This is a genomic window from Sporolactobacillus sp. KGMB 08714 (assembly GCF_036598985.1).
Lineage (GTDB): Bacteria > Bacillota > Bacilli > Bacillales > Sporolactobacillaceae > Sporolactobacillus.
Genome location: NZ_JAUUBW010000001.1, coordinates 57,672 through 115,342, shown reverse-complemented (window position 1 = coordinate 115,342; position 57,671 = coordinate 57,672). Strand labels below are relative to the sequence as shown.

The following is a 57,671-nucleotide window of genomic DNA, read 5'->3' as shown; positions in this document are numbered from 1 at the left end:
AAAAAAAGATGTTTTTAGATCATAAGCAAACTTTTTTCATTAATTTTCATTAATAGATAGATAATGGAAATCTTAAATAATCAATTTTTTCTCAGAAGCGTTTATTACATTTGAGATAAATTTTAGATTGTCAACATCTCTGCCAATTTTCTTCTCCAAGATGGTTGGACCAACATCATATTCTCCAACCATTTTTATACCCACATCAATTAAGTCCGTTACTTGTGTAAAGATGATTATCTGAATATAAAGAGAGGATTAGAAGTTCTGTTTTTCTGGAAAAGGGGAGTGGTAGCCAACTCCCCTTTTCCAGAAAAACAATGAGATTCCATTGCTCTTGTCTCTTTCATTTTTTTATAGAAAATGAACCGGAACCCATCATTTCAGTTAAGATAGAGTTGCTCAGACCAAATTCTAAAAGAAAGATTATGAGGATGGAAGTACGACAAACCTTTAGCTGATCAAACATCTTCCCAAGAATCCGAGGGTCACAATCATGACAAAAAGTCAGGCCAATTGAATCGAGCTATCTGCATTCCCTCTATATTGACTAACGTGTTCACACTTAGTGGAAAATTATTTAAAGCTTCTCATTGTCCCGGCATTATTCTCGCTCTCCTTCTATTTTCCATTCGCTTATTCGTTTTCAGTCATCTCTTGTCCCGCTTTTACGTTCCACGGCTCGCATATCAATGATTCCGTTTACCCATACATACATTATGTAAACTTTAATCCATACAAAGCAGCAAGCACTCTCATCAGCAGACGTGTCTGCCGCTGAACAGCCATCCATCGCGCCGTCTCTGTATCAGGAAGCAGCGTGGATTTTTCCGTATTTTTTCGGGCAGCTGCGAAAAACAGCCCCTCCGGCAGATGCCGCAGCGCCAACGGTCATAAAATTTCTTTCAGCCCATCCAAGAAACTGCCGGGTCACGAAGGCCTCCGTTTATCTCTCAGATTTTATTTTCCGCTTGTTTTTTAATGCCGATTTTACCTAATGAGTGATCGAATAGGGTGATGATGATCAAGATTATGCCAATGACCACACAAAATAGTGCAAGCTGGTGCATCCCGAATGTAATATCTTCGGATTTTAGGAACAGACCATTGGCCGCAGAAGCAAGCATAGCGCCCATATACATAAAGGTTCTTAATAAACCGGATGAAGCTCCCATCTGGCTTGGAACCGCCTGAAAATAGACAGCATTTTGATTGGCCAGATTCAGCAGGCCCTGGGGTATGCCGAGCAGCAGAATGATCCCGGCCAGAAAGACCAAATTGCTCGCAGGTCCGGCAAAGAACAGCAGTGCCATCGTTATGAATTGGATCAGGCTGCCGACTATCAGTTTCAAACGTATTGCCGGGCTTTTTCCCGTGATTCTGGAAATAATAATCGCCGTTAGGAACATCGGCAGCAGCAGTAAGCCGGCATGAGCAGGGGACAGGCCCCTCCCCTTTTCCAGCCATTGAGTAAATCCATAAATGAAACAGTAAGTGACTGTAGCAGCAAGCAGACTGCGCGCGTAAGTCGACAGCAAAGCCTTATTTCCGCTTAATACGCGGACATTGATAAAGGGATCCCTGCTTTTCAGCTCAACGATGACAAAAGCGGCGCCGGCGCCGGCTGCAACGGCTAACAGATAAAGCTTATCCAGAGCCGGGCCCATCAGGAAAAGCAAAGCGGAAATTAACGTGATCCCGAAGATGGCCATTCCGGTAAAATCAATGGATGTTCCCCTTCGCTTTTCCCTGATAGAAATCGATGAGACTCTCGGAAAACGGAACCAGCCCAAAAGAACACAGGCCAGCGACAAGGGGATATTAATGATAAATGTGCTCTGCCACCCCCCGACCTGTATGAGCAAACCGCCTAATGTAGGCCCAATAACTGCAATCGTCTGATTGGCAATCGCCAGCAAAGTCAATACGCTCGTCGGACTGCCTTCCCTGGTCCGTTCTGCTTCACTGCGGATCAGATACATGGAAGCCGGATAGCCGGAACAGGTTCCAAAACCGAGCAGCACTCTGGCCACTACCAGCCACCAAAAGTCAGGAGCGAAAATGGCAATGAAACTTGAGAAGCCGACTAAAGACGTTGCAATTAAAAAGAGAAGCCGCGGGCCGTATATATCAATTAATTTTCCGACGACAGGCTGCCCGATCGCCGTGGCCAGATATAAGGCGGAAACAAGCCACGCCGTCTGCGAAGGCGGTGCACCGAACGCTTTCCCGATAGGAATCAAGGCTACTGAAATAATAGAAGAATTGATCGGATTTAGAATCGATCCCAGGATCATCGGTGCAATCAATTTTTGATTAAACCGACCTTCATTGCGAAACTTGGACAAATTTTTGCCTTCCTTCTTTTTTCACCCTATTTCAACATGAAACGGTACCGGCAGTATCAAATTCTGTTCAACCTATTCAATATTGAGTCGGCAGCGCAGGATCAGAACCAGTTCACCCTATTCAATATTGAGTCAGCAGCGCAAGATCAGAACCAGTTCACCCTATTCAATATTGAGTCAGCAGCGCAGGATTAAATCCCTATTCCGCCTGCTTCAGCATTGAGACAGCAGCCTAATATCCAATTCTGTTCAGCCGTTAACGGAAACGGGCCCTCAATATTCATTTCATTGTACCGATCCAGTCCCGGACACTCAGCACTTCGGCCTGCCGCGGAAATACTTTCTCGATCAGCACCCGGTGAACCTCGGGATCTTGATCCAAGCAGGCGTCGGACAGCACTTTAATTTCAAAGTCTTTGTCCGCCGCCTCCCGTAAAGTCGACAGAACAACTCCGCTCGTCGCAATTCCACTGAGAATAAGCGTATCAATCTGCTGCGAACGCAGGATGACTTCGAGATTGCTGCCGGCAAATGCACTGACCCGATATTTCGTAATCACGGGTTCGTTTTTTCCCGGGTGAACAGACTCATGGATTTGTGCCGCTCCATCATGAACAGTTAGTGCTCCATTTCGAGAATTCAGATGCCCGGCTGAAAAAATTTTATTTTTTGTACTGATCTCAGGATACCCCTCGCTGAAACCCAGTCTGACAAAAATCACCGGAACGGAATGTTCGCGGGCGGCTTTTACTGCCCTGCGAAAAGGAATGAGGACGTTTTCTTTGCCTTCCCCTAAACGTGATACAGTGCCGTTTTGTAAATCCATGATGAGCAGTGCAGTTTTAGCCTTTTGATCGGTCATGAGTTGTCATCTCCCTTTTATTGATTTATTATATGTGGAGAGGTCTATCACTTATGATAAACGGAGTGTTCTCCACTTGTCAATGTGTTTTTTATTCTCATTTTGGATGTGATTGCATCATGAATAATAAAAAAATATTTGATGTACATACAGAACGACGTGACGCGGCCGAGAATCGTCAGCGTATATTAGACGCTGCTTCCAGGCTGTTCGAGCAAAACGGCGTTGAACCGGTCAGTATGAATCAAATCGCCAAAAAAGCCGGGATCGGGCCGGGGACGCTCTATCGCCGCTACAGAAATAAAGGCGAGTTATGCCTTGATTTAATAAAAGACAACGTAGTTATTTTTTTTGAAAAAGTTGAGGCATATATGCAGGACAATCAGACGGCTTCGCCGGACCGGCGACTAAGAGGCAGCCTCGGCTTATTTATTCGTTTCAGAGAAAACAAAGCACAATTGCTTAAGGGAGTCGAAGAAGCGGAAATGACCAATCGAATCCGGTCAAAAACGTATCATAGCCCCTTATACGATGAGCTGCATCAGTTATTTGCCGATTTATTTGAAGAGATGGCCGCAACGAAAAAAGACCGGCCAAACAGTGTTTTCAGGGCGGATATGTTACTTGCGGCATTAAGGAGCGATGCCTATTTATTTCAAAGAGAAGTGCGGGGACTTTCACCCGAAGAGATCCTGGAGCAGCTCTGCGCGATTTTTACATTAAGCTAACAGGATGCTTCATTGGCATGCGGCGATTGCAGACAGCGGGGTCGGAATTCCGCATAAAAAATCAAAATCTATTTTGAGTGAAAGACTTGGAGGGAACAAGTGCCAAAAAATATGCCATTATTCTCCGATTAATTAATATTATTTTGAGCAGGATCATTTATACTGCCGTATTTGCGGCGCCGAATAATTTTCTATAAAAGGATTAATGTCATCCAGATTTTCAGTAAATAGCAGCTTTTTATAATCCTTTTCAGTCAGAAAACCTCTGCCGACCATCTGCTGATACATCATTTTTAACGGATCATAGAAGCCGTTAATATTTAGGAATATACACGGACTGGCATTTTTACCCAAGCGAGCCCACGAAAACGCCTCCGTCATTTCTTCAAGTGTTCCGGGACCTCCCGGCAAAGCAATGCAGCAATCAGCTATATGTAACATTCTTGCTTTCCGCTCCGACATATCGGCTACTTCTTCCAATTTGGTGGCCTCTGTAAATGCTAATTTGCGCTCAGCCAGAAACCGTGGAATAATTCCCCATACATAGCCCTTGTTATCAACGACTGTTTTTGCGATTTCTCCCATAAGTCCGACTCTGCCGCCGCCATACACCAGCCCGTATCTATTTTGCACCAGCCATGTGCCAAGCCTCCGAGCCACATTTGCGTAAATTTTACTGTTGCCGGCAGAAGCGCCGCAGTATACGGCAATATATTTCATTTTCATAAACTCCTCATATATAATATTTAAGTCCAACTATGGATTTATCGATCGGCGCAGCCGGGTTTTCGGTCGGTGTACGTGATTTATCGGTCCGCGTACCTGAGTTTTCGACCGTTCGGAGCAAGTTTTCGGTCTGGCCTCAGTTTATCGGTCCGCGCAGAGAGTTTTTCGGTCACAAGCGGCGGGTTTTCGGTCGATGCACCCGTTTTATCGGTCGGCGAGGCCAAGTTTTCGGTCTGGCCCCGGTTTATCGGTCCGCGCAGAGAGTTTTTCGGTCACCAGCAGCGGGTTTTCGGTCGTTATACGTGATTTATCGGTCGGCGCACCTGAGTTTTCGACCGTTGTACGTGATTTATCGGTCCGCGCGCCCAAATTTTCGACCGGCAAGCCGGTCTATCGGTCAGCGCCGGCAATAGAACCGTTGCTGCTGTTTATCGGCCGGGGCACCTGATCTGTCACTGGCAATCTATCAGTCACTGCTGCCGGTTTTGTTGTAGGCCGTTCAGTCCTGATGCTGCCAGCTCATGATCGGTCGGTCCAGGATCCGATCGATCATATCGAGCACGCCGCTGTGATTATTGTCCTTGTCGGTAACCGGCAGATGATAATCATGTATGGAAGCATCCGCATTTCTCATAAGATAACCCAGCCCGACATGCTGCAACATCTCTAAATCATTGAAATTATCACCAAACGCGACAATCTCATCCGGTGTTATTTTCCAATAGTCTTCTAATCTTTGTAAGGCCCAGGCTTTATTGACACCGCCCGGAATAATATCGATACTGCCCCAGCCGCTTTGTGTCGCGTGCAATTGGTGATCGAACAGCCGGTTAATATATTCAACTTTATCACTAACGTCTTCATCCTGGCAATCGAGATTAACTTTATAGATGGAGTCATGGACGGCAGCCAGATCTGGAACTGCCTGAACATTTTTTAGAAAGTATTGCACTTTTTCATTATCTATAAAAGGATCTTCTTTTTGAACATAGGTACCGTCTCTCCCCGACAAATGAACAGAGCTTTTGGTCAGATGCGGATCGCTTAAGACTTTTTTCAAAAGTAATTTAATGGTCTGGTCCGGAATGGTTTTTTCAACAATCGCCCTGCCATTGTCAACAATTAATGCCCCGTTTTCAGAAATAAACGTTGTTACATCGGATTTCCGGTCGAAAACATCAAGCAAATGTGTATAGCCATTGCCGCTGGCAACGACAAAATGTATGCCGAATGCGGACATTTTTTCTAACTGACGATTAAAACGCTCAATTTCATAATCGTGTTGATCGTTCAGGAAAGTTCCGTCGATATCGGTTACCACCATTTTAATCATCAAACGAATGCCTCCGTTTCTTTGTCACGTTTCATACCGCTGATGGATTATCCCCTATTCAATTGATTCGGCCGGCGGACTGATCGGCTCAGGCCGGCCTATCCTTATCGCCCGTTTAAAAATACAGCTCTTCAGAATTGAATTTTACACCACAATCAATTCAACATGAGAAGAAAATAGTTCGCGCTGTTGCCCGGTTATGCCTGAATCTGTCAGCAAATAATCAATCTGATCGAAAGTTGCGAATCTGTAAAGTCCGTCCCTGCTGAACTTGGAGCTGTCGGCGACCAAAACAACTTTTTCAGAGTTCTCTATGATAGTCTGTTTAACATCCAATTCTCTGTATGATCGGGAACAGGGACCATCTTCATGAAACCCGTCGCAGCCGACAAATGTTATATCGGCCCGGATACTTGCGACAGCCCTGGTTGCCCAGTCCCCGACAAATGACATACTCTTTCTGCGCAGCTGTCCGCCTGTTAAAAGAAGCTGGTTTTCAGTATTTTCCAGTGCCTCTGCCGCAATTAAAGAGTTTGTAATAATGACTAAATCGTTTTTAAGATTCAATAACTTGGCAATTTGCAAAACAGTCGTTCCCGTGTCTAAAATAACGACGCCTCTTTCCGGCACCATCTCCAGCGCTTTCTGAGCGAGTCTCGTCTTAACGGCGCTATTTTTCAGCAATTTATCACTAAAGTGGCTCTCTGAATAATGAGAGGAGATTGTAGCGCCGCCATGCTCCTTGCTAATGATATTCTCTTTCTCCAATAAGATTAGATCTTTTCTGATGGTTTCAGTTGAAACATCAAACTGCCTGGCCAGTTCCCTGACAGATATACTTCCCCTCAGCATAATGAGTTGAGCGACTTTAGTCCTTCTTTCAATATTTAAAGGTTTTGCCAACATAATCACCCCGAATAGCAACCATAACCAAATTATAATTATGTTTTTAGTTGCGGTCAATGATTTATATACCAGGATAAAAAATAAACGCAGCACTATCCTAGATAATTAAAATGGAGATTATTTATGCTGCCGGCAACACGGCCTTCAATGCCGCTCCCGCGGTGAGTTTGTACCGGAAAGCCGGAAATTTATGCTTGTCAGTGGATCTTTCCGCCGTCAAAACGGCCTTTCGTGTGTTGTCCAATGCCCGTTTCCCGATCTATGATGAGTAAACAATGTCGAATTCTTTTTCTAATTATCTTGATTTTCTCAAAAAAATTTCAGGTTAACTTCTTGCAGATTTATGTTGATCGTGTTAGCATGGTTTATGCTGAAAAGGTTAATCTTGTTAATAGTTAATAAGGTTATCTATTTTTATTTTCTTCTTTGCAGATTAACCCATTCTATTAAGAAAGGAAGTCAGGGAGTGAGTAATTTTGTCCGCCTTCTTATTATTAACATCGTCGTTATTGTCGTATTGATCGGAGGGGGAGCCGTCGGCTACTACTATTACGATCAGGCAACGAATTATGTGACGACCGACAATGCTTCGGTCAGCGGCCAGTCTGTTTCAATCGCATCGCCGGCAGCCGGGAAACTGGTTTCCTGGAACGGCGATCAGGGTAAGAGCTTCAGCCGCAATCAGGCCATCGGTGAGATCGACGGTGTCGATACGAACGGCAGACCCGTACAGACTGCCATTACAATGCCGGATAACGGGACAATCGCTCTGGACAACGTCGTTCAGAACACATTCGTTGCCGCCGGAACGCAGCTCGCTCAGGCCTATGATTTAAACAGGTTGTACATTACGGCAAATGTTGACGAAACCAAAATTGATCAGATTAAAAAGGGACAGAAAGTGGATATTTATATCGACGCTTTTCCGAATACCGCATTCACAGGCAAAGTGACGCAGATCGGAACCGCTACGGCGGGAACCTTTTCGCTGATACCGAGCTCGAACAGCAACGGCAATTATACAAAAGTGGCTCAGGTGGTCCCGGTGAAGGTTTCTCTTGACGATTTCAAAGGCGATCAGCTGCTCCCGGGTATGAACGCGACAGTCAAGATCCATATTTAAGAGAGGAGGGATCTTATGTCATCGTTTCTTTCTGTTTATTCAGGAAGCGCGCTCGTTTTTTTGATACTGATCAACGTCATTATTCTGTATCGGCGCAGAACGGGACGGCGGCAGGCTTTTAACAAGGTAGCGGCTGTCCCGGATAACATTCAATCTCCGGATCACGTACATGGTTCCGAACAGCCGGCGGATATCAGCCTCCTTCCGGAAACGGGAAACGGGCAGGCGCGCACAGCGGGCGGGAAAATACGAAATCAGACAGAAAGTCAGAGTCATGTGCCCGTCGTCGCTATTCTGCTTCTCGGCGCATTTGTCGCCCTGCTGAATCAGACATTAATGAATGTGGCCCTTCCCAAAATGATGACGGATCTGAATATCTCAACCAATACGGCCCAATGGATTACGACCGGATACATGCTCGTCAATGGAGTCCTGATACCGATTACTGCTTTTCTAATGGAGACCTTTACGACACGCAAACTTTTCATTTCGGCCATGAGCCTGTTCACGATCGGGACGCTGATTTGCGCCCTGTCGCCGAACTTCTTTATTCTGATGGTTGGACGCGTCGTCCAGGCTTCCGGCGCCGGAATCATCATGCCTTTGATGACCAACGTTTTTCTGACCGTTTTTCCGCCGGAGAAACGCGGAGGCGCGATGGGACTGATGGGACTGGCCATGATTTTCGCACCTGCCGTCGGGCCGACGCTGTCAGGCTACATTGTTGAGCATTATACATGGCGCCTCCTGTTCTGGGTCGTCTTCCCGATCGGTTTGATCGATATTCTGCTCGCTCTCCGTTTCCTGCGAAATGTCGGCCGGCGCTCCTTTCCAAAGCTTGATTTGCCGGGCGTTGTTCTGTCGACGATCGGTTTCGGAGGCATTCTGTACGCCTTCAGCGAAGCCGGAAACAACGGCTGGAATAATACAGAAGTCATCTCTACATTAATTATCGGGATGATTGCACTGGCATTTTTTGTCTGGCGGGAGCTGACCACGGAAACACCCGTGCTCGAACTGCGCGTGTTCAGATACGGGATATTTACACTGACAACGCTTGTCAATATTCTCGTGACGATGGCCATGTTCGCCGCTATGATTCTGCTGCCGATCTATCTCCAGAATATTCGCGGATTCACCCCGCTTCAGTCCGGACTTCTGCTCCTGCCGGGCGCTCTATTAATGGGGGCGATGTCGCCGCTGACCGGTATTCTGTTCGACCGGATCGGTTCCCGCCCGCTGGCGATTGCGGGGCTGATCATTACGACGATTACAACATGGCAATTCTCCATGCTGTCGGACACCACTTCATACGGACATATCATGCTGCTCTATTCAACCCGCATGTTCGGCATGTCGCTTCTGATGATGCCGATCATGACCGAAGGCTTGAATGATCTTCCGCGCGAACTGAACAGCCACGGTACAGCAATGTCCAACACAGTACGTCAGGTAGCCGGCGCACTGGGGACAGCATTCCTTGTCACCGTCATGACAAACCGGGCAACCTACCATGTCGGAGAGTATGCTAATCACCTGACAAAGGACAACCCCGTATTGATGCAGCAGCTTGGCGCAGCGGGAAATGTCCTCGCCGGCACCGGACATGCAGGATCTGCTGCCGGTATGAGCGGCGTCATGCAGCTTTTGGAAACTAAGGTTGAACAGCTGGCAACGATTCAGGGCATTAATGACTCATTCATCGTCGCCACCGGTCTGACCTTGCTTGCGCTGATCCTGTCCTTCTTTATCAAAAGGGCAACGCCGTCAAGAAGAAAGAAAAAGATCAAAGCCGAGGCTAAAATTTCGACCGGCGAATCGGAAGCCCACGCGTAGAAGTTTATCGGCCCAAGAGTGAGGTGACAGCGATGGACCGGGACGATCTGATCATGCAAATCAAAAACGAACTGACAATTATCATACGGAGATTCCGCAGGGATATTAATGAGCTTCACGGCAATGAATTAACCGGCAATGATTATGTTTTTCTTGCCTACCTTGCGGAGAATCAGCCTCTGATGGCTTCAATGATTGCCAGAAAATTTGAAGTCACGGCAAGTTTTGCAACAATGGCCGTCGACAGACTGATTAAAAAAGAATTGGTGCGCCGCCGCCGCTCGGAAAACGACCGGCGGGTCGTGCAGCTGACAGTTACGGAAAAAGGAGCAGCACTTTATGAAAAGTATAAAAAAATTCATAGAGCCTATACGCACCGGATGCTGCAAAATTTCAGTGACGGCGAACTCCGTGAACTCAACGATCTCCTTGTAAAATTAGCGGCCGGAAGCAATGGCGTTGATCGGTGACTCTAACTGACAAACTGTTGCTTCTAGCAAGGCTAAGAATTCATGAAAGACGCGGGAAGAAAATGGCTCAGCCGCTTTTTGCGGTTGCCTGAAAACACTCCCTGTCTCTTATGGTGATGGAGGAATAGCGAATTTCATAAGCAGGCGGCCGTTCCATATAAAACGACCCGCCATAATTTACTGCTGCGGGTTATCCATAAATCAACCCGATAAAAAGCGTTCATCTTAAATTCAGATGAACGCTTTTTTAACTATTAAAAAAATGGACCAACCGGCACTGACACAGAAAAGCAACACGGCCCGGCCGGCAATTGTATTGTCCCGCCGCAAAAATGAATCGACGCTCAGCCGTATTTTATCATCCTTCATTACATCTGATCGGTGCCCGGTTCATTATCAATGCCGACAATAGCCTTGACAGGCAATCCCATTACTGCCCGTCAATAACTTTTAAAGAATTATTTATACTGCAGTTTGCTGATCCTTACTTTTTCGTCATCTAATGGCGCTTTATTCAGGAAGGCCTGCATCATCCAGATATTCTTTTCAATTTCCGTCTTCATGCCAATAATCATATCCTGGGTACTGAGATCATTTTCATCGCCGCTGACATCGATGAGCGCCTGATATTCATCGCGCAATGTCTTAAAATCAGCCACAAGATCGTCAATCCGTTCAGGAAGATTTTTTTCTTCAAACGTCGTTTTCTGATCTTTAAGGATCGTGTGTTCAAGGAATTCGCCAAGCGAAGCATACGGGGCACCGCCAATCGCAATCAGCCGTTCAGCGATTTCATCCAGCTGACCGCCCAACAGATCCATAAATTCATCCATTTTCGGATGCATCGTGTAAAAGTTGAGCCCGCGCATGTACCAATGAACCTGATGGACCTTCGCACTCAGTTCACTGATATCAGCAATCGCCTGATTTAACGCCGCTTTCGTTTTTGGAAAATCATACTTGTATTTTGCCATTTCCAACACCCCTTTCAAATTTAGTTTTACCACATTTTGAGGAAAAAGTTGAAGAAGCGCGAGGATTCGGAACTTTTTTTTTCGCAAAATGTGACAGACTGTTGTCATCCCTGCTTCCGATTCTTGTGTAATTCGAGCAGAAGCAGCCTCACGCTTAAAAAATAAAGGAATACAGCAGCCCAGATCAGTCCCGGATTAGGCAAAACCTCGCTCATCAGATAACCGAAAACCAGAACAATCAGTGCATCAAAAAACAGAGCAAAGAGAAAAGCCTCAAAAAATGCTCGCCTAAAAATCTTGAAATGATCAGAATTCACGCTGTGCACCCCTCTAAATTTATCAGAAGATGCCGCCGTCCATGCTCGACGTTTCAAAACCATTTTCACCGCTGAATACCCGCGGTTCTCTTCTCATGTTCCGAAAAAGCACTTGTCATGCTGCTGTTCCGGCCGTTTTCAATGGCCAGCACCGTATAGCCTTCTTTTGCAACCGCCTGCTGCAGCCGGTCATCGGGAAGATTCAGTTTCATGCGGACGACCGCCTTGCCGAGCGTTACTTTTGCAAAAACACCCTCCAATGAATTCAGTGCGTTTGCAATGCGGATCACGCAGTTTCGGCAGGTCATCCCTTCAATCTTTAACACCTTAACATAAGAATAATGAGCCGCAACTTTGTCTGCAGAATGGATCTTTTTCATTGTTTTGCCCGTCCCGCAGCATCCGGAGCGAAGGCTTCGGAATAAATGGCGGGCTGCAAGACACAGAAACACGACCAAAAGCGCACCGATCAGAATCGTAGCCATTTTTTTCATTCCTTCCGTTATGAAATTGCAGGCAGTTCTTTCTGCGACGATGGATCAGCGATGAATCGTGACCCGAATATCGGGCCTCGGAGAACTTTTCCTGATCGCTTCCAGCTCCGCCGGTTTCGGTTTTTTAGAGTCTTGCAAAGTATGAATCGGACAGACGCCCTGCAGCCCGCAGTCCGCACAGGCTCCGTTTTTACATACATGACGGATAGCCAGCAAATAGCTGAAAAACAGAACAACGCCGATTAAAATGGTTGCTAAATTCATGACACGAACATGCCTCCTGTCCTGTACGTGATGTCTCTATTTTTAAAAAATCAGATGCCGGCGTCGGCATGATGCAGTGCGGTCCTTTTTCCATAAGCCGGACGGGTCAGCAGATAAATAACAACGATCAGAATGATTACTGCCAGAATCGGTCCTGCGCTGAGGACACTCTTTCCCATGAACAGTACGCCGCCCAGCTGATTGACTACAAAAGCGATACTGTAGCCAAGAATCGTCTGATAGCCAATGGCAGCCAGCGTCCATTTGAAACTGTTCATCTCTCTGCCCGTCGTGCTCATGGCGACGATGCACGGCGGATTAAACAGATTGAACAGCATGAATGAGAAAGCACTGAGTGAAGTGAACATGGAGCGAACGCCTTCCGCCAGTGCATGCGTGTTCGCTGTGTCCGATACACCGTTCAGAACGGCCAATGTACCGATCGCATTTTCCTTGGCTGCGAGCGCACTGATGGTCGCGACCGCCCCTTTCCAGGAACCGAATCCAAGAGGTGCAAAAAACCAGCTGACTGCACGGCCGACTTGGGCAAGAATGCTTGTGTCAACACTGGCAACCATCTGCATTCTCCAATTAAATGAAGAAAGGAACCAAATAAGACTGCAGGCAAGAAAAATAATCGTTCCGGCTTTCGTGATAAAATGTTTACCTCGTTCCCACATATGAATCAACACGCCCTTAAGCGAGGGTATGTGATAGGCGGGCAGTTCCATGACAAAGGGAGCCGGTTCTCCGCCGAACATTTTTGTCTTTTTGAGGATGATACCGGATACAGCAATCATCGCGATGCCGAGAAAATACATGGCGGGAGCGATCCAGAGGGAGCCGGGGAAAAAGGTTGTGACAATCATCGTGATGATCACCAGTTTCGCGCTGCAGGGCATGAATGTCGTCAGGATGATCGTCATTCTCCTGTCTTTTTCATTCTCAATCGTCCGTGTCGCCATAATACCCGGCACACCGCATCCGGAGCTGATCAGAATCGGGATAAACGATTTTCCGGACAGACCGAAGCGGCGGAAGATCCGGTCCATGATAAAAGCAACGCGCGCCATGTAACCGGAATCTTCAAGGATGGAAAGAAAAAAGAAAAGAATCAGCATTTGCGGAACAAAACCAAGGACCGTGCCGACACCGCCGATGACACCGTCCACAATCAGGCCGGTCATCCAGTCTGCCGCGCCGACTGCGTTCAGGAAATGCGTGGCTCCGTTCGTGATCCAGTCTCCGAACAGCGTATCGTTGGTCCAGTCAGTCACATAAGAACCGGCGGTTGACACGGAGATATAGTAAACAAGCCAGATAATGGCCGCAAAAATGGGCAGCGAAAGGAATCGGTTGGTCACAACTCGATCAATTTTATCCGAAACGGTTAGCTGCTGCGCCTTCCTATGTACACACTCATCAACCAGCCGGGCAATGTAATCATAGCGCTCGTTGGTAATGATCGTCTCGCCGTCATCGCCCGATTCTTTTTCGGCAGCGGATATCAGCGCTTCCAACCTGGTAAGCGCATCATCCGAAAGGTGAAGCTCCGCCAGCACTTTTTCATCTTTTTCAAAAAGTTTGACTGCATACCAGCGGATACGCTCAGGGTCCACTTTGCTTCTGACAAGATCGGCTGCCGAGTCCAGCATCTTCTCCGTATCTAAGCTGAAAAAGTTCCGGGTACGGCTGTTATCTGCGTTATCAGCCAGTTCGATTGCCGTTTCCATAACTTCTGCCAGTCCTGTCCCTTTAACAGCCGAGGTTTCTATTACACGGCATCCCAGCTCTTCACTCAGTTTGCCGATATTTATTCGATCGCCGTTTTTCCTGACGACATCAATCATATTCAGGGCGATTACAACCGGAATGCCCAGCTCCAATACCTGCGTCGTCAGATAAAGATTTCTTTCAAGATTCGTTCCGTCGACCAGATCAACGATGACGTCCGGCCGCTCATGAAGCAAATAATTGCGGCTGACCACTTCCTCCAGTGTATACGGGGAAAGTGAATAAATCCCCGGAAGATCAGTGATCATCACATCCTTATGGCCTTTCAGTCTGCCTTCTTTTTTTTCAACAGTCACGCCGGGCCAGTTCCCCACATACTGGCTGCTGCCGGTCAAATTATTGAACATAGTCGTTTTGCCGCAGTTCGGGTTGCCGACAAGCGCGATTCGTATCTCCATAACTATCTGTCCTTTCGGAAAAAGGATTCATTAACGTTTCTATGCGAGTGAAACAACCTTGTCGGTTCAGGCAAGCTCAATATGTTCAGCCTCGTTTTTTCGAATAGAAAGTTCATATCCGCGTAAGCTGATCTCAATCGGATCCCCCAATGGAGCAACCTTGCGTACGATAATTTTGGTTCCTCTTGTAATTCCCATATCCATCATGCGGCGCCGGAGCGCTCCTGCTCCCGACAGTTTCACGACTGAAACAACCTCGCCGGGTTTCGCTTCTTTAAGTGTTCTCATTAGCCGGATCCCTCCGTTAATTAGTCATAATCCGCCTGGCCAGCGTTTTGCTGACCGCTACTTTTGTCCCTTTGATTTTAACAATCATATTGCCCTTTACTTCTGCAACAACAGTCAGAACGGCCTCGTCCACGAATCCCAGATTATGAAGAAAATGCCGGGTCTCGTCTTTGCCGGAAACAGCCTGAACACGAACCTGCTCCCCGGCACGGACCATGCTCAGCGGGAATGCAGGCCGATGTCCCGCCGGACCAGCCCTACGATCCCGATCAGATAAATCAGTCTGTTTCTTCATCATCTCCGGTTCCCCCTTTTCTTGTGATTTTTTCTTATGGTTATTGCTTCATAATCATGCCAAGAACTCTTTAATTTCATTCTATTGATAATGATTTTCAATGTCAATATGATTTGGCAATAATTCTCCTCCGGAAAATAATATTCACAGGTTCGGCATATTATTGCAAGGCTCCGTGAACGAAACTAGCTCCTTGATCGTAGATCCGTGGGTTAATTGGAATAAGATACTCATTTCCAAACAGAGCCATTATACGAAAGGAGCTAGCATGATGATCATAGCACAGCCGGATTGGACGTCTCCAAGGAAAAATTGCGGCCGCCGTCACCGCTTCGCTCCCTATCAGCTCCGGCAGCTGATAAAAAACTCGGTTCCGGCAAATGGCGCAAATAATTTCTTCTATATTATTACTATGTTAAAACCGTTCCATTGCGTTTACCGATAAATCTGTTCCTTTTACAGTTTTCGCCTAGATTATTGAAAACTCTCTTAGGCAGGTTAATGATAAACATTCCATTAACAAAAACGAGTCCCCCACCGGTCCATATGCCTGAGGGCCGTGGTGTAAATGCACCATCCTTCTTCTTTTGATGGAGAGCCAAAAATTCATACGAGTGCCGATAAACTCTTCTGAAGGATAATATCATTCACGGACAGACGCTAAATTCCGAAAACGGCCGATATTTATCTTCGATGCTGCATATTCAGCAGTCCCATGACGATAATCATTCGGAAACATCGGAAAATCAGCAGAAAATGGCAAAGTTACATCAGTAATCGCCGGAATATCAACAGTTGCCATCACAGAATCTACAGCAAAGGATATAATGTCTGCAGTAAAACACAGAACATCAACAGCAAAAGCCAAAGAATCAATAAATTTGAATAATCAGAGTTACGAATAAACTTTTTCGTAGGAATCCGTCCCTTTTCGACAGTAGGGGGACAATCATCCCGAAAACTTAAATCGCAGTTTCGGCTCGGGCGAGTGAATAGGATCCATCATCATAAATATTATGAATTTCGTTCGATTTATAGCATATTGTTATGTCTTGACATTGGCCAGCCCGCGAAATTAGCCGCAGACTGCGGCCGCTTCACTCAATTATGCCGTTTTCCTTCAAAACCTGTAGTTCAGACTGATAGCGGGCAATCCCTATTTGATAACACACTTGTTGCAGACGGGACATTTTTGAATGCCAGTGATCATAATTGGAATTAAGCTGTTCAAGCAAGGCTTCTTTATGCCTGATTTCGTGGCTGATTATGTCCTGTATTTCCTCCTTGGTAAGATATTCGCCAAAGTACATGCGCATCAAAAAATCAGATTTTACTTTTTCAGGCTGCAAAGATGTTTTTAAATAATTCTTAAACTGTTCTTTGCCCTGTGCCGTGATGGAATACACGAACTTATTCGGTTTTCCTTCCTGTACAACCGTTTGTTTCGTGACCATGCCCTGCTGTTCCAGTTTATGTAAGGCAGGATAAACACTGCCATATGAACCGTCAAAAAAATGAGAGAAAATGGTTTTAAAGACTTCAACGATTTCATAACCGGTCCGCGAGTTTTCATTGATAATTCCCAGAATGACGTCTTCGCTTTTCATGAACGAACCCCCTTGCTTTTCCTTTGAATAAGAAGGCAATGAAACATGAAGCAAGAGCAAATGGAAAAGCCCATCCATAAAGCGATAAGAATGCTTCCTTCATGTTTGCCTTCGTCTTATTCTGTATCAGCGTACTCTTATATTTTACATCATCATTGATCTGATTCACTCTTTGTTTGACAGATTGTGTGACACTCGCCGTCATCGCTTTTTTCTCCGGATCGGGAAGCTCCCTTTCGTTGATATGTTTTTGCGCAAGCACCTGGTGATAGGCCGCAGTGATCATTGACCGTTCTTTTGCCTGGGAAATAGCCGAATTATTCGATTCGGACCGTTCCTGATCAATAGAATCAACAGCTTTATTGATTGCCGCCTGCCGATCGGTTTCAGAGACATCCAGTGTCTCGATTTGTTTTTTCGCATACTGAACCGAAGCCAGTTCTGCCTGACCGATATTGCCGGTCAGGCCGGAAACAAAGATGGCTACCGCCAATACAGACCCCAGTTGTTTTAAAACGCCGATTACACTTTGCGAAGCAGTCAGCAATTCTCCTTGAAAATCTGAAGCCGCCAGCACCGTAATCGGACCGACAATGATGCCGTAGCCGATCCCGAGAAGCATGCAGGTAAGGATTAACTGCCAGTAATTGCGTGAGACATCCAAGTGATAGAAAGAATAACAGGCTAAAGCCATTGCCAGAAACCCTATGAAAATCGTAAATTTGGCGCCAAGTTTATGAACCAGCAGACCGGCAATCGGCGCACAGACGAAAATCATGAAGGAGATGGGCGTGACCAGCATGGCCGCTGTCAATTCGGTTTCATTCTGTATCCGGGTCAGAAATGTCGGCATGATAACCATCACAGCGACGAGGAACAGCTGGCTCAGAATGGCTGTCAGTGAGGAACCGTTAAACTGACGATACCGGAATAGCTTCATATTAATCATCGGCGAATCTGTTTTATGTTCGTGATAAATGAAAACGACAAATGACAGAATACTTATGGCAAACAGACCCGTAATCGACAGTGAATGCCATCCCCAGTCTCTTCCCTTTATCAGCGCCAGCGTCAACGCAAACAGAAAGAGCATACTCATCATTGAACCTGAGAGATCGAGTTTCGCATTCACCTTTTTTTCGCCTTGGAAGTCAAGTTCTGTCAAGCATAAAATCAAGGCGATAAGCAGGATCGGAACATTAACTAAAAATACCCAGCGCCAGCCGAGGTATTGCGTCACAATCCCTCCGATTGTCGGGCCCAGCGCGGCGGCAAGTCCCTGCGTGACCCCTAAAATAAGAATCGCTTGGGTGCGTTTTTCAACACTTGCCTGTGAAATGCCGATTGTCATACTGGCGGGGAAAACAACAGAAGCGCCGACACTTTGAATTCCACGGCCCAGGATAAGAAAAACCGCATTCCCGGAAAGACCGCTGATGATCGAACCGATACCGAAAACAATAAGTCCCAATACATAAATTTTATTTCTGCCGTAAAGATCGGCAAAGCGTCCGAACTGAATCGTAAACACAGCAAACACAATTGTATAAATATTCAGGGCCCATGAAAGATTATCCAGCGAAACATTCAGCCCGGACTGAATAGCCGGTAAGGCAATGTTCATAATCGTTGTATCCAGCATACACAAAAAAATTCCTATCGACATGGCAAAAATAACCGTTTTCTGATGTTTATTCATCAATAGTCCCTCCATATATAAATATTATATATATATGTTATTCATATAATATTTATATATATAAGATTTGTCAAGGCAATCGATGAAATAAAAAATACGGTTGTTAGCTTCTTTATCGGCAACGACTTTCCGGCTTCTTTCAGAAAATACTCTCCATCCGGGGACAAATCGTTTGTTGTACAGGATCAGTTCCTCCAGTGTCTCTTCATGAAATTCAATTTATTGTAAAAAATTATGTGTTATTCTTATAGTGTCCGGATCAAAGAAATTTGTGAGTGTTAAACTTCAGTAGAGTTCATTAAAAGAAAGGAGCGATTGCTTTGATGACATCAATTCCGGAAATCAGACTGAATGACGGATTAACGCTGCCCGCGATTGGTTTCGGCACCTATAAAATGAACGGTGCGTCAGGCGTCAATGGAATTTTAAGTGCTATTGATGCAGGTTATCGTTTGCTGGATTCAGCTTTTAATTACGAGAATGAGGGAGCGCTCGGTGAGGCGGTCCGGCGCAGTTCGGTCCCGCGTGAAAAATTGCGGATCTCGTCAAAACTGCCCGGGCGCCATCACTCATACCAGGAAGCCCTGGCCACGATTCAGGAATCTCTCTTTAGGGCCGGATTGGATTATTATGATCTTTATCTCATTCACTGGCCGAACCCGAGCAAAAACCTGTATGTTGAAGCCTGGAGGGCTTTGATCGATGCCAGAAAATGGGGGCTCATCCGTTCCATCGGCGTCTGCAATTTCCTGCCGGAACATCTGGAACGCCTAATTAAGGAGACCGGCGTGACTCCGAGTGTCAATCAGGTCGAGCTGCATCCCTATTTTTCACAGGAGAAGCAGCGGGCGTGGGATAGGGAGCACGGCATTGTGACCGAGTCGTGGAGCCCGCTGGCCCGGGCAAATAAACTGCTGCAGGACCGGACTATTAAGAAAATCGCCGACGCCCATCAACGATCGATCCCGCAGATTATTCTGCGCTGGCATATTCAGCTCGGTGCGCTGCCGCTGCCTAAGTCCTCTTCTCCGCAGCGCCAGGCAGAGAATCTTTCTATATTCGATTTCTCACTGACAGATGAAGAGATGCAGGCAATCAACAGCCTAAGCCATGAAGACGGCCGGACCGCCGATCAGGACCCGGCGAAATACGAAGAATTCTAAAAAAATTCCATGTAGACAATTTTCCTATGGGGACACCTAAGATCTTCAAAAAGCATCCCGTATCCGGCCGGTTCACCTGCCGGGTGCAGGATGCTCTTTTTTATACAGGTTATTCCAACGCAGACACCAGACCGGCAGATGCACAGAATCTTCCGGACACGTGTATAAACAATGAAAGGCAGTCCTGAAAATTTGAAGAGCGACCGGCCATGACATAATAAGAACGTATCAATCGTTGACTTCTCATTATTATATATGGAAAATAGAATTAAACTTAATGAGTTGGTATCTATCTCTGGAGGCGTTCAAAAATGGCGGCGCAAATCGTACCGTTCATCGTGCTTATTCTTGCCATTATGCTCATGCTGCTTGTCGCCCGGCGCGCAAAGCATTCTCATTTTGAATGTCCGGAATGCGGATGCGCCTTTAAAATACCGGTGGCGGCCTACATGGTTTCTTTCCATGCGATGGGCAAACGTGAAGTCACTTGTCCCGGCTGCGGATATAGAGGGTTTTTGCCGCCGATTAGCGATGACGAATCATGATTAAATATATTTAAACGGGTACCTCTTGTTACCGGCTTCACGTTTGCATGAACGAGCTTCTTATTATGTTATTGTATTTTATTGGGTACTAAAGAATAAGAACCGCCCCCATGACAAAGATCAGGACAAACATGACCGGCTGCAAGATGTGCTCCAGTAAATTTTTATTCACATGTTTCATGAACACCGGGCCGATCAAAGCACCCATAACCGTACCCAACAGCAGCAGTCCGACCAGCCCCCAGTCGATATTCCCCAGACTCAGGTGCATCAGCAAACCGACAATTGAAAGGGCAGTCAGGACAAAAACGGAAGTCCCCGCACTTTCCGTCATGCTGCTTCCCAGAACAAACAAACCGGCAACGATCGGTCCGCCGCCGCTTAATCCGAGCAGCCCGCACATCACTCCGCCTAATACTCCGTAAGCCAATGCCGCGCAGATTTTCCAGAAAGTGAATGGTCGCTGGGAAACAGCGGAATGCTGCTCTTTTTTTCGTTTGCCGATAATAGAGACAAGCATCTGGATGCTCAGGAGGACAAAAATAACACCGGCAATTTTGCTGTACCAGAATGCCGGAATCATGCCAGACAGAAGAGCACCGATTAAGACTCCGGCTATCCCTCCGGCACTCATATATTTTCCTAATTTCAGATTGACATTGCCTGCTTTCCAGTGACTGTAAGTGCCCGCTGCCAATGTGGGAATCATTGTTGCAAGTGAAGTCGATGCAGCAACCTCAGGTGAGATGTGGAATAAAGTCATCAGAATGCCGACATATATGGCACCCCCTCCTCCGCCAAGCGATACAATGAATATGCCGACCAGAAGTCCGACTATGGGCAGAGCAATGTAATGGATCATTTGGAATCCCTCCCTAACATGCGTTGATATAAACTACGAATGTTAGTATAATACTAATTAGATTAGTTTACAAATCTGTGCGACTATTTATTGGAGGCCATCGGCATGCAAAAAAGAGGACTGACAAAAGACAAAATTATCCGGGCCAGTGCTCAGCTAGTTGAAGAAATAGGACTGGAAAACCTGTCATTAAAAAAGGTGGCCGAATACCTGCATATCAGTTCGCCCTCGCTTTATAATCACATTAAAGATTTAAACGATCTGAAGATTGGGCTATCGTTGCTTCTTATGAACCGTTTGAGTGACCGGATCAGCACTGCAACGATCGGACGATCGGCAGGCGACGCCATTTTGGCTATGGCTGAGGCCTGTTACTCGTTTGCCAAAGAAAACCCTGAACTTTATAAAACCATTTTATGGATGCCCTGCCTGAGTGAGGAGCTCCTTGAACGAGGCAGACATTTGACACAGATGATTGACCTGATTTTTCAGTCCTACGGTCTGGATTGCCAACAGACTACCTATAAAGCACGGGAACTGAGGAGCATGATTCACGGATTTATCTCGCTGGAGCAAGCCGGCTATTTCAGAAAAGACGTCAGCGTCGGCGAGAGCTATAGAAGAATGATTGAAGATTTTATTGCGCAATTGGAAAGCGGCCGAAGCAGGGTCTGATTCATCCGGATTGAAGGAAGCAGAGAATGATGGATGAAGTCGAAGATCAGCCGGTTTATTTTTATGACAAGCCTATTCATGAAAAAAAGAATTGCCGGTGTCATTGATAAAAAATTTGGAGTCATCAATGTTTATCCATCGGAAGAAACAATGACGATGGATTATTTTTTGTTACTTTCGCGTGCGTAACCCTGATGGCCATAATCAGGCAAATACCCGGCTGAACGGTTGTTCCATCCTTCTGATTTTAACCCTGTTCAGACAGGAACCGGACAGAGCCGCTGGCACTTGCACTCGCGGACAAGACCGTCGAATATGTTTTTATCCGTGGAACACTCGACGGACTTAAGAAAAGACGGAATAAAATCAATAAACCGGCTTTAAAATGATTCTTTTTTTATTATATTTTTGATTCATTTTTGTTACCTTTTCCGATACAGGATATTAGATGTATTACAAATTTCTTTTTTGGTAATTGTTATAGTACAGATTATTAAATACGTCACAGATCTTTTTATTGGGGGCTGTTATAGTATAGATGGAAGGAATATTAAGTTATTCTTAATAAAGACCGATTGTTCTAATATATTAAGTGATTCTTAACAGTTAATTTATCCTGTCCTACCAGCTGCGGATTGTGGTATTTAGCTATACATTTTTAAGAACGTTTTCATTGATATGATAATACGCTGTTAGGAGGAAAACAAGTATGGATTTATACCAGTTCAAGTGTGTGTTAGCTGTTGCCAAGTACAATAACTTCAATAAAGCTTCATCCGAACTTTGTGTAACTCCGCCCGCTCTGTCACAGCAAATCAAAAGGGTTGAAGAGGAACTCGATGTTCAGCTGTTCGAACGAACAACCCGATCTGTAAAAATTTTGCCTGCCGGAGTGGATTTCATCAATCATGCCAATAAGATTATGGCTGATGTCTCTCATTTGGAAGAAACGATGCAAAAATATGCAAAAGGAACAGTCGGCACACTTGTTATCGGCTGCGTGCCCATTTTAAGGGAGTACGGTATTATTCGCTGGATCAGATCGTTTGTCGATGAGTATCCGTCTGTCGCTATTGAATTTCGGGAAGATGAGTGTTATAACCTTTATCCGCTGCTTTACAGCAATGATATCCATCTGGCCATGCTGACTGCTCCGACTAATCTTAAGCCCACGAATGTTCATTTGAAATCCTACCCTCTTGCGTGTGACGAATTTGTTCTGATTGTCAGTAAACAGCACCCCCTGGCAAGAAGGCGCTGCGTCCAGCTCAGTGAAATTTCCGATGAGTCCTTCATTCGTTACTCACAGTCATCGAGTCTGTTTAAAGAAACAGTTGATTTTTGCCATCAGGCAGGATTTTCGCCTAAGTTTACGAATTTCGAAACGGGCAGCATCGATACGGCGCTCGGTTTTGTTGCTGAAAACATCGCTGTAACTTTATTGCCGCAAAAACAGCTTGCCGGAATTCAGTTATCGAATTTTCAGATTCGGCAGATTCAAGTGAGACCTAAAGTCAAACGCACATTTTTGATGGTTTCTAAGGTAGCGCACAGTCCTGAATACCCGATTGCCAATAATTTTAAGGATTACATCTTTAACAAATATAATCTTCCGCTCGTATGCCAACCGTAAAAAGTTTCTCGTCCTGTAGCGGATCCCTAAAGAAGGGTAAAACTTTCTTTAGGGGATTGATTCTTCTTAATATATCAGATCATGAAATCCTCTGTACACCGGGCTGGCCCCCCTGAAATCGGATAATCAAAATCCGTTTCGGGGGGGCTTCTCCGATTCCCCGAAACGATTGGAAACCACTTTTACGTTTATACATAAATTGATTATTTTTTTCGAAATAGCTCAGCAAGCCCTATTAATGTTTAGGGCTTGCTGAGCTAAAAGGACATATCTGACCAGTAAAACTAAAGATTTCTGACATTTGTGATGCTGCCTGCAATGAATGCCAAGATCCGTTGCGACGTTCTAAATTTTAAAACAGAGCGACGTATAACATGGCACCTGCGATTCCACCAAGTGTCGTGGCGAAGGCAGGAATCCAGGCATACGCCCAGTCGGATTTTCCCTTGTTGGCGATGGGAAGAAGCGCATGGACAAGCCGGGGTCCGATATCACGAGCTGGATTCAAGGCGCATCCCGTTGTCCCGCCGACCGTTATCACGAGAACGAAAATGACGAAAAAGACAATCAGGCCCATGATCCCAGGCGCAAAATTCTGAGCCGAAGCAGCAACAATGGCGAACACCAAAGTGAATGTTTCCAGAAATTCTGCCACAAAGTTTAAAAAGTAATTGCGAACAGCCGGTATTGTTGAAAATGAACCAAGTATCGCTCCTTTATCCTCAGTTGCCTCGAATTGCTTATAAAAGATGATGTACACCGCAACAGCACCGAGGATAGCGCCGATAAACTGAGCAACGATATAGGGTATAACATCGGCCCAGGGAAAATGTCCGATAGCAGCTAATCCAAGCGTAACAGCCGGATTGAGATGTGCGCCGCTGATTGAACCAAACAGCCAGACAGGGACAGCTACGGCAGCACCCCATTCAAGGGATATGCCCAGCCAATTGCCGCCCTCTCGCCCTTTTTTCAGAAAAATGTTAGCGCAGCCGCCGTCACCCAGAAAGATCAGAAAAAACATTCCTACCATTTCAGCGAAAAAACGTGTGATTAAAGGTGCAGTCATCAATAACCTCTTCTTTCCTATTAATATTGTTTTCAAGATGTAAGCTCTTTCAAATCTTGAAAAAAAAAAGAAATCTGCTTTAAGCCAGTTTAAAGGCCAGCCAATAAGTAGATCTCTTTTAAGTTTACATCCTGCTTCTATCTTTCTTTAAAATTTAAATATCTTAACGGAAAAGCGAGCCGCCGATAACCATTCTCTGTACTTCACTCGTTCCTTCATAGATCTCCGTGACTTTGGCATCTCTGAGCATTCTTTCCACTTCGAACTCTTTTGTATAGCCGTAGCCGCCGTGGAACTGGATAGCCTGCAGCGTTGAGTCAACGGCCGTCTTCGCGGCGATCAGTTTTGCTTTCGCGGCAGATACACTGAACCGTCCGCCTTTATCCTTATCAAGCGCTGCCTTGTAGACGATGTACTTGGCTGCTTCAATCTCAGTCGCCATATCGGCCATCTTGAAGCTGATATATTCCTGTTTGTAGAGCGGACGGCCGAACTGAACACGCTGCTTCAAATATTCAACGGTCCGTTCAAATGCGCCTTCGGCAATACCCAGTGCCTGAGCGGCAACGCCGATTCTCCCGCCGTCCAAGGTACCCAGTGCATAGATAAAGCCTTTGCCTTCTTCGCCGACAAGATTTTCAGCCGGAACTTCAACATCCTGGAAGATCAGTTCGGAAACCTGAGCCGAGCGCAGGCCCGACGTATTTTCCCGTTTGCCGACTGAGAAACCCTTCATTCCCTTTTCAACGATAAATGCGGAAATGCCTTTGGCACCCTTGCTCTTGTCGGTTACCGCCGCAACGAAGAAATAGTCGGCAATAGGCGCGTTGGTAATAAATATCTTGCTTCCGTTCAGTACGTAATGATCGCCTTTCTTTACGGCAACTGTCTGCAGATTGCCAAGATCGGAGCCCGCATTCGGTTCAGTTACGCCGAACGCGCCGATCTTTGTGCCTGCCAGCACTTCCGGCAGATATTTCTTCTTCTGTGCTTCCGAACCATTGTCGAAGATCGCGCCGGAGAACAGCGACGCGCAAACCGACAAAGTGATGCCCAGTGCAGCGTGCACCTTCGATATTTCTTCCACTGCCAGCACATAAGACAGTTCACCGAGGCCGCCGCCGCCGTATTCTTCCGGATAGGCCGTACCGATCAGTCCCAGTTCACCCATTTTCTTAAAAGGTTCGGCTGGGAACTCTTTCGTTTCGTCATCCTCAATTGCACGCGGTTTTAATTCCTTTTCAGCAAAATTCCTTGCGGTTTCCTGAACCGTTTTCAATGCATCCGAAAGTTCGAAATCCATGTTGTTTCCTCCTCAAATTTATAAATTAAGCATGAACAGCTTCTTGCTTATTACCTAAATTCATTAATTCATCCCGAAAAATTCTTTCGTCCATTGTTTTGAGCTGATCGATCTTCGGTTTAAACGTCATGTGGCTGAGCACGTCTTTCTCCAAATCAATGCCCGGAGCAATCTCCGTCAGATACAGGCCGTCTTCCCGCAGTTCAAACACGGCTCTTTCCGTAATATAGAGAACCGGCTGCTTAATCTTTTGTGCATAGGCGCTGCTGAACGTAATCTGATCGACCTTATCAATAAATTTGGGGAATTTTCCGTCTTGAACAATCGTCAGTTTGCCGTCCCCGGTCTTGATTTTCAAACCGCCTGCAGTAAACGTGCCGCAATAGAAAACCCTTTTCGCATTCTGTGTGATGTTGATGAACCCGCCGCAGCCGGCAATCCGTGTGCCGAATTTGCTGACGTTCACGTTTCCTTCCTGATCGACCTGAGCCAGGCCTAAGTAGGCCAGATCCAGTCCGCCGCCGTCATAGAAGTCAAACTGCGCCCCTTCATCGAAGATGGCATCGGCGTTAATCGACGCGCCGAAGCCGCTGCCGCCGAGCGGGATACCGCCGATCGGTCCTGCCTCAACCGTCATCGTCATGTAATCGCCCATGCCTTCTTCGTTAGCCACCATCGAGATCCCCTCGGGAATGCCGATGCCGAGATTGACAACCGCCCCCGGCTGCAGCTCCATAGCGGCGCGGCGGGCAATAATCTTACGCTGATTGAGCGGAATAGTGCCGATGTTACCAGTAGGAGCAGTCATCTGCCCGGAAAGAGACGGATCGAATTCATAGCTGCTGCCGAAGTACTGATGACGATCTTCCGGATTGGCAATGACCACGGCGTCAACATATATAGAAGGAATTTCAACGAGCTTCGGGTTCAGCGCACCTTCGGCGAGTACTTTTTCAACCTGTACAATCACCTTGCCACCGCTGTTCTTCGCTGCCTGGGCGATGAGCTTGACATCGGAGGTGCACACTTCGTTTTCCAGTGAGATGTTCCCTTTCTCATCCGCATAGGTGCCGCGCAGAAGTGCGACATTAATCGGAAAAGCTTTATAGAGCAGCCTCTCCTGGCCATCAATCTCAACCAGTTTAACCAGATCTTCCGTTGTTTTGCTGTTCAGCTTCCCGCCTTCATTGCGCGGATCCACGAATGTATTCAGGCCGACATGCGTGATTGTGCCGACTCTGTGAGCGGCAATGTCGCGATAGAGCTGGGCAATCGTCCCCTGCGGAAGATTGTAGCCCTCTATTTTATTATCAACGACCATCTTGTTGAGGTTCGGCGCCATATTGAAATGTCCGGCAACCACTCTCTTGACCATACCCTCGTGCGCAAAGTGATCCGAACCGGCACCCTTTGCATTCCCCTGACCTGCACAATGAAACAAAGTAAGATTTTTCGGCGAACCGTCTGACAAAAAACGCTGTTCCAGCGACGACGTCAGCGTTTCCGGGAGAGCAGCCGAAGCGAAACCGCTCGTGCTGACCGTGTCGCTGTCTTTAATCCATTTAACTGCTTCATCGGGTGTTAAAAACTGAACTGCCAAGATGATCCATCTCCTTCGCATAAGTTTTAATGCAAACAGACTTTGATAATTCATTCACAAATATGTCACAAAAAATCAGCGGTCATGGAACTCAGCTTTCCTCTTGTTTAAGAACGCATTCATGCCTTCCTTCTGATCCTCTGTCGAGAAGCAAAGGCCGAAGGAAGCGGCTTCGTATTTCAGGCCGGCTTCGAGATCAACATCCAGGCCGTTATTAATCGATGCCTTGGCCACACGAACGCCGACCGGCGATTTACTCATAACCTTCTTTGCAAATTCAATCGATTTTGCGATTAATTCATCCGGTTCAAAAACTTTGTTGACCAACCCGATACGATAAGCCTCATCCGCCGAAATCATATCTGTTGAAAAAATCAGTTCTTTGGCAATGCCCTTGCCGACGAGACGCGGCAGACGCTGTGTGCCGCCGAAACTTGGCAGAATGCCGAGATTGACTTCGGGCTGGCCGAATTTCGCCTTTTTCGAAGCAAAGCGAACATCCGCCGACATCGCTAATTCACAGCCGCCGCCGAGAGCATACCCATTAACCGCAGCAATAACCAGTTTCGGAAGATTTTCAATTTCTGAAAATACACCCTGTGCCAGACGTGAAAAATTCGTCGCCTGAGTCGAATTCAGTGTACTCATTTCAGCAATATCCGCTCCGGCAACAAATGATTTTTCGCCCGATCCGGTTATAATAACAGCCTTCGCCTCATCATTATTGGCGATGTCCTCGATAACCTTCTTTAGCTCAGTAACCGTCTCGCTGTTTAAGGCATTCAGCGCTTTCGGACGGTTAATCGTTACGGTAGCAATTCCATCATTGACTTCCAGCAATACATTTGGCATTAAAAACTCCCCTTTTTTGCGCCAGGTTTGGTGGCTATATTTTCAGCACAAAAAGTGCTGTTGTTGCCTTTGGTTTACTCTAAAATCTATTATTAATTATCGGAAGAATATTTTTACCCTTCTCGATAAACAACTCCCATTGCCTGCTTTGGATAACTCCAGTCATATCCCTTTGCCCCTTCATACAGACGGCTGCAAACCAGGCGGCAGTTGCCGCATTCCAGGCAGCCGACATGGTCGAAAACGACTCTCTGTTTTTCTTCATTCCATGTATAGCGCTCTGCGGGACAATTCCTTAAACAGGCATAATCATCCGGGCAGGTCACGCATTGTTCAGGATCAATCACAATATGCGGATGCGTATCGTCACTATTAAAAAGTGTTTTGGAAAGGCGCACATCCATCGGATAAGTTTTCACAATGAGCGGCCTCCCTTAAACGCATCTTTTGCAGCACCGAATAATGATACTTTCTGTCCTTTGACTGTCTGCATGATCGTTTTCATTGCCCCTTTCAGCGGCTCATCTTTAGCGGTGTAAAGGTTTTTCATGACGCCCGTGGCCAGTGCCGGATAGGTCTTAAACATGTACTTCGTATGCGTGATGTAATCATGGCTTTTATCAAGCGTCTTCAAATCCTTCATCACAACCCCTTGAAGGCGGCCGGCGTATGCGCTCAGCTTCTGCTCGGAGAAGTCATTGGCATCGATTGCCTCAATGGCCGTATCGGCCGCATGAATGCCGGATATAATCGCATAATCCATGCCGCGCACCGTAAATCCGCGGTTAACGACGAGCCCGGCGGCGTCGCCGGCGATCAGGAATCCGGGAGCATACAGTTTATTTTTCGACACTGCATGGAATCCGCCTTCCGGTATCAGGTGGGCGCTGTATTCAACCAGTTTTCCGCCTTCAATATAACGGCTTAAAGAAGGATGCTGAATGAATTCATTTGAAAGATCGACGATCTTCACCCCTGAATTTTTAAGGCTGACCGTATCGGCAACAAGCCCGATCGAAATACTGTCGCGATTGGTGTATAAGAAAGCGCCGCCACCGTTTACGCCGCGCGTGCAGGCGCCGGCGGCCAGCATAGCCACACCTTGACCGCTTTCTACATTAAAACGATCATTAATTTTTTCTTCAGGCAGCTGAAAGACGTATTTCAGCCCGACCGCCGCATCGGACGGGCTTAATTTATTGGTCAGGCCGGCGCGTTCGGCGGCCAGGGCATTAACCCCTTCGGCATCGATCACGATATCCGATTCCAGTTCCTCTTCTTCTGTTTTTATTCCGCAGACTTTTCCGTTACGGACGATTAGATTCTCCACCGTCGTTCCCGGAATCACCATCGCGCCCGCTTCTTCCGCCTTGTCGGCCAGCCACGAGTCAAAACTCGATCGCAATACCGAGTAAGAATCACTCTCCGTTGATGAAAATGTTGAATCAATCGTCAGGCTGTCTTCCGCAGTCATCAGCATCATTAACTCGCGATTGATTTTACGTTCTAACGGGGCATCCGACCATTCGCCCGGCATTAATTTTTCGAGCGCATACGTATATAAACGGCCTCCGCTTACGTTTTTGCTTCCGGCCGCCGACCCTTTCTCGACAAGCATGACCTCTTTCCCGGCTTTCGCCAGACGATAAGCGGCTGCACTGCCGGCCAGGCCGGCACCGATTATAATGACTTGTATTTTTTCATCTGACATGAACTCTTTCACTCCTTCTCTGCTATCACGACGTGCAATAAATGTAAGCGATTACTAGAATTTCTCTTCACTCCAACACAAATCATTTAAATCAAGACCGGGTTTATATCGTTTCCCCTTTGCAACCCAAGAATATCATCAACAAATGGTTGGAACAATTCATTATTTCGAAAGAAAAAGCGATTATAAAGTATTTTTTAAATAACAGGTGTTTTATGTTTGCTGAACTAAATAATGAGAAGCTATTCACAAAGATTAAATTGTAATCCCTTTCATCATCAAGATGGAATAAAATTGGTAAATAGTCATTTAATTATATATTTTCTTTTTATTATTAATTATTATTATGATTTAACTATTTACCAGGATATTTTCACCATCTGTTATTTTTACTGGAATAATTTCACTATCTGTTATTAATCTAGTTATTAAACTGATCACAGATCTTTTCATTAAAACTATCCATAATTAATTGTGAAGAAGAGAACAGGTAAAAAGTATTATTAAGTTTCTCTTAATAAATTATTTATTTCCTGTCTCCAATATTTTCAGATTTTTTACACACATTTTTTGAAAACGTTTTCTTTAAATTTCTGTCGCAGGAGTGAGAAAAATGGATTTTTATCAGCTTAAGTGCGTATTGGCTGTCGCCAAATACCGTAACTTTAACAAAGCTTCATCCGAACTATGTGCAACTCCTTCTACCTTGTCCCAACAAATCAAAAGAACTGAAGAAGAGCTCAATGTTCAGCTGTTTAAACGAACAACTCGCTCCGTGAAAATTCTGCCTGCCGGAATGGATTTCATAAGTTATGCCAATAGGATTATGTCCGACGTCTTTCATTTGGAAAAAACCATGCAGAAATATGCGAAAGGAACAGTAGGCACACTTGTTATCGGCTGCATGCCGATTTTAAGGGAGTACGGCATTATCCATTGGATCAGGTCGTTTGTCAGTGAGTATCCGTTTGTTGCTGTCGAATTTCGTGAAGACAACTGCTATAATCTTTACCCGCTGCTTTATAATAATGAGATCGACCTGGCCCTGCTGACTGCTCCGGCTAATCTCAAGCCTGAAGATATTCATCTGAAATCCTATCCTCTGGCTCGCGACGAATTTGTTCTTATCGTCAGTAAACAGCATCCTCTGGCAAAAAGGCGGTCCATTCAGCTTAATGAGGTGGCCGGCGAATCTTTCATTCGTTTTCCGCGGTCCTCAAGCTTGCTCAAGAAAACGGCCGACGCTTGTTTCCAAGCGGGATTTTCGCCCAGATTAACGAATTTCGAAGTAGGCAGCATCAATACAGCACTCGGTTTTGTTGCTGAAAATGCCGCCGTGACTTTGCTGCCATGGAATCTGATAACGGGAATTCAGTTGGCAGATATTGCTTATATCCACGTGGTACCTAAAATTACGCATACAGTATTAATGGTTTCCAATTCGGCACGCAGACCGGAAAATTCGATTGCAAATAATTTTAAAAAGCACATTTTTAACAAATATAATCTTCCGCTATGTGCTAACCCCTAAAAGTGTGAGATGGCGGTCAGACCCTGGCCTGCTGAAACAAGTCCAGAAGGAAGGAAAGTCTTCCTTGAACAGGATCATTGATTCGCTAGTATTTGTATCATTCAGCCTCCTGCGCAGAAGTTTGGTCTTAAATATCTGAAACGATTGATGATCAGGGTGACATAATTTTTCGGGGATCTTATTTAGACTGATCTTTTTAATAATGCAGCAAGCCCTAAGTATAGATAGGGCTTGCTGCATGAACCCGCCTCACCTCTCTTATCGACAACGTTTCGGGCGAAAAACCGGCAGCAGAAATAATTCAGCTGTGCCCGACTTTATGTACAGTCTGTCGTGCTGCCGGCCGTCAGAATAAAAACAAAAAAGACGAGTGAGATTCATCGCTCCGGCTCTCAGATGCCGAGCCGAAGTCTGATTTTGCGCTGCCAAGGCCAAACACATCATCCTTGGCGAACTTTTTACCGACGATGGTATCCGTTCCCCAGTGTCCGAATTGCCTCTGCTTTTGAACCTCACTGTCTTTTAGATGCTTGATATAGACTGTTCTCCGGAAAGTAAACCTGAAGGCATCGATGATTCGGGCCCGTCCATATATTCCTCCCTTATGAGATTATTAAAAATCCATTGACATAGTGATGGATTCATGTTAGATGATTCTATGGCTATAAGATAAAAAACGAGAGAACGAATTTTTCTCTCGTTATGATACACGAAGTCTAGCATAGGGATTATATTTATTAGACGAAGGTTGTTATGTCTCTATTTATTATCAATTCAGTATCGTTATTCTGAAATTTAATTCTTCCCGGCCCTGAATCATTCCATTACGGCAATCTTTTCAGGGACAGTGAAATCGGCTTCGGTGCATGCGCGGATGTCCTCGACGGTGTAGCCCGGAGCCAGTTCTCTGAGTATCAGCCCGTCGGCGCCTACCTCGAAGTAGCATCTCTCTGTGACAATGTCGGTTACGCACCTGGCGCCGGTCAGAGGAAGCGTGCATTTCTTGAGTATCTTTGACTGGCCGCTCTTCTCGCAGTGGTCGGTGGCAACAACGATCTTCTTTACGCCGGCGCAGAGATCCATTGCACCGCCCATGCCGGGGACGAGCTTGCCGGGGATGGTCCAGTTGGCTATATTGCCCTCCTGGTCAACCTGGAGAGTGCCAAGTACAGTCGCGTCGATATGACCGCCGCGGATAAAGGCGAAAGAAGTCGCATGGTCGCATACGCTGCCGCCCTTGATTACAGATGCCGGCTGTCCGCCGGCATCAATAAGATCAGGGTCTGCATCTTCCCACTTAGGGGAGGCCCCGCTGCCGACAATGCCAATCTCAGCCTCAAGCCAGAGGTTGACGCCTTCGGGCAAATAGTTCACACACATCAGAGGAACGCCGATTCCGAGATTCACAAAATCGCCGTCCTTAAAGAACTTTGCACAACGAGCTGCAATAAGTGCGCGTCCTTTCAGTCCTTCCATTACTTTTTACCTCCTTCTGCTTTCGCCCTAGCACGCTGCCACATCGGGCAGAAAGGTTTCTTCTCACCGGTTCTGACATATACCATGTCAATGATAGGAGCCGCAACGTCAATCTCGTCAGGACCGAGTTCCCCGACCTCCACCAGTTCCTCGACTTCGACAATGACAGTGTCTGCCGCAAAGGCCATGTAACTATTGGTAGCTCTGCCGGTCAGTCTGAAAGCGATGTTGCCGGCGGTGTCGGCCTTCCATGCCTTGATCAGCGCGACCTCCGCGTGCAGGGGCAGTTCAAGAAGATATTCCTTGCCGTTGAGGGTGAGCTTCTGCTTGCCGGTCTCAATGTCGGTGCCGATGCCTGTCGGGGTGAGACAGCCGCCAAGGCCGGCGCCGCCGCAGCGAACACGCTCAGCAAAAGTACCCTGCGGGATGAATTCGACCTTAAGTTCGCCTGTAAACATCTGGTCGCGGGCGACGGGATTGAGACCGATATGTGTCGTGGCAATACTCTTGACACGGTGCGCTTTGATGAGCCTGCCAACGCCCTGGTCGGCCATGCCGGCGGAAACGGCTATGGCAGAAATATCCTTAACACCCTTCTCGAGCATTCCGGTGATGATCTCTTCTGCGGCGAGCTCGCCGTGCCAGTCACCAAACATGATCGTCTGACCGTCTTTAATCTTTGCGAGGGCTTCTTCTTTAGTCACTACTTTTGATTGCAATTTAGTTACCACCTTTCATATTAAGCTAAGCCATTAAGAATCAGGTTGTTTCGGTTATCTTGTTTTTGATCAGGAGCGGAAGAAGGCAGAACAGTCCTGCCGAAGTCGGTGTTGGACTGCACGGCACCTGCGGCATAGATGCCGACCGGCTATAAACAGCGGAAACGCAATGACTTCAGGTACTGCAGCGCCGCTGATTTTTGCCTCCTCTTAATGTAATTCCTTACCGTTCCGTCTTTTGATTATTTGCCCTCAAAGGCAGCCTTGCGCTTCTCCATGAAAGCCTTGACGCCTTCCTGGAAGTCGGTGGAGGCGGCGCATTCGCGCTGAGTGGGGATCTCGCATTCGTTGAGGTACTTTTTGTAGTCAGAGAAACTGGCTTCGTATATCTGCTTCTTGATATTCTTGTAGGAGAGCAGCGGGCCGGCGGCAAACTTCTTAGCAAGCTTGATGGTAGCGGCGTCCAGCTCCCCCTTGGGGACGACCTGGTAAACGATGCCGGCAGCCTTGGCTTCCTCGGCGCCCAGAGGCCGTCCGGTGGCGCAGAGCTCCATGGCGCGCTTCTCGCCCAGCTCCTTAACCAGCAAATAGGTCCCGCCGGTATCGGGGACCAGGCCGAGATTCACGAAAGCCATGATGAACTTGGCGTTGTCCGCGCAGACAACGAAGTCGGCGGAGAGCGCAAGGCTGACGCCGGCACCGGCCGCGGCACCGCTGACAGAGGCGATAACCAGCTTGCTCATCTTCTTAATTCCGTCGGTGACAACGCCGACCTTCCCGATCAGGCCGTCCATATTGACCTCGCCTCCGGCCTTAATCAGCTGATAGAAATACCCAATGTCTCCGCCGGCTGAGAAAGCCTTCTCGGAACCCTTGAATACGACGACCTTGACGTTGGGGTCTTTCTCCATGGTTTCCACGACGTACTTGAGTTCATCAGCCATCTGCTCGTCGATGGCGTTGAGATTCTTCATGTAGTTCATGGTCACGATACCGACGCCGTCTTCCACTGTGTACTGCAGTTTTTCCAGTTTCATGTCTTGACCTCTCCTTAAAATATTTGGTATTGATATATGTCTCCTTTTTAACCGGGCCTGCCCCAGCTCGGGTCTGAGGACGATTTTCGGCCGCTTCTGCCGTGTTTTGGGGAAAGGGCATGCCCGCTTCCCGGCCTTGATCTCGTCGATTGCAACTCTATAAAGAAGCAACTGAGGTCACGGACCTCCCGTAGATCTCTCATCATCAAGACTTGCTCCACACTGGCTATCGGACACATTCAAGGCGTTTTATCTTAATAAATTTCCGGAAACTACTATCCTTTGAACCTGGTTCGTTCCCTCAAATATCTGGAATACTTTTGCATCTCTCAAGAGTTTTTCTACCGGGCAATCTCTGCTGTAGCCATAACCGCCTAAAATTTGTATGGCATCTAATGCCACCTTAACTGCAACATCCCCTGTAAAGCACTTGGCAATAGATGCTTCTCTAGTGTACGGTCTTTGAGCTAAAATCATTTGTATCACATGGACTACGGTCTGGCGCGCTGCCTCTGTTTCAATATCCATATCCGCGAGCATGAACTGTATGGCCTGGAATTTAGCAAGGGGTCTGCCGAATTGAACTCTTTCCTTTGCATATTTAACTGCCTCTTCAATGGCTCTTTGTGCAATGCCTACTGCTACAGCCCCGACAAAAGGCCTTGCAAGATCTAATGTTTTCATTGCAATTTTAAATCCTTCGCCTTCCTTGCCTAAAAGGTTGGCAGCAGGAACTCTTACATTATCAAATATGACTTCCGTTGTATTTGAAAGCCTGATCCCCATTTTGTTTTCTTCTTTACCAACTGATATACCCCCGCGACTCTTCTCAACAATAAAGGCAGTCAGTCCCTTTACTCCCTTTGACTTATCCGTAGATGCAAAAACTACATAGACGTCCGCTACTCCCCCATTAGTAATAAAACATTTCACGCCATTTATTATATAATCGTTTCCATCTTTAACTGCAGTGGTTTTAACGGAACCCGCATCCGATCCTGCACCCGGTTCTGTTAAACAGAAAGCCCCGAAAGCGCCCGGTACAACAATATTTGAAAAAAGGGTTTTCTGTTCAGGTGTCCCTGCAATCAGCACAGGTTTTAAAGATAAACTGTTGGCACATAGCCCCGTTGCAAATCCGGCATCGGTTTTTCCCATTTCTTCATAAATAGCGGCTGCAGTCATATAATCAACGCCCCCGCCGCCGAATTCTTTGGGAATTTCCAGACAATGCAGGCCCATTTTAAATGCTTTTTCATATAATTTTCTTGGGAATTCTCCCGTTATATCAAACTCTGCAACGTGAGGTTCTACTTCCTTATTCATAAACTTTTTTACCAAATCCACCAAATCAGTTTGTTCTTCATTCAGAATATAGCCCATTTTCTAACTGCCTCCTTAATGACTTTTCCTTTCTTTTACATTTTGACTTTAATTTTTACAGATCACTTCCTCTCTATTTTTTTAATTTTTTCCTCTACCTCCCCCGAAAGCAAAGGGAACCCGGGATGATAGTAATGGGGGAGAATGGGGGGAGCGCTGCCAGGGAGGCTTCCCTTAACAAGGGTCACCTCTTTCCCAGCTCTTGTGACGAATGGCGGTACCGGTCAGTTCCGCACCCATGACAGTCACCCGAGACTTCTCATCAGTCATGTCTGACCCCCCTTTCTTTTCGCATTTCAACATTAACACCGCTAATAATTCAGAACAATTTAACTTTTATCACAAATAAGTATTATATTGCTTCCCGCAAACATAGCCGATTATATTAAAAAAACGAATGGTTTCTATTATTCACAGGACTAAAATTTGAAAGTTAAAAAGGCAGCTCAATCCCTGTCAGCTCTGCATTTTCCCTGGATCAATTAGACCGGCGGCCGCTTTTGTCAGCTGTTTCCGGCAGCTTGCCTAAAGACTTTTCGAGGTTCCGATTGATTGCCCTTTCGGTTGGACATACACTCGTCTTCAAATGTTTCTTTAAACAGATCAAGCAATTGTTGGATTTCACTTCAATGAAAACAAAAGACCTTAAAAAACCTTCTGTAGGTGCCGCTGCAATAGGAATCGGACAAAGAACAATTGAGGAGGCAGTTAAATATTGAGGAGAAGCTATCCGGGAAATCAGTCCGCAGCAAAGCATCGGCAGTGAAAACTGAAGGCGAAACCTGTCTTTAGCAATCTGAAACAGAATATGGGTTTCCGACGATTTCATCTGCGAGGGTTGGACAAAATTGCAATTGAATTCGGTTCGTTGGCATTGGCTTATCATAGATAAAGAAAATCTGAAGGGATTGCGCCTGGAAGGAAGAACTCTGTTTTCACACAAAGAAGACCCGGAGAGGCATTTTTTATAAATTTTCTTTGTTTCCTGAGCTTTAAGAGGCTTTTGAAACCGCCTCATCAATCAACCGTGAGATAAAAGAGTCCGCCTGGAGTTCGTTGATCTGCCGGTTACGTTGCTGCGGAAGGAAGGCAGCAGCCGATTAGTTCACGTGGGCAGAATGCGTAAAATACCGTCAGCAGTTCACGAATGATGATTTAATCAAACGAACATCTGCTAAAGTAAACAGGTCCAAACCGCATGACTGTTTTTTGATAACCGTCCATACTTTCACTTCTTGAAATATGAACGCGAAAAAAAGGGGAAAACGGATACTGCCTAAGGCGGGTTTAAACTATGCTTTTGGAAATTAAAAACTATCTTTATCTCAGAACAATCATTTAAACCGGGATCGAGCATACATCGCTTTCCCTTGAAATTTTGGAATATCATCCGGAAATGATTGGAACAATTCATCATTTCGAAAGAAAAAGCAATTATAAAGTATTTTTTAAATAAAGACTTTTTTATGTTTGCTGATCTAAATAATTCGCTGTTCTTCATAAAGATTAAATTGTAATCCTTTTCACAAAGCGTTAGATTAAATTTGGAATGAATCTTCAGCGGCATGATTTTCCGGCGGGAAGAATCATTTTTAAAATTTTGCGGATGAACGGAGGAAGGTTTACATCATGAATTCTCTAGTGCTTATTAAAAAAGTTTTCGATAATGAAGCAATTGTGACTGACGCTTCCGGCCAGATTGACCCGAAACGAACGCCCAGCATCATGAGTGCTTACGATAAGTTTGCTCTCGAAGCGGCCGTCCAGCTGAAGGAAAAATTCGGCGGCAGCGTAACGGCCTTATCAATCGGTGAACCCGACAGTGAAACCGTTCTCAAAGAAGCGCTCTCGCTTGGCGCTGACGATACCCTGCTGATCAGCGACCCGGCCCTTTCCGGTTCCGACGGTCATGCCGAAAGTCTTGCTTTGGCGACAGCCATTAAGAAACTGGGGACTTTTGAAGTCATCTTTGCCGGCGTGCAGACAACGGATGACAATGACAGCCAGGTTGGACCGCAAGTCGCGGAGCTGCTCGGCATTCCGACGATTACGCATGCCATTAAATTGGAAGCAGCGGACAACAAGATCACCGTTACTAAAAAAACAGATGACGACCTGCAAGTTGTCGAGACCCCTTACCCTGTTTTAATAACAGTGGAAGATTCGCTGAATACACCACGTTATGCGTCCATTAAGAGTAAAATGACGGCCAAGCGCGCAAAGATAAAAACATCGTCTCTTGCTGATCTCGGAATCGCAGCAGACAAAGTCGGCAAAGGGTCACCGACTCAAATTAAAGAAGTATTTGCACCGGAGAAAAAGGCGGCCGGCATCCTTATTAATGAAGATTCGGCAGAAGCTTCCGCAAAAAAACTGGTTGAGCAGCTTGCCGCAGCAAAATTAATTTGATCTTTGAGGAGGAACTGTAATAATGGCAGCAGATAATTTTAAAAATGTGTGGGTGTACATTGATAAAACGGGCGACGGTCTGATTAAAAATGTAAGTCTGGAATTGATCAACGGTGCAAAAAGCCTGACTAAAGAAAACGGAGAAAAAGTAGTCGCTGTCATTATCGGCAGCGACAATCAGACAATCATCGACACCGTCAAAAAATATGGCGCTGATCAGATTCTCAGTGTCGACGGCGAAGCTTATAAAACTTTCAATCTTGAAAACTACACCGGTGCATTGGCAGCCCTGGTCACTGAATATGCGCCGGCAGCCGTGCTTTTCGGAGCAACGTTAAATGGTAAGGATCTGGCGGCAGGCCTGGCCGCTAAAAGCGAGACAAGCGTCGCCAATGACTGCACCGCTGCCGCTGTGGTCGACGGTGCCATTGAATGGACACGTGCTATATACGGCGGCAAATTTTTGACAAAAGTCGTCGGCAACGGCGTCTTTCCGCAAATCGCTACGGTTCGTACGGGTATTTTTTCTAAAGTGGAAGCCCCTTCCGATGCCGAAGTGATCAAGAAATCTATCGAACCTAAGAATCCCGCTCAGGTCAAACTCGTTAATGTCATTAAAGCCGACAACTCCTCCATCAATCTTGAAGAAGCGAAGGTAGTCGTCGGAGCAGGACGAGGCGTTAACGATAAAAACATGGCGGATTTGAAGGAACTGGCTTCTCTGTTTGAAGCGGGAGGTGTCGGAGGAACACGCCCTGTCATTGATGCAGGCTTGCTGTCTCCGCAGGAACAAATCGGACTGTCCGGGAAAAAGATTAGTCCGGATCTTTATTTCGCTATCGGTGTTTCCGGAGCTTCTCAGCACGTTCAGGGCATTAAAGATTCGAAGGTCATTGTCGCTGTCAATCGCGACGCCGACGCGCCTATTTTTGAAATCTCGGATTACGGGGTTGTCGGGGATTTGAATCAGGTCGTTCCGGCAGTCATTTCGGAAATTAAAAAATTGAAATAAGCTAAGTTTACTTTCGCAATTCAGCGATAAAGAATCGGAGGGGGGAGGTATTCATGCGCAGAATCGCCGTTTATCCAGGCAGTTTCGATCCCGTTACGTTTGGCCATCTTGATATCATTAAACGAAGCAGTCAGCTGTTTGATCAGGTGATTGTCGCCGTTCTTAAAAATTCCTGCAAAAAACCACTGTTTACAGTCGGAGAACGGCTTTTTTTTTTAAAAGATGCGACTTCGGGAATTGACAATGTGACGATTGACAGTTTTGACGGATTGCTTATCGATTATTTGCATGAAAAGAATATCCACACGATTCTTCGCGGACTTCGGGCCATATCGGATTTGGAATATGAAATGCAAATCGCGCTGCTTAACAAAAAGCTTTATCCGGCAGCGGAAACCTTTTTCATGATAGCGGACAATAAATATTCATTTTTAAGCTCGAGCATGGTGAAAGAAGTGGCCCAGTACGGCGGACACATTTCCGAGCTTGTCCCGAGAATTTGCGAAAGCGCTTTAAAAGAAAAATTCGAAAAAAAAGTAGGAACCGTCTAAAAGGGCGGCAAGAGTAAATGTTATCATTCGGGATCGAATGGATAAATTTAAATCGGACAGTTAAAATTCTTAGTCGCTAGTGATTAAGGATTTTGATTAAAAATTAATTAATTAGGAGCTGAGAAAGATGGCAGCAAAGGATTATGAAAATTTTAAAATTGGCGACAGCGCAACTTTTTCAAAAACGATCACCGTACACGATGTTGAAACCTTCGCCGGTCTGACGGGAGATTTTAACCCTGTTCATATCAACGCCGAGTATGCCAAAAATTCCCTTTTCAAAGAAAGAATTGCCCATGGGATATTGACCGCCGGGTTTATTTCCGCTGTACTTGGAACTAAATTGCCGGGAGAAGGCGCCATATATCTGGGTCAGACTTTAAAATTCACGGCGCCGGTTAAATATGGAGACACGGTTACGGCAAAGGCGACGATAACAGAAAAACGGGACGATAAAAAGATTCTTAAACTGCATACCGTCGTGACGAATCAAGACGGAAAAACGGTTATTGACGGAGAAGCGGTTTTGAAGTGCTGAAAAACAGCGAAAAAAGCAATAAAGCAATGATGAAAGAACGATGATTGAAGGGCTGTTCCGGGAAAATTTTTTCTTCCGGAAAAGCCCCTCATTTTTTCTATTCCGGTTTACAAGCATCAGCAGAAAAAGTTCGACAATAAGTGATGACGAACGGCTTCTTCTCTCTTCTTAGTTACCGGCTGTTCCAAAAATTAAGAGGCTAATATTTCCAGACTGCCTAATGAATCCGTCATTGAATCGAAGATCGATTGATAGGCCTCTAAGTATTGTATACTAGTAATATCATTTGAATTTTTTTATTGCCCCTACCCCCTACCGCCACGTGTACGCGGCAGGTCAATTTTTGCATTGAGCAGTTAATCGCAAAGGATGTGGAGCTTTTTGGAGCCGAAAGAGCAAGTGAAAGAAACAATGGCACGGCTAAAACAGGAAATGGACGATTTAAAAAGTTCTATCAGCGAAAGCCATACGGATCTTACTCCGGAAATCGATGAGATCTCTGAAGCCCTTCAAAAAGTAGAAGGAAAAATAACCGGATCGGTGACACCCTGGGATCGTGTCTTAATCGCCAGAAAATTTTCCCGGCCAACGACATTGGATTACATTCATCTTTTATTTACGGATTTTATTGAATGCCACGGAGATCGTTTATTTGCCGATGATGCTGCGATCGTAGGCGGGATTGCGCGTTTTCACGGGCGCCCGATAACCATTATCGGCGAACAGCGCGGGCGAAATACAAAAGAAAATCTTGAACGTAATTTCGGCATGCCGCATCCGGAAGGCTATCGGAAAGCGCTGCGGCTTATGCGGGAAGCTGAAAAATTTCACCGTCCGATCATTACATTTGTTGACACAAAGGGTGCCTATCCCGGCTCCGAGGCCGAAGCACGCGGACAAAGTGAAGCGATTGCCAGGAATCTTTACGAGATGGCCGGCATGACGGTTCCGATTATCAGCGCCGTGATCGGTGAGGGCGCCAGCGGCGGTGCCCTCGCAATCAGCGTTGCTAACAAAATGCTGATGCTGGAGAACTCCTGGTATTCGGTCATCTCCCCCGAAGGTGCCGCGTCTATCTTGTGGCGGGACGCCAAGTTTGCGGAAAGAGCGGCACAAATGATGAGCATTACTTGTTTTGAATTAAAAGAACTTGGAATTATTGATAAAATCGTCCCGGAGGTCAGCGGCGGCGCCGATCGTAATCACAAAGAACAGGCACGTTATCTGGATCAGGCGCTGACCGAGACACTGTTGGAGCTCGATAAGCTGAGCCCTGAAGCGCTTCGGGAACAGCGAACCGCCAAGTTTCTGTCGATCGGCACCTTTACAACTGCTAAAGCGGATCATTCTGAATGAGTAAGCAGACTGATTGGGTTCGTCAACTTTAACTTTTTTCATCCTTCATTGAATCCGACGTGTACTCCTTTATCGATTCAGCCTGCCGGAATCAGTCATTTTGCGTATAATATGTATCTGTTTTGCAATTTCAGCTTTCCTGAGATTTTTTCACAGCGCTTAAGAATATAAGAATAACCGTCTCTTTATTGGGTTCAATGAAAAGAGACGGTTTTTCGGTTCCGATTGCAGGACGTACCGATTGAACAACAGGACAGCTTTTCGAGACAGGACGTACTGTTTTTATTGTTTCTCCCCCACTTAAAATGGAATGAGCCCGGATAGAGATTTAGCGAATACACGTTCCGCTCTTTGTAACGTTCATTATCTGTGTCAGCACCTGCACTTGGAGGACCATATGCTGCGGCCGCTGCAGCATCTTTCTGATTGATGAGAGGTTCCCGCCTTTATGGGCCCGTTCAACATGACCGGATGATTCAATTAACTCCATGATTTTATTTTCCCCTCCCTTTTCCTGATACCTGCATACTTATGCCGGTATTCCACAACCTCAGGCTCTGCACAGTAAACGAAATGGCCGGGGACAATTTCATGAAGCTTTTCAGTATATTCGCCGTCTGATAGCTGTTGATACTCAATCCGCTTCCGGCTTCGTTCCGAGATTGGATCCGGTTGCGGAATGGCCGACAGAAGGGATTCTGTGTACGGATGCAGAGGTACTCTGTACAGTTCACCTGAATCAGCCAGTTCTACAATTTTCCCCTGATGCATGACGCCGATTCGATCGCTGATATATTTAACCATGGATAAATCATGAGCAATAAAAAGATAGGTCAAGCCCTGCTGCTGCTGTATTTTCTTCAACAAATTAACGACCTGTGCCTGAATGGAAACATCAAGAGCGGAAATGGGTTCATCAGCAATAATCAGTTCCGGGCGAACGGCCAGTGCTCGCGCAATCCCGATCCGCTGGCGCTGGCCGCCGGAAAATTCATTGGGACGGCGTCCCGCATGCTCGTGATTCAGGCCGACCTGTTCCAGCAGCTCGTAAACCCTGCTATCGCGTTCTTTAGGCGATCCGGAAAGATGATGGACATCCATTCCTTCCGCAATAATCTCTTTCACCGTCATATAGGGATCCAAAGAGGCGTATGGATCCTGAAAAATCATCTGAATCTCCCGGCGCAGCGCATTTCTTTCAGCAGATTTTCTGATCTTAAAGATATTTTCCCCTTTAAAATATATCTCTCCGCCCGTCGCTCTGTACAATTGAATAATCGTGCGACCGATCGTCGATTTTCCGCATCCCGATTCGCCGACCAGGCCGAAAGTTTCTCCCTTGAAGACAGCAAACGAAACATCATCAACGGCCCGAACTTCACGGCGGGTTCCAGCATTAAAATATTTTTTTACATGCCGTAATTCCAACAACTTTTCCTCTTTTTCATTCATGAAGGTACCCTCCCCTTTCCAAATAGCCGCTTAAAAATTGCATAGCGCCGTTGGATCTCCGCCGGAGGCGTGACAACGGGCGCCCTTGAATCAAGAAGCCATGTTGCCGCATAGTGGGTATCGGAAATACGGAACATCGGCGGCTGTTCGAGAGTATCTATTTTCAATGCGTAAGGATTGCGGGGCGCAAACGCATCCCCTTTCGGCGGATGGATTAGGTCGGGCGGCGATCCCGGAATGGTATGGAGCTCTTTATCCGTAAGATTCAGGGTGGGCATGGAACCGATCAATCCCCACGTATAGGGATGCTTCGGATTATAAAAAATTTCATCCACTGTTCCGATTTCAACAATCCGCCCCGCGTACATTACAGCTACACGACTGGCCACATTGGCCACAACGCCCAGGTCATGGGTAATAAAAATAATGGATGTCTTCATCCTTTTCTGAAGGTCTTTCAATAATTCAAGAATTTTCGCCTGAATCGTCACATCCAGGGCCGTAGTCGGCTCATCGGCAATGAGTATTTCAGGGTTGCATGCCAATGCGATGGCAATGACCACGCGCTGACGCATCCCTCCGGAAAACTGATGAGGATATTGCCTGATTCTTGTTTCCGGCTGAGAGATACCGACCATATTCAGCAATTCGACGGCTTTTTTTCTTGCCTGATCTCTCTTCAATTTTTGATGCATACGCAGGGGCTCAATCATTTGCCGCTCAATTGTCAGAGTTGGATTGAGGGAAGTCATGGGATCCTGAAAAATCATTGCGATGTCTTTTCCCCGTATCTTCATCATTTGTTTTTCAGAAGCACGGGATAAATCGATGCCGTTAAAAAGAATGGAGCCCTTTTGAATATCCGCTGTTTTCTCAGGAAGAAGACGCATGACCGCTCTGGCAGTAACGGACTTTCCCGAACCGGATTCACCGACAATCGCCAGTGTTTCCCCCCGATAGAGAGTCAGATCGATGCCGCGGACGGCTTGAACATCCCCCGCCCGCGTGTGAAACGAAACGGATAAACGATTTATTTGCAATATTTTAGAATCTGTCAAATCAACCACCTCAACTCTGGCTTCTTCATCAACCACTTTATTTTACGGGTTCAATAGCATCCCTCAACGCATCGCCAATAATATTAAAAGATAAAATGACAATCAGAATGAGCACTCCCGGAAAAATAGCAAGATAACCGGCAGTTCCGATATAATCCTGTGCGTTATTCAGCATGCTCCCCCAGGAGGATGCAGGCGGCTGTACCCCGAGTCCGAGAAAACTCAGCGCTGATTCGGTTAAGATTGCATTGGCGACATTGAGCGAAGCAGCCACAACAATGGACGGCATCACTCCCGGAATCAGATGCTTGAAAATGGCCCGCCACATCCTGACGCCAATCGATTGGGCATAAAGCATAAATTCCTGTTCCTTTATACTCATTGTCTGGGACCGTACGATTCTTGCGACGTCCATCCACGACAACAATCCTATAATGATGATCATGTTCGCGACGCTCGGCTTCAGATAAGCATTGAGAATCATCAGGATGAAAAAAGACGGAAGTGTCATAAACACGTCCAGAGTTCTCATGAACAAACTGTCGACCCCGCCGCCCAGATAGCCCGATACCGTTCCAATCAGGGTTCCGAGAGAAACGGCGATCAGCATTGAAAGCAGTCCAACTGCAAGAGAGACCCGGCCTCCGTACAGAATTCGGGTCAGATAGTCGCGCCCATGGTCATCGGTACCGAACCAGTGCGCCCATGAAGGTGCCCGGAGCTTATCAGTAATCGATAATTGATTCGGATCATAAGGGGAAAGAAACGCAAACAGACAAACAATGGTCAGCACAATCAATACGGAGCCGGCCGTTACAGCCCGGCGATCATGAATCAGCCGATAAAGAACGGTTTTTCGGCGTTCCTTATAAGTCACTTGTTCCGTTACAATAGAACCCTGGTTGAGAAGTTCAAAACGTCCATCATACATTTTGGGTTCACCTTACTTTCGAATTCTTGGATCTACAATTTGATAAGTGATGTCCGCAAGAAGATTCCCGATAATCAGCAATAATCCTGAAAAAAGCGTCATCGCCATAATAATCGGATAATCCAGGCTGAATATCGCATTCACACTGAGCGAACCCAGTCCCGGCCATGAAAAGACGCTTTCCGTAATATAAGCGCCGGAAATCAATGCCGGAAGCGACATGCCAAGCAATGTAATCACCGGAAGCATCACATTTTTCAAAACGTGATACCATAATAGTTTCCAAATGGAGAGCCCCTTGGCACGGCCAAATTCGACATAACTTTTTCTGATCTCAGACAGGGTGTTGGAGCGGACATAGCGATAGTAAGCCCCGCATCCCTGAAAAGTCAAAGTCGTCACCGGCAGCACAGCATGCCATACCAAATCACCGAAGCTGTTCACACCAACCGTTTGCATGCCAAGCGACGGCAACCAGTTAAGCTTCACTGAGAAAAAATCAATCAGAAGTATCCCGAACCAGAATACCGGAATAGAGATACTGATGTACGAAATCATATTCAGCACATGGTCAATCCAGGTATTTTCATACTTTGCTGCGATCAGGCCCAGTGGAATCGAGAACATAAGCGTCGCCGCCAGCGAGGTACCCATTAAACCGACCGTCGCAGGCAGTCTTTGAATGATCTGCCCGAGAACGGGCTGACTGTTTATCAGCGAATAGCCCAGATTGCCATGCAGGATCTGGCCCAGCCATCTGAAATATTGAATATATACCGGAAACGTGAGTCCGAGACTTTTCCGGATCCGTTCGACATCTTCCGGATGCATATTGGGGGTGACAAACATCTTTACCGGATCTCCCGGCGATAATTTAATCAGTGCAAAGGAGATAATAGAAATTACAAACAGCAATGGAATGATCTGAAGCACGCGTCTGACTGCCATTCTCATCAATCCTTATTCCTCCCAAAAAAGCAGACTTGGTGTCGCCACCAAGTCCGTGATCCTAACAGACACAAATTGATTATTATTTCAAATAAAGTTTGGATAAATCTCTTAAAATCGTCACCGGCTGCGGTTTGGCGGCATCGATGCCGCCATAATTTTTACTGATGGCAAAAAGCGCATCGTCATAAGAGATCGGGTAGAGTACCGCATCATCTGCAAGCTGTTTCTGAATCTGATCATATTCAGCGAATCGTTTGGTCTGGTTTGTCTCAACGGATGCCGTATCCCAAACTTTATCGAGCGCAGCGTTGTGATAGTTTGCATAGTTATATTGCGAGGCCGACTGGAAAAGCATCTTATACGTATCGGCTTCAGGTCCCATAATATAGCCGTTGAGTAAAATACCGTCGGCCGTGCTCTTACGATCGAGCTCAATGTTGGTAAAGGCCGCCGGATCCGTCGGCTTCAGCTGCAAATTCAAACCGATTTTCTTGAATTGCTGCTGGAAATAAAGCGCAATGCTTTCCTGAGCCTTATTATTATTCAGGTAAAGAATGGTAAACGGCTTCTTCTTATCTACCTTACTCTGATCAAGAAGCTGTTTCGCTTTGGTTAGATTATATGGATACGTTTGAACATTGGTATCCTGGAACTTTACATCTGAAGTAAAGATAGAAGATGCCGGAACCGCGTATTTATTAGAACCGTAGGCTGACTTTATGATATCTTCCCTGTTCAGCGCGTAGGAAATAGCCTGGCGAAACGTTTTGTTTTTAAACGCCGGTACATTCTCATTGAAGGTCGCATAGTTCAGACGATATTCGGGGTAGGAAACCACGTCAACATTCCCCTTGCCGGTCACATTAGCCACATCTTCAGGCTGAATAGCTTTCAACTGTATGCTTCCGTTTTGCAGGCCCAGATTGGCCGCGTTCTGATCTTTCGCAATCTGAAAGACTACTTTATCAAGATGCGGTTTTCCTGCGTAGTAACCATCGAATCGTTTCAATTCAACATACTGGCCGGGTTTATAGGTGACAAACTGATAAGGTCCCGATCCAATCGGATGGTTGTTTTTTGTGCTTTTCTGGAGATTGCTTTCGTTGGCGAAAACATGCTGAGGAATCGGAAAGAGCTGTTCCAGATTCAACTGAAAAGAAGGGGCAACCGTCGGAAGCGTGAACTGAACCGTTTGATTGTCTAAAGCAACCGCTTTGACCGGCTCATTATTAAAAACAAAGTTGCCGCGAAGATCGCTGTTTTGTTTTGGATCGAGGATCGTATTGATCGTGAAGACAACATCCTTGGCCGTTAACGGTTTCCCATCCTGCCACTTCAAATTTTTCTTGAGTATGAGTTTATACGTCTTTTGATCCTTTGATACTGTCAGTTTATCGGCTAACGCCGGTATAACCTTCCGGCCGCTGATATAAAACAGCGGAGCAAACAGGGCTTGCTGAATAGTCAGGGTGACACGGTCGCTGGCGTAATTCGGGTTCAGAACATCCGGATCCCCTGATACAGCAATGGTAATCGATCCCCCCTCTTTACTTCCCTTGCTTGATGATGCTGTACCCGAACCGCATGCCGTTAGCGACGCGATCAAGAGCACGGCAAAAAAAGTAAGCAGCAGCTTTTTCAATTCTCTTCCCCCTCGTAGAAAAATAATAAAATCATACAGCCTTTTTTCTCTTTTAAATAAACCTGCTCAAACAATGATGATCCATCCATTTATTATTTTTTCTCAGGACGAGCCCCCCTCCCGCACTCCGGAAACAAAAAAACAAGCCAAATAAGATAAAAAGGCTTGTCATCCGTCCCTCTTATCTTCAGAACAACAATCGTTCTCCTGGAATTAACACCATACACGCCAATGTGCTGGTTGTCGGGCTTCCTCGGGCCAGTCCCTCCGCCACTCTGGATAAGAAATATAGCATATTAAGTTGATGTGATTAATAATAAATTGTTAAGCCTCCGATGTCAATGATTAAGTGCATTAATCCTATAGACTTTTATAGCATTATCCATTTTGACAAACAATCATGCGGCCTGAAAAGAGATTCAGAAATGTCGCATACTGCTGCAAAATATTTTTAAATGGGTATCCTGTCGGACCGCGATGTGAAAACGCTATCGACGGGGCGATACTCCGCTTGAATGGGGCGGATCGCGACCATTTCAGGGCGATTGTCCGCTGCTTTAGGGCGATTCATTCTTTTTTCAGGGCGATAAGCTCTTGGCGGGGCGATACTTGGCCAAAACAGGGCGGATCGCGACCATTTTAGGGCGATTGTCCGCTGCTTTAGGGCGATTCATTCTTTTTTCAGGGCGATAAACTCTTGGCGGGGCGATACTGGCCGGCGGCCCGGCTGCATAGAGTGGATTTCAGTTCCTTATCGACCGTCACAGAGAGTTTATCGGTCGTTACACCCGGTTTATCGACCGTTCGGAGCAGTTTATCGGTCGTCGGCGGTGCTTAATCGGTCTTCAGCTATTACACCCGGTTTATCAACCGCGACAGGATTTTATCGACTGCTGCAGAAGTTTGTTAGTCACGGAAACGCTCTCCGTCTTTCAAAAGATAGATGGTTTCAGGAAGAGTCGAACATCCATTGACGGCACAGCAGGACAATAAGCTAAAGAGGCACTCCTATTAATGTCCGAAACTGCTTGCTCATTCTGCAGCCGTTCCCCGTCTACAAATTCCAATGACAAGAAATTTTTTTGCTCAAAGGTTCCCTGTTGTTCTATAATAGATAATTATGGTATATAACAGCTGAGGAATTTTAAATTTTCCTGTGAGATGCTGATGAGCGGGTCCTGTTTTATTCCGGCTATCTTAGCAGGCCGCACATTGCTGATGAGGATGCCAGACGGATGACTACATATTTTTATAGAGCCTGATCCTGTTCGTTTGTTGCGACGGCAGCCTTACGATGCCGTCGTTTACTTAAAAAAACCGGTACGGCATACACGATCTGGCCGATGCAGGCATTGTTTTAACCGGGAGCATGAGTATTTATTTTGTTTGTTAAAAAGCCGATGCCGGCGCTGAAGATGATTTTGACTGTCTTTACCGGTGTGGCACCATCGGAGCGGACCGTCTTGGGGAAACAGATGCCGGCCAGCTCAGCCAGCCCTTCATCACGCGGCGGCAAAATTAAACGGCTGTATTGTTTAACAAAGCTCCTGATTGCCAACACTTTCCATAGATAAAGGCATTGATCTGCCCGCTTTCAGGAAACTCTAAAACGGGAATCGAACCTCGCCGTTCCCGCCACGAACCCTCACAGGAGAACACACCCCCCTTTATGTCTCTCTCAGCATGCCCGGTTATGCCCGCCATCTGGGATTCAGCGCTGTTTCATGAAGCCGAGGTTCAGCAGAATATGAAGTTCAAACTGTTTTTTTTGAAGTTTCATTCAGGAAAGAAGAGGAATTATGTCAGAGAATAAAAAATTAAATCGTGGTTTAAAGAACCGGCACATTCAATTAATGGCTATCGGCGGAGCCATTGGGACTGGACTTTTCCTGGGCGCCGGAAAATCCATTCACTTAGCCGGTCCCTCCATCTTACTCGTTTACTTAATCATTGGTATCGCTCTTTTCTTCGTCATGCGGGCCTTAGGAGAATTGCTCATCTATCGGCCTACAACCGGTTCGTTCGCCGCATTTGCCGAGGAATTCATAGGACCGTGGGCCGGTTTCATTACCGGCTGGACCTATTGGTTCTGCTGGATCGCGACGGCTATCGCGGAAATAACGGCCGTCGGCATTTACATCCAATTTTGGTTTCCGGCTGTCCCGCAATGGATCCCGGCGCTTATCTGCGTTCTTGCCTTATTTATTCTGAATATGTCGACTGTCAGAGCTTTTGGTGAAATTGAATTTTGGTTTGCTTTAATAAAAATTATTGCAATCTTAGCCTTGATTGCAATAGGATTGGTTCTTGTACTGGCAGGATTTCACAATCATGAGACGCACGCCGCCTTTTCAAATTTATGGGCCAACGGCGGATTTTTCCCTAACGGGTTTACCGGATTTGTCCTTTCATTCCAAATGGCCGTATTTGCTTTTGTCGGCATAGAGCTTGTCGGCATTACGGCCGGGGAAACGGATCGCCCGGACAAAACGCTTCCTAAAGCCATTAACAACATACCGATTCGAATTTTGATTTTCTATATCGGCGCCCTTTTAATGATCATGTCAATTTATTCCTGGAATGACGTCAGTCCTTCAAGCAGTCCGTTTGTCCAGGTTTTTACAATGGTCGGAATACCCAGTGCAGCCGGTATTGTTAACTTTGTCGTCCTGACGTCCGCCGCTTCTTCATGTAACAGCGGCATTTTCAGTACAAGCAGAATGCTGTATTCGCTTGGCGAACGCGGTGAAGCACCAGGCAAATTAAAAGTCCTGAACAGCAGGAACGTCCCTGCTCCCGCATTAATTGCATCAGTCATTATGCTCTTAATCGGTGTGCTGCTTAATTATATCATTCCCAATGCAACGACCGTTTTTACCCTTGTAACCAGCATAGCAACTATTTGCTTTATCTGGGTATGGGGTATTATCTTAATCGCACATTTAAGATTTCGAAAATTAAAACCCGAGGAAGCCAGAAAAAATACCTTTAAAATGCCTTTTTCACCTTATATAAATTGGATTATTCTTGCCTTTTTTGTTTTCGTTATTGTCCTGCTGGCACTCGCCGCAGATACGCGCATTGCTTTGTTCGTTACACCGGTCTGGTTCGTGCTGCTTGTGGCGGCCTATCTTATAAGGAAGGCAAAAAAGCAAGGCACTCAACAACACAAGCAGGCATAAGTCTGTTTGACTGTATTCTGCCCGTAGTCATTTACAGGCCGGATGCCGCTGCAGAATTTTTGCGTGACCCGGATGTCCGCTATTTAACCGCTCTTAATTTAATGATGATCCGGTCTTTTTCATAGCTGTTACGCGGGCATAGTCATCACTTACTAAAAGATTGGATATCCCATGTTAAAAATGAAGATGAGATGATGAAAACATGAAATTTCAACAAATGCCGACCAACCAAAACACATCCTGAAAGACCGGCTGCGGACACTTGCAGTTGGCCGCTGTCTGACGCGCGTTTAAATATTCGGGTCAATGCCGATGAATGCTTTACCCGTTTCTTCCATTATTTTCTTAAGCCCGGTCACGATTTTTATGCCTGAACTGCAGCCGATTCTCTCTGCTCCGCTTTCAATCATTTTAATAAATGTTTCCGCATCGCGTATGCCGCCGGCTGCTTTCACTTTCACAGCCGTCCCCACTGTCTGTTTCATAAGACGCACGTCTTCACAGGTTGCACCGCCTGGGCCGAATCCGGTCGAAGTTTTTATAAAATCCGGACGTACTTCTTTAGCAATGTTCGCTACCTTAACAATCTCGCTTTTAGTCAAATAAGCGTTTTCAAATATAGCTTTGGAGACGGCTCCGTACTGATGGCAAACCGAAACAATTTGAGACATTTCTTCCTTTATATAGGCATCATTCTGATTTTTCACTTCCGCAATGTTTATCACATAGTCGATTTCATCTGCGCCATTGTCAAGTGCATCTCTAGCTTCTGCTGCTTTCGCCTTGATCGAGGTCTGGCCCAGCGGAAAACTGACGGCTGCTCCGACGTGGACGTCCGTATCTTTAAGCAGTTGGGAACAAAAACCGGATTGCACTTGATTAACTGCCACCATTCTGAAGTGAAACGTTTTTGCCTCCCTGCACAATTTTTCGATATCCTCTTTCGTTGCATCGGGCTTCAAATTGGTGTGATCGATGAGCCTGCACAGCTCATCAAGGGTATATTCGGTCATTTAACAGCGCTCCTTTAGATAAAGATATCTATCAATTGACTTAATTATACATCCGGAATTAATCGAACGGCAGACCGGAAAAGTGAAAATGGTGAACCTGCTCTTTATGTCTCATTGATTCGATCCGTCGGCGTTCTGAAGCTTTGAACTTATTTCATTGATAGATCTCGTTCTCGTTCGCAGTCCCTGTCCCGAATGATTCCCGGATGGCCGGTCCATCAGCTCTGCATTCTAATGGAGCAGCTGCACGGCCCTCTGGAATCGTGACGGCGGACTCAGGCTGTCGCTCACCTGCCTTAAATCAGGCAACGGAAAAGCAGCGATTATTCGGAGCCGGATCGGAAAACCCAAAACCTATTCAATCCATTGTTTTAATTTCTTCAGCAAGTCTGTGTAATCAACCTTAGAAAAATCATTGACGTCTTCAGTCAATAACCAGCCTAGCCTGAATGTATTGTAACCGCGTACTTTCATTCTGTCGCTGAACAATTTTTTTGTGGGCAAACCGTCCGCTTTCGAATGATCATCTAAAACATCGCCATAGTGATAATGATTCATTATATGGCCAAGATGACGGGTCGGATCGAGATCTCTCTTTCGCTGTCTCTCATACAGTACATCAGTATCTGCATAAAGGCGGATCGTAATCGGGACATAATCATATTGTTTTGCTGAGTTTTCCAGTGCGGGTTTTTGTTTGTCACTGAATGGATAATCCGTCAAAATATGGCGCTCTGTTTTCATCGCTTCGTCAATTGCTTCAAAGTAATCCTGCAGCGATTGACGGTCAACCTTTTTCTTTTCATCTAAATTATCAAAGCCGTACTGATCATAATTAGCCTCTTTAATCTTATCCATATTAACATTGGCAAAATGGCCGATCTCTTTTTCTATCATGTCTCCGAGGTATGTTTTACCCGTTCCCGGCGGTCCTGCAATCAAAAGCAATACTTTTTTTGCTGCCATAATCCTTGCCTCCCCAAAATAAAATAAGGATCATACACTCAATATGGATCCTTATTTTAGTCAGCCTATAGATTCGGCGTACATTATGCCATTAAAACATTATTATTTTTGTTCATGAATAAATTAATCTTGTGGAATACTATATCGTGGACAGCTTCATTGCAAGGCACGATATTGTTCCTCAGGGAAGCATTGACTTCAGTTGTTTTGAATTTTTCTTGAGCTGTTTTTGTCCAAGTAACCAACAGTTCAGTGCCCACGTTAAATTTTCTGATACCGTTTTCTGTCAATCGATGATAATCTTTTTCATTCACACCGGTTCCGCCATGAACTACCATGGGAACCGATAAGACTTTGTGCAAGGCTTCAATCAATGGAAAGTTCAGCTGGGTCTTGGACCTGAATTGTCCGTGATGAGTGCCAATACCGACGGCCAAAGCATCAACGTCTGCCTGTCTGCAAAACGCAACCGCATCTTTAGGATCGGTGTAAGCCCCCTCTTTAACCGTGACCCCTTCTTCCGTGCCGCCGATCGTACCGATCTCCGCTTCGACGGACACATTGCGCGGATGAGCATATTCGATCACACGTAAGGTTTTCATGATATTCTCTTTCAGCGGCATTGCTGAACCGTCAAACATAACCGAGCGATACCCGGCATCAATCGCATCTTTGATATCTGCAAAATTCTTTGCATGATCCAAATGTAAATCGACATCGACAAGCAGATCCTCGGCCATCGATTGGCAGACAGCAACGAAGTTCTTCATTCCCACATAACGCGCGGTACCGACGCTTGTTTGAATGATAATCGGCGAACCGGCATCTCTTGCGGCCGAGATCATGGCCGGCACCATTTCCAGGTTATGAGCATTGAATGCTCCAACCGTATAATTAAGTCTTTCTGCTTCTGTAAGCAGGTCGTGTAAATTCTTGAACATAATATTGCCTCCATCGTAGATTTATTATCCCGTAATCAACTGATTAAGATAAACTCGATCTCATGACGCGCTTCGACATATCTACAAGACGATCCATTTTGCTGACCCACTTTTGTATTTCATCGTCATTCTTTGCCCTTGCAGCTTCCTGGCGTTTTCTATCATATAAAAAGAGTAAACCGTTATAAGCACTGCCGAACTGTTCTTTCTCCGCCAGACTCTTTTCAAAATATTGGATCGCCTGATCCGCATCGCCTAATTCCTGATATATCTGTCCCAGGTTGTTCAGAATCGTGATCTTGTCACCGTCTTCGGCCTGTCTCAATTGTTGTTGAAGGTGGTGCAATTCTTGTTTTAATTCTTCAGGATCTCTGGCCGGCTTTGTCTCAGGCGTTTGATTTTCTTCTTTTTTTGGAACATGGCTGTTCCTTTTTTTGAATAAACCTTTGAACATTTATATCACCTCTATTAAATGGCTTTAAGGATCGGTGCCAGGATCCATGCATATAACAAGGCGGAGACGATCGTATCCGAATCGGTCGCGCTTGCATTGACGAATCCCATGTTCAGAAGAACGCCTACCAGCAATGCAGGCAGTAGTGTAATAAATAATCCGTGAAAAATGCCGCCAATGATGGCCCCGCGGCGGCCCCCGACGGCATTGCCGAAGATTCCTGCCGTACCGCCGGCAAAGAAATTAGTCAGCATCCCCGGCAAAATAACGGCTAACCCGACAGCCGGCATCAGGAACATGCCCAGAACCGTACCAATCGTTGTCGTTATAAAGCCAAGGATAACAGCATTGGGTGAATACGGGAACAGGACCGGGCAATCCAAAGCAGGTTTTGCATTGGGAACCAGCTTCATGGCAATACCACGAAATGCCGGAACGATTTCACCAAGCAAGAGACGAACGCCTGCTAACAGGACATAGACGCCGACGACGAATTGGATACCTTGCAAAAATGCATACATGATGTAGTTCATTCCGGCAGTTCCCGCCGCCCCCCATTTAGGACCGGCAAAAGCGGCAGTAATCATATAAAGCGGAACCATGACAACGGCTACTGACATATACGTATCCTGTAAAAATTCCATGCTCTTCGGAAGCTTCATTTCTTCGACAGAATGCTTCTTTTCGCCGCGTTCACCGAACAGCCATGCAACACCTGATTCAAACATATAACCGACTGTACAAAAGTGTCCTAATGCAATGGCATCATTTCCGATAATCTTTCTCACGATAGGCTGGGCAACCGCCGGCATAGCTACAGCAAAGATGCCGCCGATAATACTGCCTACAGCTATATTGGTAAAACCCTTCAGGCCTGCAAAGTTGCCGCCGACAACAGTCATCGTTGACATCCAGAGTAAAGCCTGGCCGGTTAAGAAAATATATTTCCATTTGGTAAATCGGGCGATAATGATGTTCACGATAAAGATGCCGAGGAACGTTAAGGCTATGTCATTGCCCAGCCCTAAATTGTTCATCGCCTGTCCATTAATTGCCTCGATACTGGGAACGATACCCTGTAAATGAAAGCCATGTTGAAAAATAGTACCGAAATATGTCAAACTGGCAACGATAATTGCCGAACCGGCTGATAATACTTCGAAGCCAAGCAAAGTCTTGAATGTTCCCATCAATATCGATCCGGCTGATTTTTTCTGTAAAATCAAACCGAGCATAGCAATCAAGGCAATAGTGATAGCTGCCTGAGTCAGAATATTTTTAATAATAAAATCAACAACGATCATGGGAGTTGCCCCCTTTGAATGAATTTATACATATTTTGTCGGCCGATTAATTCTGAAGCTCCTCGATGACGGGCAGCAACTTATCTTCTATTTCTTTAGGATCAACAATATTATGCAAAAACACCAAACGAATCTTATCATCCAGATCATATTTACTAAATTGCGATTTAAAATTCTCGGCCGAAACAATGATATCTGTTCTTAAACCGGGTGTGGACGATATGGCTTCATGTTCCAATTTCGCATCCAATCCTTTTTTGTTCAACACGTCTTCGGCAACCATCTGGCAGGCGAGACTGCTGCCCAAACCGGCGCCGCATATAAAATAAATCGTTAACTTTCTGTTCATCATTGATTACCTCGTTTCATTATGCTGTGCTGAATTGTCAAAGAGGATCTCTCTAAATTCTTTAACTTCGGAAACCTGTGACAGCCGTGCGACTTTGTTCTGATCATTGATTAACTGGACAATTGATTTCATAATATTCAAATGTGAATAATTATCGATCGCCGAAAGGCAAAAGACAATAGAAACGGAATTATTTTTATATTTATCAGAACTGCCGAAGTTCACTGGATCTTTCAGTGTCATGATGCTTATGCCCAGTTTCTTCGCACCATCTTCGGGTCTTGCATGAGCGAGGGCAATATGCGGACCAATGACGATATAGGGGCCGAAATCCTCTACAGATTTAATCATTGCTTTCACATAGCTCGGTGAAATACATCCGTCTTTAAGAAGCGGTGAAGCAACTTTTTTGATCGCCTCCTTCCAGTCAGATACGCTTTCTTTTAATAAGATCTGGTCATCTTTGAGTAAATCTTTAAGCATAGGCTGCACCTCCGTTCCATTCACATCTAAATGATTCCGCCTGAATAAGTTTCTCAGATCCGCTACAAAATCTTTGGTTATCTTATTGTCTGAATGTTCCTTTACAAGGGTCAGGATCTGCTTAAAAAAGATTGTCGAATCAACCTTTTTGTCGTTGAAACGAAGGACATTTTTGTTTTCCTCTAAAAATCCCTTTATCTTTTTGATATCAACATCCTGTAAAATGGGATTTAATCGAATACTCGGCAAGTCGCCGGTATTCACATCAGTCGTCTTGACCACCAGATCAACTGACAGTTTTGGCAAAACACGCATCTCTGCGACACCCAAAACAGCAATGACGTCAATATTAAAATTTTCTTCCAATTTGACAGCTAATAATTTCCCCGTTGCCATTCCATAATTGCATAAGATCGCAATACGATAATTTAAATACTGGTCCTTCTCTATCTCGACTTTTGCCGTTGAGAAGTAAACGGACAGATAAGCAATCTCATCCTCAGAAATAGCTAAATATTTTGCCCTGCTTGAATGCCTGATAAATTGAGTCAGACTATTAAATATTTCCGGATAGTTATTCTTGATTGTATTTTTCAGCGGATTAAATAAATGGACCTGCCATTTTAATCGATCCAACAGGCTGACGACGTGATTGTAAACGCCCTCATACAATTCCTCATTTTTTGAAAACGGGAAGCTCATTGCAGATTCCATGAACTCGATCATTGAAACCGATATGATCTGCGCATTGACCCAATTATTGATGTTTGGCTCTTTATCTGTGTCAAAACTATTGATAATAAACGTGATGTACTTAAATTCACTCGTCTGATTGATTTCCAAAGAAAATGTCTGCACCAATTGGTTGATAAAGCGATACATTTCCTGAGTTGTCTGCAGTTTGTCATTTTTTAATTCTGCATTTAAGAAACAGCCGTGCTGCACTCTCACCACCCAAATTGAAGTAATAAGGATGATTTGCTGTAAATAAAGTTCATTGATATTTGCTTTTCTAAATATTAAATCGGATTTGAACAATTCTAATATGGTCGGAATCG

General features: G+C 45.7%; 56 protein-coding genes and 1 riboswitch (1 of these 57 only partly in view). Of the genes, 17 read left to right on the top strand and 39 right to left on the bottom strand.

From position 1 onward, the window contains the following. Nucleotides 1-953: 953 nt before the first annotated feature. The gene (locus Q6A92_RS00545) at nt 954-2,348 is read right to left on the bottom strand and encodes an MFS transporter (protein WP_332236683.1); all 1,395 of its coding nucleotides are present in this window, start codon (nt 2,346-2,348) and stop codon (nt 954-956) included. A 280-nt stretch (nt 2,349-2,628) separates the two neighbouring features. Next, nucleotides 2,629-3,210 carry a cysteine hydrolase family protein gene (locus Q6A92_RS00540; protein ID WP_332236682.1) on the bottom strand — a complete coding sequence of 194 codons (582 nt, stop codon included), beginning with the start codon at nt 3,208-3,210 and terminating at the stop codon, nt 2,629-2,631. Nucleotides 3,211-3,329: 119 nt separating this feature from the next. On the opposite strand from Q6A92_RS00540, the gene Q6A92_RS00535 reads away from it, so the two are divergent. After that, the gene (locus tag Q6A92_RS00535; protein ID WP_332236681.1) at nt 3,330-3,938 is read left to right on the top strand and encodes a TetR/AcrR family transcriptional regulator; all 609 of its coding nucleotides are present in this window, start codon (nt 3,330-3,332) and stop codon (nt 3,936-3,938) included. Nucleotides 3,939-4,091: 153 nt separating this feature from the next. Here the strand turns inward: Q6A92_RS00535 and Q6A92_RS00530 are convergent, their stop codons facing one another. The 3 genes from Q6A92_RS00530 to Q6A92_RS00520 all read right to left on the bottom strand — a co-directional run bounded on the left by Q6A92_RS00530 (nt 4,092) and on the right by Q6A92_RS00520 (nt 6,900). Further along, entirely contained in the window at nt 4,092-4,658 is a 567-nt protein-coding gene (locus Q6A92_RS00530; protein WP_332236680.1) for a TIGR00730 family Rossman fold protein, read from the bottom strand. Between the two features lie 505 nt (nt 4,659-5,163). Then, a complete protein-coding gene (locus Q6A92_RS00525; protein ID WP_274400011.1) occupies nt 5,164-5,997 on the bottom strand; it encodes a Cof-type HAD-IIB family hydrolase in 834 nt (277 codons plus the stop codon). Nucleotides 5,998-6,141: 144 nt separating this feature from the next. Next, complete coding sequence (locus tag Q6A92_RS00520) at nt 6,142-6,900, bottom strand: DeoR/GlpR family DNA-binding transcription regulator (RefSeq protein ID WP_274400010.1); 759 nt, start codon at nt 6,898-6,900, stop codon at nt 6,142-6,144. A gap of 469 nt (nt 6,901-7,369) precedes the next feature. Between Q6A92_RS00520 and Q6A92_RS00515 the strand changes: the two genes are divergently transcribed. The 3 genes from Q6A92_RS00515 to Q6A92_RS00505 are packed head-to-tail and all read left to right on the top strand — an operon-like array spanning nt 7,370 to nt 10,332. After that, nucleotides 7,370-8,026 carry an HlyD family secretion protein gene (locus Q6A92_RS00515; RefSeq protein ID WP_443029664.1) on the top strand — a complete coding sequence of 219 codons (657 nt, stop codon included), beginning with the start codon at nt 7,370-7,372 and terminating at the stop codon, nt 8,024-8,026. Nucleotides 8,027-8,041: 15 nt separating this feature from the next. Next, nucleotides 8,042-9,862, top strand: a complete 1,821-nt coding sequence (locus Q6A92_RS00510; protein ID WP_274400006.1) for a DHA2 family efflux MFS transporter permease subunit — start codon at nt 8,042-8,044, stop codon at nt 9,860-9,862. A 32-nt stretch (nt 9,863-9,894) separates the two neighbouring features. Continuing rightward, nucleotides 9,895-10,332 (top strand): MarR family winged helix-turn-helix transcriptional regulator, encoded by a 438-nt coding sequence (locus tag Q6A92_RS00505; protein ID WP_274400004.1) that lies wholly within the window; start codon nt 9,895-9,897, stop codon nt 10,330-10,332. Between the two features lie 458 nt (nt 10,333-10,790). Here the strand turns inward: Q6A92_RS00505 and Q6A92_RS00500 are convergent, their stop codons facing one another. The 10 genes from Q6A92_RS00500 to Q6A92_RS00455 all read right to left on the bottom strand — a co-directional run bounded on the left by Q6A92_RS00500 (nt 10,791) and on the right by Q6A92_RS00455 (nt 18,462). Beyond that, a complete protein-coding gene (locus Q6A92_RS00500; RefSeq protein ID WP_274401641.1) occupies nt 10,791-11,306 on the bottom strand; it encodes a Dps family protein in 516 nt (171 codons plus the stop codon). A gap of 104 nt (nt 11,307-11,410) precedes the next feature. Next, a complete protein-coding gene (locus Q6A92_RS00495; RefSeq protein WP_332236675.1) occupies nt 11,411-11,623 on the bottom strand; it encodes a hypothetical protein in 213 nt (70 codons plus the stop codon). Between the two features lie 65 nt (nt 11,624-11,688). Next, the gene (locus Q6A92_RS00490) at nt 11,689-12,108 is read right to left on the bottom strand and encodes a heavy-metal-associated domain-containing protein (protein WP_274401640.1); all 420 of its coding nucleotides are present in this window, start codon (nt 12,106-12,108) and stop codon (nt 11,689-11,691) included. Between the two features lie 54 nt (nt 12,109-12,162). Then, a complete protein-coding gene (locus Q6A92_RS00485; protein WP_274401639.1) occupies nt 12,163-12,381 on the bottom strand; it encodes a hypothetical protein in 219 nt (72 codons plus the stop codon). 50 nt (nt 12,382-12,431) lie between these two features. Continuing rightward, the gene (gene feoB, locus Q6A92_RS00480; RefSeq protein WP_332236673.1) at nt 12,432-14,573 is read right to left on the bottom strand and encodes a ferrous iron transport protein B; all 2,142 of its coding nucleotides are present in this window, start codon (nt 14,571-14,573) and stop codon (nt 12,432-12,434) included. Nucleotides 14,574-14,639: 66 nt separating this feature from the next. Beyond that, nucleotides 14,640-14,861 carry a FeoA family protein gene (locus Q6A92_RS00475; protein ID WP_274401637.1) on the bottom strand — a complete coding sequence of 74 codons (222 nt, stop codon included), beginning with the start codon at nt 14,859-14,861 and terminating at the stop codon, nt 14,640-14,642. A 16-nt stretch (nt 14,862-14,877) separates the two neighbouring features. Further along, a complete protein-coding gene (locus Q6A92_RS00470) occupies nt 14,878-15,159 on the bottom strand; it encodes a FeoA family protein (protein WP_332236671.1) in 282 nt (93 codons plus the stop codon). Between the two features lie 640 nt (nt 15,160-15,799). Next, nucleotides 15,800-16,024, bottom strand: a complete 225-nt coding sequence (locus Q6A92_RS00465) for a hypothetical protein (RefSeq protein WP_332236670.1) — start codon at nt 16,022-16,024, stop codon at nt 15,800-15,802. 229 nt (nt 16,025-16,253) lie between these two features. Then, nucleotides 16,254-16,763: a PadR family transcriptional regulator gene (locus Q6A92_RS00460; RefSeq protein WP_274401634.1), complete on the bottom strand. Its 510-nt coding sequence runs from the start codon at nt 16,761-16,763 to the stop codon at nt 16,254-16,256. Beyond that, nucleotides 16,726-18,462, bottom strand: coding sequence for an MFS transporter (locus Q6A92_RS00455; protein WP_332236668.1), 1,737 nt, complete (start codon nt 18,460-18,462; stop codon nt 16,726-16,728). Before Q6A92_RS00455 ends, Q6A92_RS00460 begins: the two co-directional genes overlap by 38 nt. Nucleotides 18,463-18,782: 320 nt before the next feature. On the opposite strand from Q6A92_RS00455, the gene Q6A92_RS00450 reads away from it, so the two are divergent. Both Q6A92_RS00450 and Q6A92_RS00445 read left to right on the top strand, forming a co-directional pair. Continuing rightward, complete coding sequence (locus Q6A92_RS00450) at nt 18,783-19,625, top strand: aldo/keto reductase (RefSeq protein WP_332236667.1); 843 nt, start codon at nt 18,783-18,785, stop codon at nt 19,623-19,625. 311 nt (nt 19,626-19,936) lie between these two features. Next, nucleotides 19,937-20,170 (top strand): hypothetical protein, encoded by a 234-nt coding sequence (locus Q6A92_RS00445; RefSeq protein WP_274401631.1) that lies wholly within the window; start codon nt 19,937-19,939, stop codon nt 20,168-20,170. An 88-nt stretch (nt 20,171-20,258) separates the two neighbouring features. On the opposite strand, the gene Q6A92_RS00440 is transcribed toward Q6A92_RS00445, so the two are convergent. Next, nucleotides 20,259-21,032, bottom strand: a complete 774-nt coding sequence (locus tag Q6A92_RS00440; RefSeq protein WP_274401630.1) for a sulfite exporter TauE/SafE family protein — start codon at nt 21,030-21,032, stop codon at nt 20,259-20,261. 105 nt (nt 21,033-21,137) lie between these two features. On the opposite strand from Q6A92_RS00440, the gene Q6A92_RS00435 reads away from it, so the two are divergent. The 3 genes from Q6A92_RS00435 (at nt 21,138) to Q6A92_RS00425 (ending at nt 23,340) form a co-directional block, all read left to right on the top strand. After that, nucleotides 21,138-21,707 (top strand): TetR/AcrR family transcriptional regulator, encoded by a 570-nt coding sequence (locus Q6A92_RS00435; RefSeq protein WP_274401629.1) that lies wholly within the window; start codon nt 21,138-21,140, stop codon nt 21,705-21,707. A 33-nt stretch (nt 21,708-21,740) separates the two neighbouring features. Beyond that, nucleotides 21,741-21,896: a hypothetical protein gene (locus tag Q6A92_RS00430; protein ID WP_332236666.1), complete on the top strand. Its 156-nt coding sequence runs from the start codon at nt 21,741-21,743 to the stop codon at nt 21,894-21,896. A 520-nt stretch (nt 21,897-22,416) separates the two neighbouring features. After that, entirely contained in the window at nt 22,417-23,340 is a 924-nt protein-coding gene (locus tag Q6A92_RS00425) for a LysR family transcriptional regulator (RefSeq protein ID WP_274401627.1), read from the top strand. A 352-nt stretch (nt 23,341-23,692) separates the two neighbouring features. On the opposite strand, the gene Q6A92_RS00420 is transcribed toward Q6A92_RS00425, so the two are convergent. The 6 genes from Q6A92_RS00420 to Q6A92_RS00395 form a co-directional block, all read right to left on the bottom strand. Then, the gene (locus Q6A92_RS00420) at nt 23,693-24,409 is read right to left on the bottom strand and encodes an MIP/aquaporin family protein (RefSeq protein WP_274401626.1); all 717 of its coding nucleotides are present in this window, start codon (nt 24,407-24,409) and stop codon (nt 23,693-23,695) included. A 163-nt stretch (nt 24,410-24,572) separates the two neighbouring features. Further along, the gene (locus Q6A92_RS00415) at nt 24,573-25,712 is read right to left on the bottom strand and encodes an acyl-CoA dehydrogenase family protein (protein WP_274401625.1); all 1,140 of its coding nucleotides are present in this window, start codon (nt 25,710-25,712) and stop codon (nt 24,573-24,575) included. Nucleotides 25,713-25,737: 25 nt separating this feature from the next. Next, nucleotides 25,738-27,312, bottom strand: coding sequence for an acyl CoA:acetate/3-ketoacid CoA transferase (locus Q6A92_RS00410; protein ID WP_443029663.1), 1,575 nt, complete (start codon nt 27,310-27,312; stop codon nt 25,738-25,740). 75 nt (nt 27,313-27,387) lie between these two features. Continuing rightward, nucleotides 27,388-28,164: an enoyl-CoA hydratase-related protein gene (locus Q6A92_RS00405; protein WP_274401623.1), complete on the bottom strand. Its 777-nt coding sequence runs from the start codon at nt 28,162-28,164 to the stop codon at nt 27,388-27,390. A gap of 113 nt (nt 28,165-28,277) precedes the next feature. Further along, on the bottom strand, nt 28,278-28,583 hold the full coding sequence (locus Q6A92_RS00400) for a ferredoxin family protein (RefSeq protein WP_274401622.1): 306 nt from the start codon (nt 28,581-28,583) through the stop codon (nt 28,278-28,280). Beyond that, a complete protein-coding gene (locus Q6A92_RS00395; RefSeq protein ID WP_274401621.1) occupies nt 28,580-29,875 on the bottom strand; it encodes an FAD-dependent oxidoreductase in 1,296 nt (431 codons plus the stop codon). The genes Q6A92_RS00400 and Q6A92_RS00395 overlap by 4 nt, the downstream gene beginning before the upstream one ends. Before the next feature lie 613 nt (nt 29,876-30,488). Between Q6A92_RS00395 and Q6A92_RS00390 the strand changes: the two genes are divergently transcribed. After that, nucleotides 30,489-31,406, top strand: coding sequence for a LysR family transcriptional regulator (locus tag Q6A92_RS00390; protein ID WP_274401620.1), 918 nt, complete (start codon nt 30,489-30,491; stop codon nt 31,404-31,406). A gap of 816 nt (nt 31,407-32,222) precedes the next feature. Here the strand turns inward: Q6A92_RS00390 and Q6A92_RS00385 are convergent. From Q6A92_RS00385 to Q6A92_RS00370, 4 genes are all read right to left on the bottom strand, one after another. Next, nucleotides 32,223-32,882: a CoA transferase subunit B gene (locus Q6A92_RS00385; RefSeq protein ID WP_274401619.1), complete on the bottom strand. Its 660-nt coding sequence runs from the start codon at nt 32,880-32,882 to the stop codon at nt 32,223-32,225. Beyond that, nucleotides 32,882-33,601, bottom strand: coding sequence for a 3-oxoacid CoA-transferase subunit A (locus Q6A92_RS00380; RefSeq protein ID WP_274401618.1), 720 nt, complete (start codon nt 33,599-33,601; stop codon nt 32,882-32,884). The genes Q6A92_RS00385 and Q6A92_RS00380 overlap by 1 nt, the downstream gene beginning before the upstream one ends. A gap of 242 nt (nt 33,602-33,843) precedes the next feature. Next, the gene (locus Q6A92_RS00375) at nt 33,844-34,638 is read right to left on the bottom strand and encodes an enoyl-CoA hydratase/isomerase family protein (protein ID WP_332236664.1); all 795 of its coding nucleotides are present in this window, start codon (nt 34,636-34,638) and stop codon (nt 33,844-33,846) included. 249 nt (nt 34,639-34,887) lie between these two features. Further along, complete coding sequence (locus Q6A92_RS00370) at nt 34,888-36,021, bottom strand: acyl-CoA dehydrogenase family protein (protein ID WP_274401616.1); 1,134 nt, start codon at nt 36,019-36,021, stop codon at nt 34,888-34,890. Nucleotides 36,022-37,650: 1,629 nt separating this feature from the next. On the opposite strand from Q6A92_RS00370, the gene Q6A92_RS00365 reads away from it, so the two are divergent. The 5 genes from Q6A92_RS00365 (at nt 37,651) to Q6A92_RS00345 (ending at nt 41,887) form a co-directional block, all read left to right on the top strand. Next, nucleotides 37,651-38,430: an electron transfer flavoprotein subunit beta/FixA family protein gene (locus tag Q6A92_RS00365; protein WP_274401615.1), complete on the top strand. Its 780-nt coding sequence runs from the start codon at nt 37,651-37,653 to the stop codon at nt 38,428-38,430. A gap of 22 nt (nt 38,431-38,452) precedes the next feature. Continuing rightward, entirely contained in the window at nt 38,453-39,442 is a 990-nt protein-coding gene (locus Q6A92_RS00360) for an electron transfer flavoprotein subunit alpha/FixB family protein (RefSeq protein ID WP_332236663.1), read from the top strand. Between the two features lie 53 nt (nt 39,443-39,495). Further along, on the top strand, nt 39,496-39,993 hold the full coding sequence (coaD, locus tag Q6A92_RS00355) for a pantetheine-phosphate adenylyltransferase (RefSeq protein WP_274401613.1): 498 nt from the start codon (nt 39,496-39,498) through the stop codon (nt 39,991-39,993). A gap of 127 nt (nt 39,994-40,120) precedes the next feature. Beyond that, complete coding sequence (locus tag Q6A92_RS00350; RefSeq protein WP_332236662.1) at nt 40,121-40,531, top strand: MaoC family dehydratase; 411 nt, start codon at nt 40,121-40,123, stop codon at nt 40,529-40,531. Nucleotides 40,532-40,912: 381 nt separating this feature from the next. Beyond that, on the top strand, nt 40,913-41,887 hold the full coding sequence (locus tag Q6A92_RS00345; protein ID WP_443029662.1) for an acetyl-CoA carboxylase carboxyltransferase subunit alpha: 975 nt from the start codon (nt 40,913-40,915) through the stop codon (nt 41,885-41,887). Between the two features lie 328 nt (nt 41,888-42,215). Here the strand turns inward: Q6A92_RS00345 and Q6A92_RS00340 are convergent, their stop codons facing one another. The 6 genes from Q6A92_RS00340 to Q6A92_RS00315 all read right to left on the bottom strand — a co-directional run bounded on the left by Q6A92_RS00340 (nt 42,216) and on the right by Q6A92_RS00315 (nt 47,921). Further along, complete coding sequence (locus Q6A92_RS00340) at nt 42,216-42,377, bottom strand: hypothetical protein (RefSeq protein ID WP_332236661.1); 162 nt, start codon at nt 42,375-42,377, stop codon at nt 42,216-42,218. After that, a complete protein-coding gene (locus tag Q6A92_RS00335) occupies nt 42,368-43,339 on the bottom strand; it encodes an ABC transporter ATP-binding protein (RefSeq protein ID WP_332236660.1) in 972 nt (323 codons plus the stop codon). Before Q6A92_RS00335 ends, Q6A92_RS00340 begins: the two co-directional genes overlap by 10 nt. Beyond that, nucleotides 43,336-44,397 (bottom strand): ABC transporter ATP-binding protein, encoded by a 1,062-nt coding sequence (locus tag Q6A92_RS00330; protein WP_274401646.1) that lies wholly within the window; start codon nt 44,395-44,397, stop codon nt 43,336-43,338. The genes Q6A92_RS00335 and Q6A92_RS00330 overlap by 4 nt, the downstream gene beginning before the upstream one ends. Nucleotides 44,398-44,434: 37 nt before the next feature. After that, complete coding sequence (locus Q6A92_RS00325; protein ID WP_332236659.1) at nt 44,435-45,328, bottom strand: ABC transporter permease; 894 nt, start codon at nt 45,326-45,328, stop codon at nt 44,435-44,437. A gap of 12 nt (nt 45,329-45,340) precedes the next feature. Beyond that, nucleotides 45,341-46,285 carry an ABC transporter permease gene (locus Q6A92_RS00320; RefSeq protein ID WP_332236658.1) on the bottom strand — a complete coding sequence of 315 codons (945 nt, stop codon included), beginning with the start codon at nt 46,283-46,285 and terminating at the stop codon, nt 45,341-45,343. Between the two features lie 73 nt (nt 46,286-46,358). Next, nucleotides 46,359-47,921: an ABC transporter substrate-binding protein gene (locus tag Q6A92_RS00315; RefSeq protein WP_332236657.1), complete on the bottom strand. Its 1,563-nt coding sequence runs from the start codon at nt 47,919-47,921 to the stop codon at nt 46,359-46,361. A gap of 178 nt (nt 47,922-48,099) precedes the next feature. After that, nucleotides 48,100-48,207: riboswitch (SAM riboswitch) on the bottom strand. A 1,096-nt stretch (nt 48,208-49,303) separates the two neighbouring features. Between Q6A92_RS00315 and Q6A92_RS00310 the strand changes: the two genes are divergently transcribed. Together Q6A92_RS00310 and Q6A92_RS00305 are read left to right on the top strand one after the other, a co-directional pair. Further along, nucleotides 49,304-49,495: a hypothetical protein gene (locus Q6A92_RS00310; RefSeq protein WP_332236656.1), complete on the top strand. Its 192-nt coding sequence runs from the start codon at nt 49,304-49,306 to the stop codon at nt 49,493-49,495. Nucleotides 49,496-49,720: 225 nt separating this feature from the next. Continuing rightward, nucleotides 49,721-51,103, top strand: coding sequence for an amino acid permease (locus Q6A92_RS00305; protein WP_274401607.1), 1,383 nt, complete (start codon nt 49,721-49,723; stop codon nt 51,101-51,103). A 290-nt stretch (nt 51,104-51,393) separates the two neighbouring features. On the opposite strand, the gene deoC is transcribed toward Q6A92_RS00305, so the two are convergent. From deoC to Q6A92_RS00270, 7 genes are all read right to left on the bottom strand, one after another. Next, nucleotides 51,394-52,116: a deoxyribose-phosphate aldolase gene (deoC, locus tag Q6A92_RS00300; RefSeq protein ID WP_274401606.1), complete on the bottom strand. Its 723-nt coding sequence runs from the start codon at nt 52,114-52,116 to the stop codon at nt 51,394-51,396. 354 nt (nt 52,117-52,470) lie between these two features. Beyond that, complete coding sequence (locus tag Q6A92_RS00295) at nt 52,471-53,082, bottom strand: AAA family ATPase (protein WP_332236655.1); 612 nt, start codon at nt 53,080-53,082, stop codon at nt 52,471-52,473. An 83-nt stretch (nt 53,083-53,165) separates the two neighbouring features. Further along, nucleotides 53,166-54,023, bottom strand: a complete 858-nt coding sequence (locus tag Q6A92_RS00290) for a class II fructose-bisphosphate aldolase (protein WP_332236654.1) — start codon at nt 54,021-54,023, stop codon at nt 53,166-53,168. Nucleotides 54,024-54,066: 43 nt separating this feature from the next. After that, nucleotides 54,067-54,477, bottom strand: a complete 411-nt coding sequence (locus Q6A92_RS00285) for a tetratricopeptide repeat protein (protein ID WP_274401603.1) — start codon at nt 54,475-54,477, stop codon at nt 54,067-54,069. Between the two features lie 14 nt (nt 54,478-54,491). Continuing rightward, nucleotides 54,492-55,781 carry a PTS sugar transporter subunit IIC gene (locus Q6A92_RS00280; RefSeq protein ID WP_274401602.1) on the bottom strand — a complete coding sequence of 430 codons (1,290 nt, stop codon included), beginning with the start codon at nt 55,779-55,781 and terminating at the stop codon, nt 54,492-54,494. Between the two features lie 46 nt (nt 55,782-55,827). Then, nucleotides 55,828-56,130 (bottom strand): PTS sugar transporter subunit IIB, encoded by a 303-nt coding sequence (locus Q6A92_RS00275; RefSeq protein WP_274401601.1) that lies wholly within the window; start codon nt 56,128-56,130, stop codon nt 55,828-55,830. A 6-nt stretch (nt 56,131-56,136) separates the two neighbouring features. After that, nucleotides 56,137-57,671 carry the 3' portion of a BglG family transcription antiterminator gene (locus tag Q6A92_RS00270; RefSeq protein WP_332236653.1) on the bottom strand. Its footprint extends 589 nt past the window's final position, so only the last 1,535 of its 2,124 coding nucleotides appear in the window; its start codon lies beyond the right edge, outside the window; it ends in the stop codon at nt 56,137-56,139.

Coding starts and splice junctions, on each gene's coding strand:
- Q6A92_RS00530 (WP_332236680.1), bottom strand. CDS start 4,658: ATGAAATATATTGCCGTATACTGCGGCGCTTCTGCCGGCAACAGTAAA.
- Q6A92_RS00295 (WP_332236655.1), bottom strand. CDS start 53,082: ATGGCAGCAAAAAAAGTATTGCTTTTGATTGCAGGACCGCCGGGAACG.
- Q6A92_RS00470 (WP_332236671.1), bottom strand. CDS start 15,159: ATGATGAAGAAACAGACTGATTTATCTGATCGGGATCGTAGGGCTGGT.
- Q6A92_RS00460 (WP_274401634.1), bottom strand. CDS start 16,763: ATGAAAAGCGAAGACGTCATTCTGGGAATTATCAATGAAAACTCGCGG.
- deoC (WP_274401606.1), bottom strand. CDS start 52,116: ATGACCGAATATACCCTTGATGAGCTGTGCAGGCTCATCGATCACACC.
- Q6A92_RS00395 (WP_274401621.1), bottom strand. CDS start 29,875: ATGTCAGATGAAAAAATACAAGTCATTATAATCGGTGCCGGCCTGGCC.
- Q6A92_RS00390 (WP_274401620.1), top strand. CDS start 30,489: ATGGATTTTTATCAGCTTAAGTGCGTATTGGCTGTCGCCAAATACCGT.
- Q6A92_RS00420 (WP_274401626.1), bottom strand. CDS start 24,409: ATGACTGCACCTTTAATCACACGTTTTTTCGCTGAAATGGTAGGAATG.
- Q6A92_RS00440 (WP_274401630.1), bottom strand. CDS start 21,032: ATGATCCATTACATTGCTCTGCCCATAGTCGGACTTCTGGTCGGCATA.
- Q6A92_RS00500 (WP_274401641.1), bottom strand. CDS start 11,306: ATGGCAAAATACAAGTATGATTTTCCAAAAACGAAAGCGGCGTTAAAT.
- Q6A92_RS00335 (WP_332236660.1), bottom strand. CDS start 43,339: ATGAATGAAAAAGAGGAAAAGTTGTTGGAATTACGGCATGTAAAAAAA.
- Q6A92_RS00510 (WP_274400006.1), top strand. CDS start 8,042: ATGTCATCGTTTCTTTCTGTTTATTCAGGAAGCGCGCTCGTTTTTTTG.
- Q6A92_RS00305 (WP_274401607.1), top strand. CDS start 49,721: ATGTCAGAGAATAAAAAATTAAATCGTGGTTTAAAGAACCGGCACATT.
- Q6A92_RS00425 (WP_274401627.1), top strand. CDS start 22,417: ATGGATTTATACCAGTTCAAGTGTGTGTTAGCTGTTGCCAAGTACAAT.
- Q6A92_RS00375 (WP_332236664.1), bottom strand. CDS start 34,638: ATGAAACTGGAAAAACTGCAGTACACAGTGGAAGACGGCGTCGGTATC.
- Q6A92_RS00485 (WP_274401639.1), bottom strand. CDS start 12,381: ATGAATTTAGCAACCATTTTAATCGGCGTTGTTCTGTTTTTCAGCTAT.
- Q6A92_RS00435 (WP_274401629.1), top strand. CDS start 21,138: ATGCAAAAAAGAGGACTGACAAAAGACAAAATTATCCGGGCCAGTGCT.
- Q6A92_RS00350 (WP_332236662.1), top strand. CDS start 40,121: ATGGCAGCAAAGGATTATGAAAATTTTAAAATTGGCGACAGCGCAACT.
- Q6A92_RS00285 (WP_274401603.1), bottom strand. CDS start 54,477: ATGTTCAAAGGTTTATTCAAAAAAAGGAACAGCCATGTTCCAAAAAAA.
- Q6A92_RS00365 (WP_274401615.1), top strand. CDS start 37,651: ATGAATTCTCTAGTGCTTATTAAAAAAGTTTTCGATAATGAAGCAATT.
- coaD (WP_274401613.1), top strand. CDS start 39,496: ATGCGCAGAATCGCCGTTTATCCAGGCAGTTTCGATCCCGTTACGTTT.
- Q6A92_RS00275 (WP_274401601.1), bottom strand. CDS start 56,130: ATGAACAGAAAGTTAACGATTTATTTTATATGCGGCGCCGGTTTGGGC.
- Q6A92_RS00360 (WP_332236663.1), top strand. CDS start 38,453: ATGGCAGCAGATAATTTTAAAAATGTGTGGGTGTACATTGATAAAACG.
- Q6A92_RS00370 (WP_274401616.1), bottom strand. CDS start 36,021: ATGGGCTATATTCTGAATGAAGAACAAACTGATTTGGTGGATTTGGTA.
- Q6A92_RS00385 (WP_274401619.1), bottom strand. CDS start 32,882: ATGGAAGGACTGAAAGGACGCGCACTTATTGCAGCTCGTTGTGCAAAG.
- Q6A92_RS00405 (WP_274401623.1), bottom strand. CDS start 28,164: ATGCCAAATGTATTGCTGGAAGTCAATGATGGAATTGCTACCGTAACG.
- Q6A92_RS00525 (WP_274400011.1), bottom strand. CDS start 5,997: ATGATTAAAATGGTGGTAACCGATATCGACGGAACTTTCCTGAACGAT.
- Q6A92_RS00455 (WP_332236668.1), bottom strand. CDS start 18,462: ATGAATAAACATCAGAAAACGGTTATTTTTGCCATGTCGATAGGAATT.
- Q6A92_RS00490 (WP_274401640.1), bottom strand. CDS start 12,108: ATGGCTACGATTCTGATCGGTGCGCTTTTGGTCGTGTTTCTGTGTCTT.
- Q6A92_RS00430 (WP_332236666.1), top strand. CDS start 21,741: ATGAAGTCGAAGATCAGCCGGTTTATTTTTATGACAAGCCTATTCATG.
- Q6A92_RS00280 (WP_274401602.1), bottom strand. CDS start 55,781: ATGATCGTTGTTGATTTTATTATTAAAAATATTCTGACTCAGGCAGCT.
- Q6A92_RS00445 (WP_274401631.1), top strand. CDS start 19,937: ATGGCGGCGCAAATCGTACCGTTCATCGTGCTTATTCTTGCCATTATG.
- Q6A92_RS00340 (WP_332236661.1), bottom strand. CDS start 42,377: ATGGAGTTAATTGAATCATCCGGTCATGTTGAACGGGCCCATAAAGGC.
- Q6A92_RS00535 (WP_332236681.1), top strand. CDS start 3,330: ATGAATAATAAAAAAATATTTGATGTACATACAGAACGACGTGACGCG.
- Q6A92_RS00415 (WP_274401625.1), bottom strand. CDS start 25,712: ATGGATTTCGAACTTTCGGATGCATTGAAAACGGTTCAGGAAACCGCA.
- Q6A92_RS00325 (WP_332236659.1), bottom strand. CDS start 45,328: ATGTATGATGGACGTTTTGAACTTCTCAACCAGGGTTCTATTGTAACG.
- Q6A92_RS00540 (WP_332236682.1), bottom strand. CDS start 3,210: ATGACCGATCAAAAGGCTAAAACTGCACTGCTCATCATGGATTTACAA.
- Q6A92_RS00475 (WP_274401637.1), bottom strand. CDS start 14,861: ATGAGAACACTTAAAGAAGCGAAACCCGGCGAGGTTGTTTCAGTCGTG.
- feoB (WP_332236673.1), bottom strand. CDS start 14,573: ATGGAGATACGAATCGCGCTTGTCGGCAACCCGAACTGCGGCAAAACG.
- Q6A92_RS00290 (WP_332236654.1), bottom strand. CDS start 54,023: ATGTTCAAGAATTTACACGACCTGCTTACAGAAGCAGAAAGACTTAAT.
- Q6A92_RS00505 (WP_274400004.1), top strand. CDS start 9,895: ATGGACCGGGACGATCTGATCATGCAAATCAAAAACGAACTGACAATT.